Genomic DNA, 55,260 nt, shown 5'->3' on the forward strand with positions numbered 1-55,260 from the left:
AAGCGGTGCGATCACCGACCACTCGAAATCCGTCAGGTCAAAGCGCGCCATCTCAACCTCCAGGGTTGAGATCAGTGAATCAAAACAACGCTCCGCTGGGAATCCCGTTTATGGGTATGTCACCTAGAGTGCGATCGCCCATCTCGGCGCACGGAGGTGCGTCCGGGGGGCGTGAATCGCACTCTATGAATGATTTGGAGGCTGATTCACCAAACAGGTTGATTCCATCCGTCTGGTGAATCAGCCTCCAAGGATAAGGTGCGCCCGTTTCAGAGGCGCCAGGGAGGTGCGACGCCAGTGGCTGAATCGTTGAGGGAAGTCCGCCTGTTCGTGGCGGCCTATGAAGAGCGCTCTTTCACCGCCGCCGCCCAGCGCGAGCACGGGACCCAGTCGGGCGTCTCCCAGCATATCCGCAAGCTGGAGGAGCGCTTCGGCGTGCGCCTCTTCTCCCGCGAGAAGGGGCGCGTCACCCCCACGCCGGCGGGCGATGCCTATTACAGCCGCTGCGTGGAGATGCTGCGCCTCAACGAAGCCACCAACCAGTCCATGATGATGTTCGGCCACGGCGTGTCCGGCGAGATCGCGGTGGGCCTCATGCCCACCATGACCCGCGTGACCATGGCGCCCGCCATGCGCCGCTTCATCGCCACCTATCCCAATGTCTCCATCCGCGTGGTGGAAGCCTTCAGCCCCATCCTCACCAACAGCGTGCTGATGGGCGAGCTGGACTTCGCCATCGTGCCGGCCATTCCCGGCCGCCCGGGGCTGAAGATCCAGCACTTCCTCACCACCCATGAGACGCTGGTGAGCCGGGCGGACCCCACCACCCATCTGAAGCCCGTGCGCATGGCGCAGCTCGGCCCCATCAAGCTGGTCCTGCCTTCTGTGGCCAATACGCGGCGGACCTGGATCGAGGCCTATATCGCCTCCAACGGGGTGCAGATCGAGCGCGTGCTGGAGATGGATTCCATGATGGGCACGCTGGACTTCGTCGCCAGCTCAGATTGGCGTACCGTGGTGCCGGCCATCATGCTGGCGGCGGACATGGACCTGCTGCCGCTTTCGGTCCAGCCCATGGTGGACCCGGTGGCGCCGGTCCATCTGGTGCTCATCGAGCCGTCCCGCCATGTGATCTCGCCGCCCGCGGCGGCCTTCCTCGCGCTGCTGCGGGAAGAGGCGGAGCGCCTGAACATGTTCTGGGAAGGCTATTTCTGATCCGGACAGCCCGCGCTGATCGTGCGTCGAGGCATAAAAAAACCCCGCCCATAAAAAAGCCCCGCCGAAGCGGGGCTTTCCGAAATGCGTGTGAAAGGCCGATCACTCGACGGGGCTGGACTGCGCCTCGCCGGCGGCCTCGCCCTCGCCGCCTTCTGCGCGATCCGCGCGGGTGCGGTAGCGGCTGCGGCGGCGCCGGGTGGGGCTGGCATCCTCGGCCTCGGGGGCCGGGGCATCGGCGCTCACAGCCTCCACCACCGCCACGACGACGGGCGCGGGTGCAGGCACGGGCGCCTCGGCCACCGTCTCGCGGGGCTCGGGGCGCGGTGCCCCGCCGGTGATGAAGGAGGGCAGGCCGATGGACTGCTCGTCCGCCACCACCGCTTCGCGCGGCGCCCGCTCCTCGCGGGGCTGGCGCGCGGGACGCGGGGCATAGCCGCCCTGGTCGTCATCGCGCCGGTTGTTGCGGAACTCCCGGGGCTGCTCGCGGGGCTGGAAGCCTTCGCCGCTCTCATCCTCGCGGTTGCGGCGCTGGAAGCCGGTCTGCCGGTTCTCCCGCGGTGCACGATCGTCGCGCTGTCCGCGATCCTCGCGCGGTCCCCGATCTTCGCGGGGGGCACGGTCTTCGCGCGGAGCCCGGTCGTCGCGGGCGGCACGCTCGTCGCGATTGCCCCGGTCGTCGCGGTTGCCGCGATCCTCGCGCGGTCCCCGATCTTCACGGGGGCCACGGTCCTCGCGCGGCTGGCGCTGCTCGCGGGGCTGGAAATTCTCGCGCATATAGGGCTGGGGGGCGTCCAGGGCGGACACGTCGTCGTCCTCGCCGTCCTCCATGTCGTCGCCGTCGCGGTTGAAGCCAACCTGCGGCGCGAACTGGGGCTGGAGCGAAGCAATGAGGCGCAGATAGTGCTCGGCGTGCTGGTAATAGTTCTCGGCGGCCACATGATCGCCGGAGGACTGCGCATCCCGCGCCAGCTGCTGGTACTTCTCCGCGATATGATGGGCGGTTCCGCGCACCTTCACGTCCGGGCCGTTGGATTCATAGACCCGCGTCAGGGGATTCGAGCCGCGTCGGTTATTATTGTTGTTATTGTTATTATTGTTGTTGTTCCGACGCATGCGCTTCTGCTGACCATTTCTCATCTGCATCGATCTCTACTCGCTCGGCGCAACTCGCCGTTTCGTCATCGCCTATGCCGTCGAAAAACGGTCCATGCGACAGCGACAGGATGACCATCATCGCGACCGAAAGCTGGGCTCCCGGCGCATCGCTGAAAACAACTGAAGACAAAGGATCCGTTCGACCATGAGCCCCGCTCCGCGCATCGCGCGGTCAGCCAACCCGTCTTTGCGCCGTCCCGCAGGATCCGCGCCGAAAGACCGGACATTTAAGACCGGACTTTCATGAAGACCGGACTTGCGATCGCACCGTGACGGAGAGCGCAGCACGAACCCAGCGCGCCGCCGCCTCACCCTGTCTCACACCCGAAACATCCGATTTCAGATTTCGGGAGTGCGCTTCAGCCTCCTGGGCCTCGCCTCTCGGGCGTGTCCCTGCGGGCCGACGCATCGGTTCGACTCCTAGATCAGGACACTAGCCAGTTCGCCCGGTCCTTCCAAGCGGTTTTTTCGTGGCGGCGTGGCCCGTAAGCGGTCACGGGCGGCGCGCGGACAAGGCGCGGGCGATGCCGCCGAGGTCACGCCGGGCCGGGCCGGGGAGCTGGAGCCCGGCCATGCGCAGCAGGTCCGCCACGGCCGCCTCCTGGCCGATGCCCAGCTCCAGCACCGCCACGGCACCGGGCGCCAGGAGGCTTGGGAGGGCGCGGGCGATGGCCGCATAGGCGTCGAGCCCGTCCGCGCCGCCATCCAGCGCGGCGAGCGGGTCATGGGCGCGCACGTCCACGTCGAGGGCGGCGATGTGGGAACTGGGAATGTAAGGCGGGTTGGAAACCACAAGGTCGAACGGCCCGCTGAGCGCGCTGCCCCAGTCTCCCGTGGCCACCAGGCTTCGTGTGCCCAGCCCCAGGCGCGCGAGATTGTCGCGGGCGGCGCGGGCGGCGCCTTCCGAGCGGTCCACGCCCACGCCGAAGGCATGGGGATATTCCACCAGCAGCGCCGCCAGGATCGCCCCGCTGCCGGTGCCGAGGTCCAGGATGCGCAACGGGGCCGCGCGGTCGGGCAGCAGGTGCAGCGCTTCTTCCACCACGGTTTCCGTGTCCGGTCGCGGCACCAGGGTCTCGGGCGCGAGAGAGAAGGGCAGGCTCCAGAATTCCTTCTCGCCCAGAATGCGGGCCACCGGCTCTCCGGCCATGCGGCGCGCCAGCAGGGCTTCGGCCGAAGCGGCTTCGGATTCGGCAACGATCGCGTCGCCAGGCAGGCCGTTGGCGGGCAGGCCGAGGGCGAAGGCGAAGAGAAGGCGCGCATCCAGATCCGCGCCGGGCACGCCCGCCGCGCGCAGCCGGTCCGCCATGGCCCGCCGCAGGGCCGCGCGGGTCAGGGGCCCGGCCACGGGCTCAGCCCTCGGCGGAGGCCATCAGCTCCGCCTGGTGCTCGGTGATGAGCGCGTCGAGGATTTCGTCCAGCGCGGTACCCGCGATCACTTCCTCCAGCTTGTAGAGGGTGAGGTTGATGCGGTGATCGGTAACGCGCCCCTGCGGGAAATTATAGGTGCGGATGCGCTCGGAACGATCGCCCGAGCCCACCTGCCCGCGCCGGTCGGCGGCGCGGCTCTGCTCGGCGCGCTGGCGCTCCTCGTCCAGCATGCGCGAGCGCAGCAGGGCCATGGCGCGGGCCTTGTTGCGGTGCTGGGAGCGCTCGTCCTGCACGGCCACCACGATGCCGGTGGGCAGATGGGTGATGCGCACCGCGCTCTCGGTCTTGTTCACATGCTGCCCGCCCGCGCCCTGGGCGCGATACACGTCGATGCGCAGGTCGCTCTCATTGATGGCGACGTCCACCTCTTCCGCTTCCGGCAGCACGGCCACGGTGGCGGCGGAGGTGTGGATGCGGCCCGAGCCCTCGGTCTCCGGCACGCGCTGGACCCGGTGAACGCCGGATTCGAACTTCAGCCGCGCAAAGGCTCCGGCGCCGTGCAGGGCGGCGACCACTTCCTTGTAGCCGCCCATGGTGCCCTCGCTCTCGGAGAGCAGTTCCACGGACCAGCCGCGCTCGGCGGCATAGCGCGAATACATGCGGAACAGGTCGCCCGCGAACAGGGCCGCCTCGTCGCCGCCCGTGCCGGCGCGCACTTCCAGGATCACGCCGCGCGAATCCATGGCGTCCTTGGGCAGCAGGGCGATGCGCACGGCGGTGATAAGCCGCTCCAGCTCGGCGAGCAGGCGCTCCTCCTCGCTCTCCGCCAGCGCCCGCATGTCCGCGTCGGTGGAGGCATCCTCCAGCATCTCGCGGGTGTCCTTCAGGTCGCGGGCGGTGGCGCGCAGGGCGCGCACCTCGTCAACCACGGGGGACAGTTCCGCGAATTCGCGGCCGAGGCGCACATATTCCTCGCCTTCCGCACCGGCGGAGAGCAGCGCCTCCACTTCCGCGTGGCGGGCCACCAGGGTGTCGAGCTTGGCGATGGGCAGGCGGGACTGGAGAAGGTCGTCGCTCAAAGGGGCAGTCCGCTCAGGTCCGCGAAGGCGCGCAGCGTGTTGCGCACGTCGCTGACGCCGGATGTGTCCTCCAGCAGCGGCAGGAGGACGGAACGGGCGGCGCCCACATCAAGCTGGAGCAGGGTCGCCTTCACCGGGCCGATGGCCGCCGGGGAGAGGGAGAGCGAGCGATAGCCGAGCGCCGCGAGCGCCACCGCCTCCAGCGGGCGGGAGGCCAGCTCGCCGCACAATGTGACCGGCTTGCCATGGCGCTCGCCCGCCTCCGCCACGGCGCGGAAGGCGCGCAAGGCGGGCGGGCAGAGCGGGTCGAAGCGATCGGCCACGCGCACATTGCCCCGGTCCGCCGCGAACAGGAACTGCACGAGGTCGTTGGAGCCCACGGAGAGGAAGTCCACCCGCGAGAGGATTTCGTCCAGCTGGAACAGCAGCGAGGGCACTTCCACCATGGCGCCCACGAACACCCGGTCCGGCAGGCCGTGGCCGTGCTTGCGCAGATGGGTCAGTTCCCGCTCCAGGATGGCCTTGGCCTGATCGAACTCGGCCGCATCCGCCACCATAGGGAACATGATGCGCACCTCGCGCCCCGCTCCTGCGCGCAGCAAGGCGCGCAGCTGGCTGCGCAGCAAACCGGGCCGGTCCAGGCCGAGGCGGATGGCCCGCCAGCCGAGCGCCGGATTCTCCTCCTCCACGGTGCGCATGTAGGGCAGCACCTTGTCGCCGCCGATATCCAGCGTGCGGAAGGTGACCGGGCGGCTGCCCGCCGCATCCAGCACCGCGCGATAGAGCTTCAGCTGCTCCGAAATGCGCGGGAAGGCGGAGGCCACCATGAATTGCAGTTCGGTGCGGAACAGGCCGATGCCCGCCGCGCCCGTCTCCACAATGTGGGGCAAATCCACCAGGAGGCCGGCATTGAGGTTCAGGTCGATGGCGATGCCGTCCTTGGTGACGGACCGCTGGTCGCGCAGCGCCGCATACTGGGCCTGGCGCCGGGCGCGGAAGCGCGCCTTCTCCGCATAGGCCGCCTCCACATCGCCGGGCGGGCGCAGATGCACTTCGCCCGCCTGCCCGTCCACGATCACCGGGTCGCCCGGCTCCACGAGGCCGGTGGCATTCTCCACCTGGCCGATGGCGGCAAGGCCCAGCGCCCGCGCCACGATGGTGACATGGCTGGTGGTGCCGCCCTCTTCCAGAACGAGGCCCCGCACGCGGCTGCGGTCATAGTCCAGCAGCGCGGCCGGGCTCATGTTGCGGGCGAAGATGATGGCGTTCTCGGGCAGGTCTTCCCGGTCCGACGCGCGGGAGCGTCCGGTCAGCTCGCGCAGCAGCCGGTTGGCGAGGTCGTCCAGATCGTGCAGGCGCTCGCGCAGATAGGGGTCCGAGGCGCGCATGATGCGGGCGCGGGTGTCCGACTGCACGCGCTCCACGGCCGCCTCGGCGGTGAGGCCGGTGAGCACCGCCTCGCGCATCTTGTGCATCCAGCCCCGGTCGTGGGCGAACATGCGATAGGCTTCGAGGATCTCGCGATGCTCGCCCGCCTTGGAGAGGCCGTCCTCCTCCAGCAGCATGTCGATGGCGGCGCGCAGCTTGCCGATGGCCCCGTCCAGCCGCTCGCCCTCGCGCGTCACATCGTCGGCGATGACGTTGGTGACGACGATGCGCGGCTCGTGCAGCACCGCATGGCCGAGCCCGAGCCCGTCCGCCAGCGCCACGCCGGAGAGATGGACCGGGCGGCGCCCCGCCGGTTCCGCGCCGGGCTTGGCGAGGGCGGTCAGCTCGCCAGAGGCGATCATTTCCGCCAGCACCATGGCGGTGGTCTGGAGCGCCTCGATCTCCTCTTCCGCATAGGTGCGGTGGGCGCGGTTCTGCACCACGAGCACGCCGAGCGTGTTGCCGCCCCGCAGGATCGGCACGCCGAGGAACGAATTGTAGATTTCCTCGCCCGTTTCCGGACGATAGGAGAATTCGGGATGGTTCTGGGCGTCGGAGATGGCCACCGGCTCGGCTTCGCGGGCCACATGGCCGACAAGGCCCTCGCTGACGCGCATGACGGTCTGGTGGACCGCGTCGCGGTTCAGGCCCTCGGTGGCATAGAGTTCCAGCGTCTGATCGACGCGCAGCACATAGACCGAGCAGACTTCCGCCACCATGTTGGCAGCGATCATCACCACGATCTTGTCCAGGCGGTCCTGCGCGCTGACCGGCTCCGCCATCACTTCGCGAAGGCGTCTCAGGAGAACGCGGGGGCCGCCGAGCGCGCCACGCATCGGCCGGTTCCTTAACACTGTCACCCGGGGACCGCTGGCCTGGACGGCCGACGGATGGCGCCCCCCGCGCCAGAAATCTAGAGCGCGATCCCGCCGGATGGAAGCGCCTGCGCGCTGTCATCCGAAGGACGAATCGCTCCCTATCAAGAGCTTAGAGGCTGATGGGCCGGTCAGGCTGAAAAAACCTGACCGGATCAGGCTCAACTGTCGAGACCGTATAGCGAATGGAGAGTCCGAACCGCAAGCTCGGTATAGGCGGCATCGATCAGGATCGAAATCTTGATCTCGGATGTGGTTATAGCGCGAATGTTGATGCCCTTGGCGGCAAGCGCCTGGAAGGCCTTGGCGGCGACGCCCGCATGGGAGCGCATGCCGATGCCGATCACCGACACCTTCACCACGTCGCCCTCGCCTTCCAGCGTCTCGTAGCCGATGGCGTCGCGCGCCTCGCCGAGGGCGGCCTTGGCGCGCTCGAAATCGGCGCTGGGCACGGTGAAGGTGATGTCGGTGAAGCCGTCCGCCGACACGTTCTGGACGATCATGTCCACATTGATGTGGGCGTCCGACAGCGGGCCGAACACGGCGGCGGCGATGCCGGGCTTGTCCGCCACGCGCCGGATGGAGACCTGGGCCTCGTCGCGGGCGAAGGCGATCCCGGTGACCACCTGGGATTCCATCTGGTTGGCCATGATCTCCTCCTCGTCGCAAATCAGGGTGCCCGCCGCCTCGGCCGTGCCCATGTGGGGCGCGTCGGGATCGTCGAAGCTGGAGCGCACGAAGGTGCGCACCTTGTGCACCATGGCGAGTTCCACCGAGCGCACCTGAAGCACCTTGGCGCCCAGCGACGCCATTTCAAGCATTTCCTCGAACGCCACCTGCTTCAGGCGCCGCGCCTTGGGCACCATGCGCGGATCGGTGGTGTAGACGCCGTCCACGTCCGTATAGATGTCGCAGCGCTCGGCATCGATGGCGGCGGCGATGGCCACCGCGCTCGTGTCCGAGCCGCCGCGCCCCAGCGTGGTGATGCGCCCGGACGGCAGATGGATGCCCTGGAAGCCGGCGATCACCGCCACCTCGCCCGCGTCCATGCGGCCGGTGAGGGCGGTGCCGTCAATCTCCATGATGCGGGCCGAGCCGTGGGCCTCGTCGGTGGAGATGGGGATCTGCCAGCCCTGCCAGGAGCGGGCGGGCAGGCCCATATTCTGGAGCGCGATGGCCAGGAGGCCGGACGTCACCTGCTCGCCCGAGGCGACCACGGCATCATATTCGCGGGGGTCGTACAGCTTGGAGGCTTCGTTGACCCAGCCCACCAGTTCGTTGGTCTTGCCGGACATGGCGGACACGACCACGGCCACCTGGTAGCCGGCTTCCACCTCGCGCTTCACATGGCGCGCAACGTTGCGGATACGCTCGATTGTGGCGACCGACGTGCCGCCGAACTTCATGACCAGCCGAGCCATGGCCCGTTTCTTTCTTCAAAAGGGGAAAATCAGGAGTGCGCGCAAGCGGCCCGGACTGCCGGGCCCGCCGTCATTTTCGCGCGCGTTTGAGCCCCCGGCGCCCGATGGCGCGGAACCACATCCTGCTGTCGATGGCCGTCTGGCACATGTCCTCAACCCTCCCCGCGCGCACGCCGCGCGGGCTCCTCAAAGCGTGGCCTGAAAGGCGACGGCCTAAATAGCGAAGACGCCGGGCGGCGGCAACTGCGGGTGCGCCCGCGCCTCACAGCATGGAGGGCAGGACGCGGTCCGGCGGACGGTGACCGTCCATGAAGGTCTTGATGTTGACGATGACCTTCTCGCCCATGTCGATGCGCCCTTCGAGGGTCGCGGAGCCAAGATGGGGCAGCAGCACCACCTTGCCCTGCTTGGCGAGGCGCACCAGCTTGGGGTTCACGGCCGGCTCGTGCTCGAACACGTCGAGACCGGCGCCCGCCAGTTCCCCGGCTTCCAGCATGCGGGTCAGCGCGTTCTCGTCGATCACCTCGCCGCGCGCGGTGTTCACCACATAGGCGTCCGGCTTCAGCAGCTTCAGGCGCCGGGCCGAGAGCAGGTGATAGGTGGCGGGCGTGTGGGGGCAGTTGACCGAGACGATGTCCATGCGGGCCAGCATCTGGTCGAGGCTCTCCCAATAGGTCGCCTCCAGGGATTCCTCGATGGCGTGGGGCAGGGGACGGCGGTTGTGATAGTGGATCTGCAGGCCGAACGCCTTGGCGCGCCGCGCCACCGCCTGGCCGATGCGGCCCATGCCGATAATGCCCAGGCGCTTGCCCCAGATGCGCCGGCCGAGCATCCATGTGGGCGACCAGCCCTGCCATTCCTCCTGGTCGTTCTGGAGGATCTGCGCGCCTTCGGTGAGGCGGCGCGGCACGGCCAGGATGAGGGCCGTGGTCAGGTCGGCCGTATCCTCGGTGAGCACAGCCGGGGTATTGGTGACGGTGATGCCGCGGTTCAGCGCGCTCGCCACGTCGATATGGTCGATGCCGTTGGAGAAGGAGGCGATGAGCCGCAGATTCTCGCCCGCCTGGGAGAGGATGCCGTTGTCGATGCGGTCGGTCACCGTGGGCACCAGGACGTCGGCGGTCTTCACCGCCTCCACCAGAGCGGCGGAGTCCATGGGCACGTCGTCCACATTCAGACGCGTGTCGAACAATTCGCGCATCCGCGTTTCCACCGTGTCCGGCAGCTTCCGCGTGACGACGACGAGCGGCTTCCGACGCGCCATGGCTTCCCGTTCCCCGATTTTTAACCCTTATCGTTCCGTCTATCAGACAGCCGGGGAAACACAAAGGGGAGCGTTGCCTCTCCCTTGACGCCGCCCGGCGCGGGGCGCAGACGGTGAACGGTGCACGGACGGAAGGATGACGGGACCCATGCGGAAGACGGGACTTCGCGAAGCCCTTTTTGCCTCAGCCCTGGCTCTCCTTGCGGTGCCCGCACATGGCGCGCCCGATGAGACGGGGAGCGGCCTGCCCGTGCCCCGCTTCGTCTCCCTGAAGGCGGACAAGGTGAATGTCCGCAACGGTCCCAACAGGGACCAGGATGTGGCGTGGATCTTCTCCCGTGCCGGGCTGCCCGTGGAAATCACGGCGGAATTCGAGACATGGCGGCGCATCCGCGATTCCGAGGGCACGGAGGGATGGGTCTATCATTCCCTGCTGTCCGGCCGCCGCACGGCCCTGGTGGCGCCCTGGATGAAGACCGGCACGGTCTCGCTGCGGGACAAGCCCAGCACCGATGCCGACGTGGTGGCGCGGCTGGAGCATGGCGTGCTCGGCAGCCTGAAGAATTGCGACGGCCAATGGTGCCGCTTCACCGGGCCGGGCTTCGACGGCTTCATCGAGCAGAATCAGCTCTGGGGCGCCTATCCCAACGAGAAGCTGGACTGAGCCCGGCGGCCCGTGCGCCCCTTGAACGGGTGGTGGGTTTGGCTTAAATCTTCCCCATTGCTGCGGTGCACCCGTGGCACGTAGGCGTTAACGTGAGACAACGCGCGAACGATCCCGTCGGGGCTCGTGCGCGTTGCCATGACTGCAAGCCACGGCGCGGCGCGGGCCTCTCGGAGAGAGGACATGACATCGTGACCGACCTTTCCTCCCCCTCAGTCGTCCCCCCGTCCGGCCCGCGCCGCGAGATCGTGCGCGTGCGCCATGAGCTGAAGCGGCGCACGCTGCGCGTGGTGCGCACGCACTCCCTGTCGCCCCGCATGCTGCGGGTGACGCTCGCCGGCCCGGATCTGGCCGGCTTCACCAGCCTGGGCTTCGACGACCATGTGAAGCTGTTCTTTCCCGCCACGGACGGAAACGAGGTGGCGCGGGACTACACGCCGCGCCGGTTCGATCCGCAGGCCCTGGAACTGGACATCGACTTCGCGCTGCACCAGGCGGGCCCCGCCACGGCCTGGGCCCTGCAGGCGCAGGCGGGGCAGGAGATCGTGGTGGGCGGCCCCAGGGGCTCCTTCGTGGTGCCGCCGGATTTCGACTGGCACCTTCTGGCGGGCGACGAAACCGCTTTGCCGGCCATGGGCCGTCGCCTCTCCGAGCTTCCCGAGGGTGCGCGGGCCTTCGTGTTCGCGGAAGTGGACGGCCCGCAGGACCGGATCACCCTGGAGAGCCGTGCCGCCGTGGAGGTGCGCTGGCTGTATCGCGGGGAGACGGGGCCGGACGGGCTCGCCGACGCCGTGCGCGGCTTCACGCCCCCGCCCGGTGACGGCCATGGCTGGGGCGCGTGCGAGGCGGCTGCGGCGCGGGGCCTGCGGGAGGCCGTGGCGGCTCTGGGCCTGCCGAAGGCGCAGATGCGGGTCTCGGCCTATTGGAAGCGGGGCGCGGTGGCCTTCCACGAGGAGCAGGCCGGCTGAGGCCGACGCCTGAAAGCAAAACGGCGCCCAAGGGCGCCGTTTTCATTGGAAATCCGTGAGGGTAGAAACTCAAGCCTTGCCGGTCTTGCGACGCAGGCGGACGACCACGTCCACGCGGGCGACCTCATAGCCTTCCGGCGGCTCGGGCAGGCGATCGACCATCACGTCCTGCTCGGGAATATCAACCAGCTCGTTATGGCCTTCCACGTAGAAGTGGTAGTGATCCGACGAGTTGGTGTCGAAATAGGTCTTGGAGCCGTCCACGGCCACTTCGCGCAGAAGGCTCACTTCGGTGAACTGGTGCAGCGTGTTGTAGACGGTGGCGAGGGAAACCGGGAAGCGAGCGCGGATGGCTTCCTCGTGAAGCATTTCCGCGGTCACATGACGGTCGCCCTTGGCGAACAGCAACCAGCCCAGCGCGAGGCGCTGGCGGGTGGGACGCAGACCGACTTCGCGGAGCATCTCGCGCACGTCGTGGAACGGACAGCCAGTCCGCCGCGAGGTGGAAACGTCACGAAGCTGAGCGACGGGTAGCACCGCGTCAGGCTCGGACTGGATGCTGCGAATCGAAAATCCGTCTCCAAATCCAGTCCGGCTGCGAAGGGTATCTGTCATGGTCAGGTCTGCAATCTTGAGGTCGTCGGCGTCGGCGCGCCGCCCATAGCTGGCACAATGTATAGCGCGACAAGCATCACATTGCCACCGTTATAGATTGTAGTTAGGCCAATGTAATCCAGCAGCGCCAATGCCTTGAATGTGAGAGGACGGGTCCGTACGAACCCGGTATCGCGTGCCCCATCTGTCCTATGATATTGAGACGCCGATGCAACTCCGCTCCCCGACGGTCGTCTGCGCGCTCCTGGCGCTCGGTTCCGCCGCGACGCTCGCGGCCGCCTGGTACTTTCAGCTTGTCATCGGCCTGACACCCTGCCCGCTGTGTCTCGACCAGCGGATTCCCTATTATGTGGCAGTTCCGCTGACCTTGATTCTCGCCGTTCTCTCGGCGCGGGGCCGGCCGGGGCTGGCCCGGGCGGGTCTTTGGGTGATCGCGCTCCTGATGGCGGGCAATGCCCTGCTGGGCGTGTATCACGCGGGCATCGAGTGGCATTTCTGGCAGGGGCCGACCACCTGCAGCGGCAGCGCCCCCGCTGCGATCAGCGACATTATGTCCGCCCTGAAAACCGCCCATGTGCCGCGCTGCGACGAGGCGGCGTGGCGGCTGTTCGGAATTTCCATGGCCGGCTGGAACGTGCTGGTCGCGGCCGCGCTCTCCGCGCTGGCGGTGTTCGGCGCCCGTTCGGGCGGCCGTCCGGCGGTCTGAGCGGCCTCCAGAGCCTGTTGTCTACGGATCCAGTTCGGTGTCCCAGTAGAGATAGTCGAGCCAGCTCTGGTGCAGGTAATTGGGGGGGAATTGGCGCCCGTTCTGGTGCAGATCGTGCACGGTGGGGGCGTAGGGCATCTGGGCGGGCCACATGCCCAGGTCGCCCGGCATGGCGCTGCCCTTGCGCAGATTGCAGGGCGAGCAGGCCGCCACCACGTTTTCCCAGGTGGTCTGGCCGCCCCGGGCGCGGGGAATGAGATGATCGAAGGTCAGATCCTCGCGCGAGCCGCAATATTGGCAGGTGAAGCGGTCGCGCAGGAAGACGTTGAAGCGGGTGAAGGCGGGGTGGCGCGCGGGTTTGACGAAGGTGCGCAGCGACACCACGCTGGGAAGCCGGATCTCGAACCCGGGACTTCGTACCGCCTTGTCGTAATATTCGACGATATTCACGCGGTCGAGGAAGACCGCCTTGATGGCATCCTGCCAGGACCAGACAGACAGAGGATAGTAGCTCAACGGGCGGTAATCCGCATTGAGCACGAGAGCCGGCCAAGCACCTGGAGATACGGCTGCCGTCAAGGGTCGGAACTCCTCACCCTTCCGCGCCGAATCGACCAGCAGCCCACCCGGCGCGCGCCGATACTCTATATGGACCGTGTCAGTCTTGTGAAGCGTTCTGCGTGATTCGACTGAGCCGGCTCAAGGGTTCCCGGCCAGAGTGCGGGCCAGAAAGTCCCCGGTAATGGCGAGGCCGCGCCCGTCTATTCCGTGCCCGAGGCCGGGGCACAGGTGCCATTCCGCCGGAAAGCCCGCTCCCATGAGGCCCATGGCGGAGGAGAACAGGGCTTCCACCGGAACCACCTCGTCCTGCGTCCCGTGGATCAGGCAGATGGGAGGCGGGGCGGCGGGCGGCGTTTCCGGGCGGGGGCCCGCCCACAGGCCGGACAGCCCGATGACCGCCGCCGGGGGCACGGCGAGGCGCCCCATCACGCCCAGCGCCATCATGGCGCCCTGGCTGAAGCCCAGCAGGGCCACGCGATGCGGCGGCACGCCCCAGCGGGCGCCTTCCGCCGCGAGGAACCGCTCCAAGGCGGGCGCGGCGGCGGTGACGCCGAGGGCGAGGCTGCGCAGGTCGAGATCATCCAGCGCGAACCATTGCCGCCCCACGGGGGCCTGGGCACAGGGCTCGGGCGCATGGGGCGCGACGAAGGCCGCGTGGGGAAGCCGACCCCCGAACTCCTCGGCCAGGTCGATGAGGTCCCGCCCGTCGGCGCCATAGCCGTGCAGCAGAACCACCAGCGCGTTGGCCTCGCCGGATCGGGGCGCAAGCCGGGGTCCGTCCAGATCGTGCATGCTCATGTCAGCCCGGTGCTCCCTCGCGGCGGCGGCGTGCGCCGTAATAGGCCCAGAGCAGATGGGCCGCCACGCCCCTGAGCGGGCGCCAGTCCTCGGCGATGGCGGCAAGGCCCAAGGGGCTCGCCCGTCCCGGCAGGCCGAACGCCTCCCCCGCCGCCACCTGCAAGGCGAGGTCACCCGGCGCGAAGGCGTCGCCCCGGCCCAGGCAGAACAGCAGATAGATGTCCGCGCTCCAGGTGCCGATGCCCGGCAGGCGGGTGAGATAGGCGGCGGCCGCGTCCGCCTCCATGGCCTCCAGCGCGTCGAGATCCACAATGCCGTCGCGCAATGCCTGGGCGATGCCCGTGAGGGTGCGCACCTTGGGCGCCGAGAGGCCCGCCACCCTGAGGGCGCCGGGCTCCGCCGCCAGAATGGCATGCGCGGTGAGAGTGCCGCCCAAGCCGACGGTGACCCGGCCCTCGATGGCGCGCGCGGCGGCCACCGACACCTGCTGGGCGATGACGATGGCGGCGAGGCCGGCAAAGCCGGGCGCCCGACGCCGCAAGGTGAGGTGTCCCGCCTCCGCGAGCAGGGGGACGAGGCGCTCGTCCTGCGCCACCAGACGGTCGAGGGCGTCGTCGAAGACGGCCTGATCGGTCAGGCGCGGTTCGGATAGGTCCAGAATGGCAGCATCTCCTGCCGATCGGGCCGCCTTTGCGGGGTCGCCCGTGATGGAATCGCAGTCCATCCTGGGCCATCCTTGCGCCCGCGTCATCGCTTCGAGGAAAGCGCCACACCCATGTCTTTCGTCTGCCGGTTTGCCCCGAGCCCGAACGGGCCGCTCCATCTCGGCCACGCCTATTCGGCGCTCCTGAATCATCGTGCCGCCGAAAAGGCGGGCGGGCGCTTCCTGGTGCGGATTGAGGACATCGACACGGAACGCGCGCGCTCGGAATTCGAGGCGGGCATCCTGGACGACCTGGACTGGCTCGGCTGCCCGCCCAGCGAGCCGCCCACCCGCCAGTCGGACAATTTTTCCTTTTATGCCGCCGCCCTCGCCAAGCTGGAGGCGGAGGGGCTGATCTATCCGGCCTTCGAGAGCCGGGCCGAGATTTCCCGCGCGGTGATTTCCCGCGAACTGGCGGGCCCCTGGCCGCGCGATCCGGACGGGACGCCCATCTATCCCTTCCGCCGCCAGGAGATCCCCGACGAGGAGCGCGCCCGCCGCCGGGAGGCGGGGGAGCCCCATGTGCTGCGCCTCGACATGGCCCGCGCCGTGGGGCTGGTGGGGTCGCTCCAGTGGGAGGAGGCGCAGGGCAACCCGCTGGGGCGCCCCGCCGCCGTCACCGCCGATCCGCTGGCCTGGGGCGACGTGGTTCTGGCGCGCAAGGATACGCCCGCCAGCTACCACCTCGCCGTGGTGCTGGACGATGCCGCCCAGAAGATCAGCCATGTGGTGCGCGGGCGCGACCTGTTCCACGCCACGTCCATCCACCGCCTGCTGCAGGTGCTGCTGGGGCTTCCGGCGCCGGTCTATCACCACCACCGGCTGATCCTGGACATTGACGGGCGCAAGCTCTCCAAGAGCAGCGGCGCGCGCAGCCTCGCCACGTTCCGCACCACGGGCGCGCTGCCGGACGACATCCGCCGCCTGATCAACCTGCCGCCGAAAAACGCGCGCAGCGCGCGCCAGGTGGAGACGCCGGCCTCCTGAGCGGGCGGTTCAGCCCGCGTCCAGCAGGAACAGCCAGAAGGCGATGGTCACGAAACCGACCGCGGTGGAGAGCGACACCGCGCTCGACGAGGTCTTCACCCCGATCCCGTAGCGCTGGGCCAGCAGATAGGCGTTGATGCCGCACGGCATGGCGGCGAACAGCACCGCCACGCCCGCCCACACCGGCGGCATGGGCAGCAGCAGTGCCAGGACGAACACCAGAGCGGGATGGACCACCAGCTTGAGGAAGGCGATGGAGGCGCTCGCCTTGAAGTCGCCGGAGATACCGTAGCGGTTCAGCGCCAGCCCCAGCGAGATGAGCGCGCAGGGTGAGGCGGAGGCGGCCACGAGGTCGAGGATCTGCTTCACCACACCCCCGGCCTGGATATCCAGCACCTTGCCGATGGCGCCCGCATAGATGCCCAGCAGGATGGGGTTCAGCGCCAGCGCCTTGCCGAGCCGCTTCAGGGTGTTGAGCGAAAGGCCCGCATTGCCCTCCACCAGCAGCGTGGCGGCCACCAGCATCACCGGCAGATGGATGGCGATGAGCAGGAACAGCGGCACCGCGCCTTCCTCGCCATAGGCATTGAGGATGAGCGGCACGCCCATGAAGACGGTGTTGGACTGGCCCGCCGAGAAGCCGTGGATCACCGCTTCCGTATGGCCGCGCTTGAAGGCGGTTCGGGCCAGCACCATGGAGATGCCGAACACCGCGAAGGCGCCCGCGAAATAGGCGATCCAATAGCCCCAGGGCTGGGCGTCCGGCAGGCGGGATTCGCTCAGCGTCTTGAAGATGAGGATCGGGACGGCGAGGCTGAACACATATTCGGCCAGCCCGTCCGACGCCTTGTCGGAGATGAGGCGCACCTTCGCCGAGAGGAAGCCGATGCTCACCAGGCCGAAGACCGGCAGGATGATGATGGCGATATTGGCGAAGATGGCGACCATAGGCGGTTCAGGCGGCTTCCGTGGCGGTGCGGTCCGCCAGCGCGATGCTCAGCAGGTGCGCGGCGCGGACCGTCACCATGGTGGCGAGGCGGGCCTCCAGCCGGGCGGCCAGATCGTCCGGCGCCGCGAAATGGATGGCGACGCGCAGGCACTCCGCCCCGTCCGGACATTCTGTATCCATGCGGACGGGAAGGACGTTATGGATCACGAACGGCTCCAGCACGCGCAGAAGGGCATTGGTGTCGGGCTCGGCCTCGACGATGAGGCAGCGCAGGGCCGCGCCGGGGGGCGCGTGGAAGGGGGCGGACATAAGCGTGTTCCAGTGGGAAGGGCAGGCGTGCGTCAGCGGTCCCGGCCGAGAAGCTCGACCGGGCGGCGAATTCGCAGCGCATGCCCCGAGCGGGGACGCCTTTTGCCCATGGAACACATCATTTTTTCACGTTAGGCGCGACGAATTGGCCCGTCAACGCCGCGCACGGCATGGCTCGCGGGTGAGCCGTGCAGCACGGGTCCGTCCGCCCGCTTTCCCGCGGAGGGATACCGCTCTAGACTAGGCGGGTCTTCAAGACTGGCGGTTCGGTGATCCTTCCCATGGGCAGCCCAGGTTCCGGTCCCGCATCCGCTCTGCCCCCTGCCTCCGCGCCGGGGCAGGGGCGCCTGCTGCGCGCCCTCGCGGTGGGCGGCGCGGGGTTCGTCGTCTTGCTGTTGCTCGCAGGCGCGGGGCTGCTGTGGGTGCGCAACGGCACGACGGTCTTCTTCGAGACCCTGTCGGCGGGCCTTGCCGCCTGCTTCTGACAGGCGGGTTCGGGCGCCGCCGCCCCGTGGGCATTTGGTCCTGCCCCATGGCGTCGATCATCGGCCCGGGCCGATGATATAAAGCGCGGGCTTGCGGACACGCTTCCGCCATCGGCCTGAGCTTTCAATCGCCCTCCGCCCGGACGGCGCAGAGGAATTCGGAATGTCCCCCCGGACCAAGATCATCGCCTTGTTTTCGGCCTTCGCCTCCGGCGCGCTCATCCTGCTGGTGGCGGCCACCGCGCTGCTGCCGTCCGCCAAGGCGCCCACGACCACGGTCACGGGCACGGCGGGCGTGGGCGGGCCGTTCCAACTGGTGAACCAGAACGGCGCGCCGGTGACCGAGGCGGCGCTGAAGGGCAAGCCGAGCCTGATCTTCTTCGGCTTCACCCATTGTCCGGACGTGTGCCCCACGGCGCTGTTCGAGATGTCCGAGATCTTCAACGCCCTGGGGCCGGATGCGTCCAAGGTCCAGGCCTTCTTCGTCACCGTGGATCCCGAGCGCGACACGCCCGACGCGCTCAAGGCCTATCTCTCCTCCTTCAGCCCGCAGCTCACGGGCCTGACGGGCACGCCGGAGCAGGTAGAGGCGGCCAAGACGGCGTATCGCGTCTATTCCCGCAAGGTGCCGCTCAATGGCGGGGACTACACCATGGACCACACGGCCCTGGTCTATCTCATGGACAAGAACGGCGACTTCCTGGCGCCGTTCAACGCCAAGCGCCCGCCGGCCGAGGCGGCGGCGGATCTGAAGAAGCAGCTCTGACGGGAGCGGGGGACAGCGTGCGCGCCACGCCGTGCTCGGTTTTGTCCCAGCGGTGCGGGTCGCGCACGAGGTCCACCAGCGCGCACCACACCGCAAGGCTCTGGAGCAGCCAGTAAGCGGGCAGGGTGGCCAGGATCCACCCGTCCGCCAGCCGCCCGCGCCGCTTGAGGCCCACGAGGCTCACGATGATGGCGGCGGCATAGCCGATCAGGAGATTGGCATAGGACAAGGCGAGCGCCACCGTCTCGGCGATGGAGCCGATCTCCCGCCCGCCATCCGCGAAATGATGGATCACGGCCGCGAGGCTGATGGGATGCAGGGTCATGGCCACGAAGGGCCCGGCGGTGAGCAGGGCCGCCGTGAAGGCGCGCGCCGGTCCCATTTCGCGCAAGAGGGTGGCCGGGTCGCGGGCGTGAACCAGAACGGTCTGCGCCCAGCCCTTCATCCAGCGCGTGCGCTGGCGCAGCCACGCCCCCATCCGCACCGGGGCCTCTTCGAGCGTGTCGGCGGCGATGACGTCGATCTCCCACCCGGCGCGTGCGAGCCGCAGGCCGAGATCGGCGTCCTCGGTCACGTTGAAGGCATCCCACGCGCCCGCCGCCTCCAGGGCGCCGCGGCGGAAATGGTTGGAGGTGCCGCCCAGCAGGATGGGCAGGCGCATGGCCGCGAGGGCGGGCAGCAGCACGTCGAACTGCGCTGAATATTCGATGGCGAAATGACGCGCGATCCAGCTGTCGCGGGCATTTTCCACCACGAGGCGCGCCTGGACGCAGGCGAGGTTCGGGCCTCCGCGCCCGAACGCCTCCAATGCGGCGCGCAACTGGCCGGGGGCGGGGATGTCCTCCGCATCGAATACCGCCACGAAGCTGCCCCGCGCGAAGGGGAGGGCCGCGTTCAGCGCCTTGGGCTTGGTGCGCGGCCCCACCATGGGCGCCACGAGGATCTCGAAGCAGGCGGGAAGCGCCTCGGCCCTCAGGGCGCGCCGGGTCTCCACATCGTCCGGCTCCACCACCAGCTTGATGTCCAGCTTCTCCGGCGGATAGTCCAGCGCCCGCAGCGCCGCCACAAGGCGCGGGACGATGGTCGCCTCCCGGTAGAGCGGCACCAGCAGGCTGTAGACCGGCAGATCGCGGTCCTCCAGCCGAGCGGGGGCCGCCATGGCCTCCGGCACAAGGCATCCCGCGAGCCGCAGGCCCATGGCGCAGAGGAACACCACGGAGAGGGCCGTGAGCACGCACAGGCTGAGGCCCTCCGGCGCCAGCCAGCCCAAAGCCGCGAGGCTCACCGCCGCGAAGGCCAGCACGGCGCCGAGCGTGACGCCGCGCGGCAGGCTCGTGGCGCTGAACCGGGGTGACCGGGCGCCGAGGCCGAAGGCTGCCTCCCGTGCCAAAGCGGCGCGGCCGAGGGCCGCGATGCGCCCGCGCAGCCGCTCGGGGGCCGTGAGGGACAGATCGGGGCGGGGCGCCTCTTTCAGGGCATCCGCAAGTTTGCGAACCGCCTTGCCACGCGGCGCCATGACGAAGCCGAGCCCGCTTTCGCCCCGCACGGCGACCACGCCGGTGCGCAGCGCGTCGCGGGCCTGCTCCGGGGCAAGCAGAAGGGGCGGGGCGTCCCGCCTGCCAGTCGGGGCAAGCGGGAGGCCGAGATGGCGGGCATGGGCCTGCGCAAGCTGGTCGGCATCCACGATCCCGGCCTGGAGCAGCACCTCGTCTCCGCCGACCCCCGCGTGCCGCGCGCGGCGCCGCGCCCAGCGCAGGGTCGCCTCCGGAACCAGCCCCCGCAAAGCGGCCAGTTCGTCGGGAAGGCTCGGGTCGGATGGAAGCTCTGGATCAGGCAGGTTCGGGCGCGTATGGAAGGGGAGCGCCTTGCGACGGGGTTCGGCCTCGCCCAACATGCACCCTGAACCCTCGGTTCTGCACGGAGAGGTTGAACCCTACGATGGAACCTCTGAGGCGGCTACGCGCGACCTGGTGGTGTGGTGCGTTTTATCTGCTACTTTCGGTCGCGGGCGCGCATGCCCAGACCAGCCCGGCCCCGGCCGTGCCGGTGAATGTGCCGAATTTCTGGAACGTGGAGCGGCGCCTGGAGCGGCCGGACGCGGCCCAGCTGCCCACCACCATCCGCTTCCTGACCACCGACGATTTCCCGCCCTTCAATTTCCTGGCGGCGGACGGCGCCCTCATGGGCTTCAACCTGGACCTGGCCCGCGCCATCTGCGCCGAGCTGTCGGCCACCTGCTCCATCCAGGCGGTGCCGTTCGCCGCGCTTCTGCCCGACATCGAGGAGAATAAGGGCGACGCGGCCATTGCCGGCCTCGCGGCCACGCCCGCCGCGCGGCAGAGGGCGGATTTCACCGAGCGCTATCTGGGCACGCCCGCCCGGTTCGTGGCCCGCCGGGGCAGCGTGCCGGCCGAGGTGACGCCGGGCAAGGTGGCGGACCGCACCGTGGCCGTGGTGGGGGGCACGTCCCACGAGGCCTATCTGCGGGACTTCTTCAAGGAAGCGGGCATCCGGCCCTATCCCGACGCGGCCGCCGCCCGCGAGGCGCTGCGCAAGGGCGAGGTGGACCTGCTGTTCGGCGACGGGATCAGCCTGTCGCTCTGGCTCAACGGCACCGGCTCGGAGGGCTGCTGCGTGTTCGCGGGCGGCCCCTTCACAGAGAGCCGCTATTTCGGCGACGGGCTCGCCGTGGCGGTGAAGCCGGGCAATGCCGCGCTGCGCCGGGCCATCGACTATGCCCTCCAGAGGGTGTGGGAGAAGGGCGTCTATGCCGACCTTTACCTGCGCTGGTTCCCCATCGGCTTCTATTGAGGCCCCCCCGCCGTCGCCAGCAGGCGGGCGGTGCGGGAAATGGCGGCCGGGTCGTCCTCGATGCGCCCGGTGAGGAGGCGGAACCAGTTGAAGCCGATATAGAGGGCGATCAGGTCCTCGATAGCGGCCGGATCGATCTCGCCGCGCGCCGCCGCCTGCTCGAACACGGCGCGCACATCCTTCAGGCGCTCGGGCAGGAACTTGTCCCGCAACGTGACCTGGGCGGTGGGGCTGGACTGGGCTTCCGCGATCAGGCCCCGGAAGGCGCGCCCCGTGGGCGTGTCCCGCCAGAAGGACCAGAGTGCGCGCGTATAGGAGACGAGATCCTCGATCAGGTGCCCGTTGTCGGGCGGGCGCATGACGGCGGCCTTCTCGCCCGCATAGACCTCCACCAGCAGGTCCGCCTTGGTGGGCCACCAGCGATACAGGGTGGGCTTGCCCGCCCCCGCGCGGCGCGCCACTTCCTCGAAGGAAAACCCCGCATAGCCGCGCTCGGCCAGCAGGTCGCGGGCGGCGGCGACGATGGCCGCCTCCGCCGCCGGATTGCGCCGCGCGCCGATGGAGGCCCGGCGCCCGGCCTTCGGCTGCTCGTCCGACATGGTGCTCTCGTTCTCCCTCTCCCTCTTGCTTATCGAAACGGATCGTATATATCAAATCTCAATCGAAACGATCCGTTCCGTTCAGGGGAGGTTCACGGCCATGTTTCCGCTCGCCTTGCTCACCCATCTGCGCTTCCTCGGCATCCTCATGGCCGGGGCCTACGGGCTCATCAATGTGCTCCTCGAAGCGCTGGCCCTCGTGACCGACGGCTGGACCCATTGGGGCACGACCTTGCTGGCGGTGCCCGTCATGGTGCTGGCCATGGTGCATCTGGTGATTCCGTTCGCCCGCCGTGGGGGCAAGTGAGGCCCGGGCGGCGGGCTGCGCGGCGGGCGCCTGATTCCGTGTTGAGATGGAAGCCGTCTGCTTCCATCTCAACGGATCGCGCTCTAAGGTCGCCGCCCATTCCCGGAGCTTCGAACCCATGACCGCCGTCCCGTCCGCCGATCCTGCTCTCACCCCCGAACTGCGTGCGCTCGCCGAGACCGCGACCGCCTGGCCGTTCGAGGAAGCGCGCAAGATCGTGGAGCGGTTGAAGCGGCGGCCAAAGGACGAGGTTCTGTTCGAGACCGGTTACGGCCCCTCGGGCCTGCCCCATATCGGCACGTTCGGCGAGGTGGCGCGCACCACCATGGTGCGCCACGCCTTCCACATCCTCACCGAAGGCAAGGTGAAGACGCGCCTCCTGTGCTTCTCCGACGACATGGACGGCATGCGCAAGATTCCGGAGAACGTGCCGGACCGCGCCGCGCTCGAACCCTATCTGCAGATGCCGCTGACCGTGGTGCCCAACCCGTTCGGCGGCGGCTATGCCAGCTTCGGCGACCACAACAACGCCATGCTGCGGCGCTTCCTCGACACGTTCGGCTTCGACTACGAATTCGCCAGCGCCACCGACTATTACAAGTCCGGCAAGCTGGACGCCGTGCTGCGTCAGGCGGCCGTGAAGTACGACGCCATCATGGAGGTCATGCTGCCCACTCTGGGTGAGGAGCGGCAGGCCACCTACAGCCCCTTCCTGCCCATCTCGCCGGTGAGCGGCCGGGTGCTCTATGTGCCGCTGAAGGCGGTGGATGCCGATGCGGGCACCATCACCTTCACCGACGAGGACGGCGTGGACAAGACGCTGCCCGTCACCGGCGGGGCCGTGAAGCTGCAGTGGAAGCCGGACTTCGGCGCGCGCTGGGCCGCGCTCGGGGTGGATTTCGAGATGTTCGGCAAGGACCACCAGACCAATGCGCCGGTCTATGACAAGATCTGCGAAGTGCTGGGTGTCGAGCCGCCGGAGCATTATGTCTACGAGCTGTTCCTGGATGTGAACGGCCAGAAGATCTCCAAGTCCAAGGGCAACGGCCTCACCATCGACGAATGGCTGACCTATGCGAGCACGGAGAGCCTCGCGCTCTACATGTTCCAGTCGCCGCGCTCCGCCAAGAAGCTGCATTTCGACGTGATCCCGAAGGCGGTGGACGAGTATTTCCACTTCCTCGCCCGCTACGAGACCCAGGACTGGAAGAGCCGCCTCGGCAATCCCGTGTGGCACATCCATTCGGGCAATCCGCCCAAGGTGGACATGCCGGTGTCCTTCACCATGCTGCTCAACCTCGCCTCCGCCTCCAACACGGTGGAGGAGGACGTGCTGTGGGGCTTCCTGCGGCGCCATGTGCCGGGCGTGTCGGCGCAGACCCATCCCAAGCTCGCCGAGCTGGTGGTCTATGCGGTGCGCTACTTCAAGGCGTTCGTGGAGCCCAACAAGCGCTTCCGCGCGCCCGACGATGTGGAGCGCGGCGCCCTGGAGGCGCTGTACGCCGCGCTCGGCACCCTGCCGGAGGATGCCGGCGCGGACGAGATCCAGAACGCGCTCTATGACGTGGCGCGCCCCATTCCGCGCTATCAGGACCTGAAGGCCAAGGGCGCCACGCCCGAGCGTCCGGGCATCTCGGTGGAATGGTTCAACACCATCTATCAGGTGCTGCTGGGCGAGCAGCGGGGGCCGCGCTTCGGCTCCTTCGTGCAGATCTACGGCATTCCCGAGACCCGCGCTTTGATCCGCGAAAAGCTGGACTGAGTCCGGCCGGCATGCGTGCCGGAAGGGGCTTTGGAGGCACATGGTGGCCGGTCGTGTTTCGTCCGGCCACGACGCTGCGTCGCGCGGCCGGACAGAAGTTCGACTTGTTTTATAGAATGTGTCTGTTTAATATCCTAAATACCATTCTTGTTACGTAATATGGAGCGCGAGATGACCCTGCGCCTTGGAGATACGGTTCCCGATTTCATCGCCGAGACCACCGAAGGCCCGGTGAGCTTTCATTCCTGGCTCGGTGACAGCTGGGGCATCCTGTTCTCGCATCCCAAGAACTTCACGCCGGTCTGCACGACGGAACTCGGCCAGGTGGCGCACCTGAAGGGCGAGTTCGACGCGCGCAACGTGAAGGTGATCGGCCTGTCGGTGGACACCCTGTCCAACCACCCGGCCTGGGTGGATGACATCAAGCTCGCCACCGGCGCGCAGCTCAATTTCCCGCTCATCGCCGACAGCGATCGCAAGGTCTCCGACCTCTACGACCTGATCCATCCCAATGCGAGCGACACCACCACCGTGCGCTCGGTCTTCGTCATCGGGCCGGACAAGAAGCTGAAGCTCACCCTCACCTATCCGGCGAGCACGGGCCGCAACTTCCAGGAAATCCTGCGCGTGGTGGATTCGCTCCAGCTCACCGCCCGCCATGCGGTGGCCACCCCGGCCGACTGGAAGCAGGGCGAGGACGTGATCATCGTCCCGTCCGTTTCCGACGCGGCGGCGAAGGAGAAGTTCCCCGAGGGCTGGAAGACGGTGAAGCCCTATCTGCGCGTCGTCGCGCAGCCGCGCGGCTGAGGCGCCATTCCGCCGCCTTCTCCTGCGTGCTAATCACGTCCCGACCCGGGCGGCACATGCTGCCCGGCTGGACGGAGTGGACCGGTGGCGAACGACCAGCTTTCGCGATTCCTGGGCGGCTCGCCCGCCATGGTGCTGGTGCGCCTCGTGGTGCTCTCGGTCATCGTCGGCGTCATCATGGCGGCGCTGGGCATCGACCCGCGCAACATCTTCGAGAGCCTGAAGGGCCTCGTCCTCGGCCTCTACCAGCTCGGCTTCGGCGCCATTGAGAGCGTCTGGGGCTATTTCCTGCTGGGGGCGGTCATCGTCATTCCCCTCTGGCTCATCCTGCGACTGTCCAGCGGCCTGCGCCGCTGATGCGCGACATGCCCGTTCGCCCCGATGTGGTGACGCACCGCCGGGTGCTCGCCATCGCGCTGCCCATGACGGTGGCGCATCTCACAACGCCTCTCCTGGGCATCGTGGATACGGCAGTGGTGGGCCGCCTCGGCTCGGCCGCGCTCATCGGCGGCGTGGCTTTGGGCGCGGTGGCCTTCGATTTCCTGTTCTGGGGCTTCGGCTTCCTGCGCATGGGCACGGTGGGCCTCGCCGCCCAGGCGCTCGGGCGCGGAGACCGCCTGTCGGAGCGGGCCGTGCTCATGCGCGCCTTGCTCATCGGCCTCGTCTGCGGGCTCGGCCTGATCCTGCTTCAGGTGCCCATCAAGCTGGCGGTTCTCAGGCTGGCGGGCGCGAGCCCGGAGGTGGATGCCGCGCTCGCGGCCTATTTCGACGTGCGCATCTGGGCGGCGCCCTTCTCCTTCATCAATTATGTGGTGGCCGGCTGGCTCACGGGCATCGCCCGCACCGGCCATGCCCTGGTGCTGCAGGTGGTCATCGGCCTCCTCAACATGGCGCTCACCATCTTCCTCGTGCTCGGCCTCGGCTGGGGCGTGGCGGGCTCGGCGGCGGGAACCCTCATGGCGGAAGCGGTGGGCGCCGCGGCGGGGCTTTTCGCCTGCGCGCGCCTTCTGGGCTATCGCCTCGCCGTGCCGCGCGTCGTGCTGCTGGACAAGGCGGCGCTGAAGGAATGCCTGGTTCTGAACCGGGACATCATGATCCGCACCGCCGCCCTCATGCTGGCCTTCTCCTTCTTCGCCGCCCAGGGCGCGCGGGCCGGCGACGTGACGCTGGCGGCCAATGCGCTGCTCAACAACATGGTGCTGCTGGCGGCCTATTTCCTCGACGGCTTCGCCACCGCCGCCGAGCAGGTCTGCGGGCAGGCGGTGGGCGCGCGCAACCGCGCCGCCTTCGCGCGGGGACTGCGCCTCGTCCTGCTGTGGGGCTTCGGCTGCGCGCTGGTGGCGAGCCTGATCTATCTCGCCTTCGGCCCCATGCTCATCGACCTCATGACCACCAGCCCGGAGGTGCGGCAGGCGGCGCGGGGCTTCCTCATCTTCGCCGTCCTGCTGCCGCTGGTGGGCATCTTCGCCTATGTGTTCGACGGCATCTATATCGGCGCCCTCTGGTCGCGGGACATGCGCAACCTCATGTTGGCGTCGCTGGTGATCTATTTCGCCGCCTGGGCGCTGCTGCGCCCGCTGGGCAATGAGGGACTGTGGCTCGCCTTCCTGGCCTTCCTGGCGGCGCGCGGCGCGCTCCAGGGGGCGCGGCTGCCGGGCCTCATGAGGCGCGCTTTCCCCGACGCTTGACCGGCCTGCCCGCCGCCGCTCTACTGGCGCGCCCATGCCCCAGGGGGAAAAGATGCCGCAGACGACGCCTCCGGTGCTCATTGCGGGAGCCGGTCCCACCGGCCTCACGCTGGCCACGTCCCTCCATCTCCAGGGCATTCCCGTCCGCATCATCGACAAGCTTCCCGCACCGGCCGCGGTCTCCAAGGCCTTGGCGGTGTGGAGCGGCAGCCTGGAGGGCTTCGCGGGGCTGGGCCTCGTGGACGACTTCCTCTCGGCGGGCATCCGCCTCACGCGGCTGCATATGGGCGACAGCGCCCATGAGCTTGCGGACATGGAGATTGCCGAGGGCGTGGACAGCGCCTTCCCCTTCACGCTCATCCTGCCCCAGTCCCACACCGAGGAGATCCTCGCCGGGCGGCTCGCCCGCGCGGGCGTCGTGGTGGAGCGCGGCGTGGAGCTGGTGGATTTCCACCAGATCGACGACATCGTGCGCGCCACCCTGCGCCATCCCGACGGACGGGACGAAACCCTGGACGTGCCCTTCCTCGCCGGCTGCGACGGCGCCCGCAGCACGGTGCGCCACAAGCTGGACATCCCGTTCGAGGGCTATACGGAGCCGGAGACCTTCATCCTCTCCGACACCCGCATGGACGGCCCGCTGGATCCCACCTGCATCTATATCTGGTGGAGCGCCAAGGGCTCGGTGGCCCTGTTCCCCGTGGTGGACGGGGTGTGGCGCACCTTCGCCATCCGGGACGAGGCGTCCGGCGAGGAACCCCCGACCCTGGCGGAGATCCAGGCCCATCTCGATGCCTGCGGCCCGCGCGGCGTGGTGGCGAAGGATCCCACCTGGCTGTCCGCCTTCCGGGTGAACGAGCGCCTCGCCGCCGCCTATCGGCGCGGCCGGGTCTTCCTGGCGGGCGATGCGGCGCATATCCACAGCCCCGCCGGCGGCCAGGGCATGAATACCGGCATCCAGGACGCGCTCAATCTCGGCTGGAAGATCGGCGCCATCCTGTCCGGGCGCGGCGACAGCGAGGCGCTGCTGGAAAGCTATGAGGCGGAACGCCGCCCGGTGGCGCGGGAAGTGGTGGCCAATGCGGCGCGCACCATGCACCTGGGCATGACCAGCCACGGGCAGGCGACGCGCGTGGTGCGCGATGCGCTGCTCTCCATCGCCTCGCGCATTCCCGCCGTGCGGCGCAAGATCCAGGTGGCCATGTCCGAGACCGCCATCGCCTATGAGGCGGGGCCGCTCTATGCCGCCGTCCACCGCATCAGCGGCGGGACCGGCCCTGCGGCAGGCGGCCGGGCGAAGGAGGTGAGCCGGGAGGGCTGGTCGCTCTGGTCCTTCCTGTCGGCCACCCAGCATTCGCTGCTCCTGTTCGGGCCGCCTTGCGCCCATGCAGACCTGCGCGCCGCCGCGCGCCGCTACGGCCCCGCTCTGGACGTGATCGACATGGGCACCGAGCCGGAGGTGCTGGAGCGCTACGGCTTCACCGCGCCCGGCTGGGTGCTGGTGCGCCCCGACCAGTTCGTGGCCGCGCGGGGCGGGGAAGGGGAGATGGGCGTGTTCGACGTCTATGCGCGCCTCGCCCTGGACCCGGCGGCGGTGGGCTGACAGAGCGCTTTATCCCGCCACGCAGACGAGACCCGGCACCGGCACGCCCTTTTCCGTGCGGGTGGCGGCGGGCTGGAGCAGGCGCACCACGAAGCCCGCATCGGCCAGGGCCTGCCGCACCAGCGGCGCCCCATGGGCATAGCGCAGCGTGTCGCGCAGGATCATGCCGTCCCCGTCATGGGTCTCCACCGTGAAGGCGAGGCACCCATCCTGCCGCAGCACGCGGCGGGCGGCGGAGAAGACCGGGGCGAGGTCGTCGAGATAGCAGAGCGCGTCCGCCGCCAGGATGAGATCGGCGCTTGCCGTCGCCTCGCCCGCGAGAAACGCCGCCATGTCAGCCACATGCAGGCCGTCATAGAGGCCCAGCGCCTCCGCCTGCCGCACCATTCCCGGGGAGAGGTCCACGCCGATGAGCGGACTGCCCAGAGGTGCCAGCAGCGGGGCCGCGAGCCCGGTTCCGCAGCCGAGGTCCAGGATGCGGTCATAGGCCGGGCGCGCAACGGTGGCGCGCAGCGCCTCCACCAGCAGTTCCGGGCCGCGATAGGCAAGGCCCTCCCGCAAGGCGGTGTCGAAGCGGGGGGCATATTGGTCGAACAGGCTCTGCACGAAGGCCGGGGAGAGGGCACCCTTCGCCTCGCCGCGTCCCAGCCGTGCAAGGCGGGCCCGCGCGCCCAGCGCATCTTGCCGGTCCTGGTCGAGCACCGCCTGATAGGCGGTTGCAGCGCCGTCCGTATCGCCCTTCGCCTCCCGCGCCTCGGCCAGCAGGAACCAGGCCGCGCGGAACCGGGGCGCCTCGGCGACGAGGTCCGCCAGCATGCCTTCGGCCGCCTCGGCCTCGCCGTCCGACAGATAGGCACGCGCCCATTCCAGGCGGCGGTCGAGCGCCGGGTCGCCGGATGACTGGGTGAGGATGCTGGACATGACCTCTCGCGAAACGAAGCCCATCCCCCATATAGGTCGGGACATGCGCCCGGAAGACCTGCTGCGCCCCACGCCCCGGGGTCTCCACTGCCCGGTGGGGGATTTTTATATCGATCCGGTCCGCGCGGTGCCCCGCGCGGTGATCACGCACGGCCATTCCGACCATGCCCGCGCCGGCCACGGCCATGTGCTCGCCACCCGCGAGACCCTGGACCTCATGGCCATTCGCTACGGCGAGAATTTTGCCGGCTCGACACAGGCCATCGCCTATGGGGAGAGCGTGGAGGTGGGCCGGGTGCGCATCACCGCGCATCCGGCGGGCCATGTGCTGGGCTCGGCCCAGATGGCGCTGTCCTGGCGCGGCCTCACCATCGTCGCCTCGGGAGACTACAAGGACGCGGCCGACCCCACCTGCGCGCGGTTCGAGCCGGTGCCCTGCGATGTCTTCATTTCGGAGGCGACGTTCGGCCTGCCGGTCTTCCGCCATCCCCCGGCCGCCACTGAAACGGCCAAGCTGTTGAACTCGCTCGCGGTCTTTCCCGAGCGCGCGCATATTGTCGGGGCCTATTCGCTGGGCAAGGCGCAGCGCGTCATGGCGCTGCTCAGGGAGGCGGGCCATGAGGCGCCCATCTTCATCCATGGCGCGCTCACCGCCATCACCGCCTATTACGAGACGCAAGGCATCCCCTTGGGCGACGTGCGCCCCGCCACCGGCGCCTCGAAGGCGGAGCTTGCGGGCGCGGTGGTGGTGGCCCCGCCCTCCGCCATCACCGATCTGTGGTCGCGCCGTTTCCCTGAGCCGGTCACGGCTTTTGCGTCCGGCTGGATGCGCGTGCGGGCGCGGGCCCGCCAGCGGGGCATCGAGCTGCCGCTGGTGATCTCGGACCATGCGGACTGGGACGGCCTCATCGCCTCCATCGCCGCCACCGGCTGCTCGGAACTGTGGGTGACCCATGGGGCGGAGGAGGCTTTGGTGCATTGGGCCGGGACGCACGGCCTGAAAGCCCGTCCGCTCCATATGGTGGGCTATGGCGAGGAGGAGGGCGAGGACACGCCGCCCGCGCCGGAAAGCGAGGCCTCATGAACCGCTTCGCCGCGTTTCTCGACCGCCTCGCCTATGAGCCCGGCCGCAATGCCAAGGTGCGGCTCATGGCGGACTATTTCCGCGCGACGCCGGACCCGGAGCGCGGCTACGCCCTGGCGGCGCTCACCGGCGCGCTGTCCTTCGCCAATGCCAAGCCCGGCCTCGTGCGCACCCTCATCATGGAGCGGGCCGACCCGGTCCTGTTCGCGCTGTCCTATGATTATGTGGGCGATCTGTCCGAGACGGTGGCCCTCATGTGGCCCGCCCCGCCCGCCCATATGCGGCCCAACCATGCGCCGCTTCTCTCCGAGATCGTGGAAGGGCTCGCGGAAACGCCCAAGCGCGATTTGCCTGCCCGCCTCGCCGCCTGGCTGGATGGGCTCGACGATACCGGGCGGTGGGCGCTGCTGAAGCTGATCACCGGTTCCATGCGGGTGGGCGCCTCCGCCCGCCTCGCCAAGACGGCGGTGGCGCGCCTCGGCGATCTGCCGCCGGACGAGGTGGAGCTGGTCTGGCCCGGCCTCACGCCGCCCTATGCGGACCTGTTCGCCTGGGTGGAGGGGCGGGCGGAGCGGCCTGAGACCAACGATCCCGTGCCGTTCCGACCGGTCATGCTGGCCCACGCCTTGGAGCCGGAGGATTTCGCCGGGCTCGACCCCGCCGATTTCTCGGCGGAATGGAAATGGGACGGCATAAGGGTGCAGGTGGTGGCCGGGCGCGGGGAGGATGGCGTGCACCATGTGCGCCTCTACAGCCGCACGGGCGAGGACATTTCCGCCACCTTCCCGGACCTTGCGGAGGCGCTGGACTTTTCCGGCGCCCTGGACGGCGAATTGCTGGTGCGCAAGGACGGGCGCGTCCAGTCCTTCAACGTGCTCCAGCAGCGGCTGAACCGCAAAAGCGTGACCCCGCGCATGCTGAAGGACTTTCCCGCCCATGTGCGGGCCTATGATCTGCTGGTGGAGGATGGCGAGGATTTGCGCGAGCGGCCCTTCGCTGAGCGCCGGGTGCGGCTCGAAGCCCTGGTGGCGCGCCTCGGCGGCGTGGACCCTGCCGCTGCGCGGCTCGACCTCTCGCCCGTCATTCCCTTTGCCGATTGGGAGGAACTGGCCGCCGCCCGCGCGGACCCGGCCTCGGCCGGGGCGGGGCCGGATGCGGATGCCGTTGAAGGCGTCATGCTGAAGCGCGTGGACAGCCTTTATGTGCCCGGTCGCCCCAAGGGGCCCTGGTGGAAATGGAAGCGCGATCCCCACACGGTGGATGCGGTGCTCATGTATGCCCAGCGCGGGCACGGCAAGCGCTCTTCCTATTATTCCGACTATACGTTCGGGGTCTGGAGCGCGGGGCCGGAGGGGGATGTGCTGGTGCCCGTGGGCAAGGCCTATTTCGGCTTCACGGACGCTGAATTGAAGGAGATCGACCGTTTCGTGCGCAACCACACGGTCAATCGCTTCGGCCCGGTGCGGGAAGTGACCCATGGGCCGGACGAGGGGCTGGTGCTGGAGGTGGCGTTCGAGGGGCTCGCTCGCTCCACGCGGCACCGTTCGGGGGTGGCCATGCGCTTCCCCCGCATCGCCCGCCTGCGCTGGGACAAGCCGCCCCGCGAGGCGGACCGGCTGGAGGCGCTGGAAGCGCTGATCCGGGAGGGGTAGGGCGGCTCGACACTGGTCGAGGACCGGGGCCGACAGCCCGCGCGGCGCTTGAGCGAAGCCCGCTCGGCGCCGGTCGAAGACCGGGGCCGACGGCCCTACTGCGTCGCCCAGACGATGCGGGCGATCCAGGCGACGTCGGTCAGCGGAAGCTGGATGTCCTCATAGGCGGCGTTGAGGGAGCGCAAATCCAGGGTCTTGGCGGTCTTGCGCACCAGTTCCTTGGCCAGCACCTCGCCCTCGCGGGTCTTCACCACCACCCGGTCGCCGCGCCGCACCGAGGCGCCCGGCGAGACGATGACGATGTCTCCCTCCCGGTAGAGCGGCTGCATGCTGTCGCCGGAAATCTCCAGCGCATAGGCATGTTCGTCCTCCACGGCGGGAAACAGGATTTCGTCCCAGCCGCCGCCCACGGGAAAGCCGGCATCGTCGAAATAGCCGCCCTTGCCCGCCTGGGCGAGGCCGATATGGGGAATGGCGCGCACCGTGGGGCGCGGCTCCTCCGCGAAGCCCGCGGGCAGGCCGTCCATGCCCCCGCCGCGCGGCACGGCGCCGGGCGGGGCGAGCCCGTCCAGCAGCTGGGTGAAGTCCTCGATGCGCGCGCCGGTGGCCGCCAGCACCTTGGCGATGCTCTCGGTGGACGGCCAGCGCGGCCGCCCGTCCGCGGTGATGCGCTTGGACTTGTTGAAGGCCGTGGGATCGAGCCCCGCGCGCTTGGCGAGGCCCGAGGCCGAAAGGCCATACTGCGTGGCGAGGCGGTCAAGTGCGCCCCAGACCTGACCGTGGGTGAGCATGCGGGTCCTGCCAGCTAGGGCACGCCCGGGTCCGATGGCATGGCCATCAGGCCGTCCGAACGTGCTCTGTCTTGTGTTCAGAGGGCGATTCACCCATCGGATCGATGCAATCCGATCGGATCGCGCTCCAACGCGAAGCGACGAGAGGGGCGGCCGAATGGCGGCCGCGAACCGGTCCACATCCGCTTGCTTTGCGACTCGAAGCGGAAGACGAAGGTACATCTAGGAAAATAAACATTCAATCCGACAGAATGCGGACAGAATTCCCTTCGACACGCACCTTATATGCGCGTCGCCCCCCGCATTGGCGGGCCCTCTCTATGAACCCGTAACCGGCTGGTCTACCAAGGCGTCGTGCCGGACGGGCCTGCGCCCGTCACGAAGACCGCCCGCCACGGGAAACCAAGGATGACACTGCCCGCTTACATCTTCAAGATTGTGCCGGCCGCTCTCTGGTCGCAGGCCGTGCAGGCGGGCCGCTTCACCGGCGCGCCCGTGGATGTGGCCGATGGCTACATCCATTTCTCCACCGTGACCCAAGCCCGCGAGACCGCGCGCCGCCACTTCGCCGGGCAGGCGGACCTGCTCCTTGTGGCCGTGGATCCGGCCACGCTCGGCGATGCCCTGCGCTGGGAGCCTTCGCGGGGCGGCGACCTGTTCCCGCATCTTTATGCCGACCTGCCCGTGACGCGCGCGGCCAGCGCGGTGCCCCTGCCGCTCGGACCGGACGGCGCCCATGTCTTCCCGGACGGCTTCGAGGCGACCTGACCGCCTCAGTCCAGCGACAAGGCGAAGGGATCGCCCTCGAAGGCGTCCCCGCCCCGGCCGATGGCGGCGATGGCGCTCACCATGCGGCCCTCGCGCCGCAAGGCGGCATCCGCCAAGGCGATGATGCGCACATTGGGCGTGGCGGTGGGCGAGGCGCGCCGCAATTCCCAGGCGAGTTCCGCCTCGTCGCGCCCCGGCAGCAGGGCGCACAAGGTGGCGTAGGCGGCGGCGGTGGAGCGGGAGATGCCCGCGAAGCAATGGATCACCAGCGGTGTCTCGCGCGGCCAGCTCTGCACGAAATCCAGCAATTCGTGCATGTGGTGCTCGGCGGGGGCCACCAGTCCTTCCATCTCGTCCACGATGTCGTTGAGGCCGAGGAAGAGGTGGTTGGTGGGGTCCACATTGCTCGGCCGGGTGAGCACCGTGCCGCCATTGATCAGCGTGATCACATGGCGCGCGCCGGTGCGCTCCACGGTCTCGTGCAGGCGGGCGAGGGAGCAGACATGGATCATGACGAAAGCTCCTCGAAGCGGGCCAGGAAGCGGCCCTTGGCCGCCGCGGCGGTCCAGGGAGAGAGATAATCCGCCTCGATGGCGGGGTCGAGGCGGGTGGGCTGGCCGAACAGCCGCCGCGCCTCGTGCGAGGCGAAGCCGGCGAGACGGGTGGCCTCCAGATAGGCGGCGGAGCGGTCGGCGGCCTTCACGATCTTCACCAGCGGCTCCGGCCATGCGGCGGGCAGGCCGAAGCGCAGGCTGATGGCGGTCAGAAGCCGCGCCTCCACCGCCTTGTAGTCGCCCCCGATCACCGCCTTGAAGGGCGAGATCATGTCGCCGATCACATATTCCGGGGCATCGTGCAGCAGCACGGCCATGCGCCAGCGCGCGTCGATATCGGGGAAGGCCCGGCGCGCCAGCCGCTCCACCAGCAAGGCGTGCTGGGCCACGGAAAAGATGTTGTCGCCTTCCGTCTGGCCGTTCCAGCGCGCCATGCGCGACAGGCCATGGGCGATGTCCTCGATCTCCACGTCCAGCGGGGAGGGGTCGAGCAGGTTCAGGCGGCGGCCGGAGAGCATGCGCTGCCACGCGCGGGGCGCGACTTGTGCCGGTGCTGCGGAGCGGGTCTTCTGCGTCACGATTCGCGTGCCCCTTTCGATCCGCGAAGGTAATAGCAAAGGCCCGGCGGGCGCATCCAGGGGCTGGATATGCGGCGCAGGGCACCAGGAGCGCAGATGAGCCTTCCCACCCCTGCCGCCGTGCGCCCGACGCTCGCCGCCAGCGCGGCGGTGTTCCGTGACGGGCGTGTGCTGCTGGCGCGGCGCGGCTTCGCGCCGGGCCTCGGCCTGTGGAGCCTGCCCGGCGGGCGGGTGGAGCCGGGCGAGACCCTGGCGGAGGCCGCCGAACGCGAGGTGATGGAAGAGGTGAGCGTGCGCGCGCAGGTGCTGGGCGTCGCGGCGGCGCTGGACTTCATCGGCCATGACGAGGCGGGCGTCCTCACCTCCCATTTCGTGGTAGTGGCCCATGCCGCCCTCTGGCAGGCGGGGGAGCCCCAGCCCGGCCCCGAGGCCACGGAAGTGGGCTGGTTCCGGCCCGACGAGGTGGCGGGGCTTGCCTCCACGCGCGGACTGGCCGATGTGGTGGTGCGGGCGGCCCGCCTCCTGGCGGCGACCGCCTGAGGAGCGTGCCGCCATGGCCTTTTCGCCCGAGGAGATCGAACGCTATGCCCGCCACATCGTGCTGCGCGATGTGGGCGGCCCCGGCCAGCAGAAGCTGAAGGCCGCAAGCGTGCTGGTGGTGGGGGCGGGCGGCCTGGGCGCGCCTGTCCTGCTTTATCTCGCCGCCGCCGGCGTCGGGCGCATCGTGCTGGTGGATGATGACGAGGTGTCCCTCTCCAATCTCCAGCGGCAGGTGATCCACCGCACCGACGATATCGGCCGCCCCAAGGTGGAGAGCGCCCGCGCCATGGTGGCGGCGCTGAACCCCCATGTGGCCATGGAACTGCACCGCACCCGGCTGACGGCGGAGAATGCGCTGGCGTTGATCTCCGGCGTGGACGTGGTGGTGGACGGCTCGGACAATTTCGCCACCCGCTATCTGGTCTCCGACGCCTGCGCCCTGGCGCGTCGGCCGCTGGTGACGGCGGCGCTCGGCACGTTCGACGCCACCCTCACCACGCTGCGCCCCCATGAGAGCGGGCCGGACGGCCTGCCCAACCCCACCTATCGCTGCCTGTTCCCCGAGCCGCCCCCGCCCGGCACCGTGGCGCCCTGCGCGGAGGCGGGCGTGCTGGGCGCGCTGGCGGGCATTGCGGGGTCTCTGGCAGCGCTGGAGGTGATCCGCGCCATCGTCGGCTTCGGCGAGGGGCTGGTGGGGCGCCTTTTGATGATCGACGCGCTCTCCATGCGCTTCGAGACGCTGACCTATGCCTATGACCCGGACAATCCGCTGACCGGAGAGAACCCGCGCATCACGAACCTGTCCGAGCACGCCTGAGGGCGGCGGGGCTGGGATCACCCCCGCCCAAGCCCGCGCGGCGTCAGATGGCCGAGCCCGCCTCAGGCGGTGCGCATGTCCTGGAGGAAGGCGCGCACCTGCGCCCCGTCCACGTCCTTGGCGATGAAGGCTTCGCCGATGCCGCGCGTCAGGATGAAGGTCAGCGCGCCCCGGCTCACCTTCTTGTCCTGGGCGATGAGCGTCATGAGCCCGTCCGTGTCGGGCAGATCGCCCGGCACATCGGCGATACGGGTGGGCAGGCCGACGCTCTCCAAATGCCGCTGCGCGCGCACCGCGTCCTGGCCGGTGCACAGGCCGAGGCGGGCGGAGAAGGCGAAGGCGAGGCACATGCCGATGCTCACCGCCTCCCCATGGAGCAGGCGATGGGAGAAGCCCGCGCCCGCTTCCAGGGCATGGCCGAAGGTGTGGCCGAGATTGAGCAAAGCGCGGTCGCCCGTCTCCTTCTCGTCGCGGGCGACGATGGCGGCCTTGGCGGCGCAGCTGGCCGCCACCGCCTCGCCGCGCGCCTCGCCCCCGGCGATCACCTCGCGGCCCTTGGATTCCAGCCAGGAGAACAAGGCGGCGTCGCCCAGAAGGCCGTATTTGGCCACTTCCGCATAGCCCGCGCGCAGTTCGCGTGCCGGCAACGTATCCAGAGCGGCGGTGTCCGCCACCACCAGGACCGGCTGGTGGAACGCGCCCACCAGATTCTTGCCCTGGGGCGAATTGATGCCGGTCTTGCCACCCACGGAGGAATCCACCTGGGCCAGCAGGGTGGTGGGGGCCTGGACGAAATCCACGCCCCGGCGCAGCACGGCGGCGGCAAAGCCGGTGAGGTCGCCCACCACGCCACCGCCCAGCGCGAGGACGAGGTCGCGCCGCTCCACGCGGGCGGCGATCAGCCCCTCGGTCACCTGTTCCAGGCCCGCATAGGATTTGGTCTTCTCGCCCGGCGCCACCACGATGGCGGAATGGGCGATGCCCGCGCCATCGAGCGCCTGTTCCACGGTGGCGAGATGCGTGTCCGCCACGTTCCGGTCGGTGACGATGGCCACCCGCGCGCCGGGGCGCAAAGCGGCGATGCGGGTGCCGAGGCTCGCGAGCAGGCCGGGGCCGATGGCGATGTCATAGGCCCGGCCGGACAGGTCCACGCGCACGGTGCGCAGGCCGGACGTGTCGGCGGGACTGGCGGGGGCGGCCGTCATGGAAAGGTCCTCAGGAAGGGTCGGAAGGGGGCGCGTCCGTCCCCCCGTCCAAATGGCGGGTGGCGGCGGTGATCACCTCCGCCACCACGGATTCGTGCGCCACCTCGCGGGATTCCACGGTCACATCCGCCAGGGCATAGACATGCTCGCGCGCCTCCAGCAGGGCGGCGAGGCGTTCGGCGGCATCCCCGCCGGTCAGGAGCGGGCGGTCATTGCGCTTCTTCACGCGCCGCAGCAGGGTGGGCAGGTCGGCGCGCAGCCAGACGGACAGGCCATTGTCCTTCACCCCGGCGCGCGTCTCCTCATTCATGAAGGCGCCGCCGCCCGTGGCGACCACCGCCGGGCCGTTCTGCAGCAGCCGCGCCACGACCCGGCGCTCGCCCATGCGGAACTCGGCCTCGCCGCGGCTCGCGAAGATTTCGGGAATGCTCATGCCCGCCGCCTTCTCGATCTCGTCGTCGGCATCGAAGAAGGGCAGGCCGAGGCGCTTGGCGAGGCGGCGGCCCACGGACGACTTGCCGGCACCGGGCATGCCAACCAGGACCAGCGTCCGGCGGCCGAGACGCGCCCGCAGCACTTCGGCGGCGGCGTCATGTCCCTCTCCCACTGCCTCGCTGGTCACGTCCGCGACCCCTTTCCCGCTTGATCCCGCATGATCTCGGCCCCGCCAGTAGCACCGCCTCCCCGGTGCGGCAATGCGGTTGAAAGCACGGCGCGGCCATGCGACGAGAAGCTGTCCTCCCACTGAAGCTGATTCGGGCACGACATTTGGCAAGCCTCGTCCGAGTTCTCGTGGTCATCGCCATCCTCGCCGGCTGTGCCTATGGCGGGGCGTGGTGGCTCGCCAACAGGGTCGAGCCGGTGGTGCGCGACGTCACCTTCACCGTTCCGGCGGACAAGTTCTCCAAATGACCGGCGCGGGGCCCCTCGCCCTGTTCCTTGACATGCAGGCGGTGGAGCGCGGGGCGAGCGCCAACACGCTGGACGCCTATCGCCGCGACCTGTCGGACCTGTCGGAATTCCTGAGCGGGCAGGGCACCAGCCTCGCCGCCGCCGAGACCGGGGCGCTGCGCGCCTATCTGGCCGATCTCGACGGGCGGGGCCTGAAATCCACCACCATCGCCCGCCGCCTCTCGGCCCTGCGCCAGCTTTACCGCTTCCTCTATGCGGAAGGGCACCGGGGAGAGGATCCCGCCGCCATCCTGGAGGGGCCGAAGCGCGGGCGGCCCTTGCCCAAGGTGCTTACGGTGGAGGATGTCAGCCGCCTCATCGAGACCGCCCATGCGCGGGCGGGCGCGGCGGCGCGGCCCACCGAGCGGCTGCGGCGCCTGCGCACCGTCTGCCTCGTGGAGATGCTCTACGCCACCGGCCTGCGCATTTCCGAGCTGGCCGCTCTGCCCGCCAGCGCCGCCCGCACGCGGGCCGATGCCATCATCGTCACGGGCAAGGGCGGCAAGGAGCGGCTGGTGCCCTTGGGCGCCGCCGCCAAGGCGGCCATGGCGGCCTATCTGGACGCGCGGCGGGAGGCGGGGCTGGATGCCTCCAAATGGCTGTTCCCCTCCTCCGGCGCCACCGGCCACCTGACGCGCCAGCATGCCGCGCTCGACCTGAAGGACCTGGCCCTGGCCACGGGCATCGACCCCGCCTGCCTCTCCCCCCACGTTCTGCGCCATGCCTTCGCGAGCCATCTGCTGGCCCATGGGGCGGACCTGCGCATCGTGCAGACCCTGCTGGGCCATGCCGATATTTCCACCACCCAGATCTACACCCATGTGCTGGACGAGCGCCTCGCGGGCCTCGTGCGGGACCTGCATCCGCTCTCGGACGGATAGGCCGGGAAACGCCGCGCGGGCGCGAACCGTGCACAGGCGCGGGCGAATTCCCGCGTCGCCTCTTTCATCATGACGCGCCCGCCCTTATATTCATGGGGCCGGCGCAAGCCGGCTATGGCGATAAACGGTTGTCGGAATAAGCCTTTCGGACCCGGGGGCAGTACCCGGCGCCTCCACCCCAGCCCATCGGCACCGCCGTTGGGCTGCGGCGGGGGCGAAACAGGATCGACGAGGGTGTAAAGGGCTTTCTTTCGCTCGGCATGGTTCCGCCGATATCGGGCCGACCTATAGTTGCGAATGACAACTATGCTCCGGTTGCTCAGGCCGCGTGAGCGGTTTGACGATCGAAATCAAAGTCCTACCGGGTAGCACTGGATAGGCGGGGTTCGGAGGCACCTGGCAACAGAAGCCTCCACTTCCTTTTGGCCGCGGGACCTGAAGGGAAGGCGTCCTTCTTGTGTTTGGTCGGCGGGCGGGGTTCATCTTCCGCCGCGGAGCAGGCGTTCCCGGCTCGGTTGCGCGCGATGGCTTCGACGGATCACATCAGGTACGACCTTCTGGCTCAGGACGCCCTGCGCGGCGTGGTGCGCCGGGTTATTCAGGATGTGGCACGGGACGGACTGCCCGGCGACCATCATTTCTTCATCGCCTTCGACACCCGCGCCCCCGGCGTGCGGCTCTCCCAGCGCATGCGGGAGAAGTATCCCGAAGAGATGACCGTGGTGCTCCAGCACCAGTTCTGGGATCTGGTCGTGAGCGATGTCGCCTTCGAGGTCGGCCTCTCCTTCGGCGGCGTCCCCGAAAAGCTGGTGGTGCCTTTCTCCGCCCTCAAGGGCTTCTTCGACCCCTCCGTGAAGTTCGGCCTGCAGTTCGAGCTGGCGGAAGAGGCGACCGCCGGCGAGGCGGATGCGGAGAGCCCGGACACGTCGGCGACGCCGTCCATCGGCACCATTTCTTCCGTGCGGTCCACCGTTCGCGGTGCGGCGTCCGAGCCCGTGGTGGCGAGCGGCACGCCCGTAACCCCCGCGGCGGCCTCCAACACGCAGGACGGCGATACGCCCGAGGACGAGCGGCCCAGCGGCGGCGCGGAAGTGGTGCGCCTCGACGTGTTCCGCAAGAAATAACGCCTCCACATAATCCTGCCGGGACACCGGCCGCGCGGCTGTCCCGCATCTCCTTCGCTACCGGATAAGGTCATGCCTGCCGAATTCGACGTTGCCGTCATCGGAGCCGGTGCGGCCGGGCTTGCGGCGGGCCGCACGCTCCAGGCGGCGGGGGCGCGGTTCGTGGTTCTGGAGGCGGCCTCCCGCACCGGCGGGCGCGCTTATACCGACATCGAGACGTTCGGCCGCCCCTGGGACATGGGCTGCCACTGGCTGCATGCCGCGCGCACCAATCCCTTCGTGCCCATCGCCGATGCCCTCGGCTTCACCTATCGCGCCACCTCCACGCCTTTGGTGCGCCATCTCTGGCAGGCGGGCAGCTGGGTGGACGCGGACCAGATCGCGGCGGCGCAGGAGGCGGTGGACGACGCCTTCGAGGGCGTTCGCGCGGCCGGCGCGGCGGGACAGGACATCGCCGCGAGCGCGGCCGTGCCCCTGGACGGCCCGTGGGGGCGCCTCGCGCGCCATTGGCTGTCCCTCATGACGGCGAGCCCGCCCGAGCGCATCTCCGCCCGCGATTTCGCGGCTTATGTGGACACGGACGCCAATTGGCCGGTGCTGGAAGGCTATGGCGCGCTGGTGCGGGCCCATGGCGCGAACGTGCCGGTGACGCTGGACTGCCCGGTCTCGCGCATCGACTGGTCGGGCGCGGGCGTGCGGCTGGAGACCCCGCGCGGGGATGTGCGTGCCCGCGCCGTCATCGTCACCGTGCCCGTGGCTGTTATCGCGGAGGGGCGGCTCGCCTTCACGCCGGACCTGCCGCCGCCTATGGCGGAGAGCTTTGCGGGCCTGACCCAGGGCATCGCGGAGAAGGTGGCCATCGCCTTCGACCGGGACGTGTTCGGCTTCACCGAGCGCACGGGCGTGACCGTGCTGGGCGAAGACCCGGTGAGCTTCCAGATCCTGCCCGGCCATCCGCCTTTGGCGGTGGGGCATATGGGGGGCGATTTCGCCGCCGCGCGCCTCGCGGACGGGCCGGGCGCCCTGGAGGATGCCATGCTCGATGCCCTGAAATCCGCCTTCGGCACCTCCATCGCCGCCCATGTCACCACGCGGCAGGCCACCGGCTGGGCGGCCGATCCCTTCATTGGCGGCGCCTATTCCAGCGCGCTGCCCGGGCGCGCCCATCTGCGGGCGAACCTGCTCCAAATGGTGGGCGAGCGCATCCATTTCGCGGGCGAAGCCGCGCGGGTCGATGATTTCTCCACCTGCCACGGCGCGCACCTCTCTGGAGTCGCGGCGGCCCGGCGGGCGCTGGACCTGCGGGTGGCGGCATGAGCGCGCCGCTGGCCCATATCGTCGCCATGGGCGAGAACGGCGTCATCGGGCGCGGACAGGCGCTGCCGTTCCGCCTGCCGTCCGATCTCAAGCGCTTCAAGGCCCTCACCTGGGGCAAGCCGCTGCTCATGGGGCGGCAGACCTTCCTGTCCATCGGCCGCCCGCTGCCGGGGCGCATCTCCGTGGTGGTGAGCGGCGATCCCGCCTTCACCGTGCCGGAGGGCGTGCGCCTCGCCCGCAGCCTGCCGGAGGCCCTCGCCCTTGCCGCGCAGGCCATGGGCGAGATGGGCGCGGACGAGGTGATGGTGATCGGCGGGCGCCGGGTGTTCGCCGATACGCTGCCGCTGACCGCGCGGGTGCATCTCACCAAGGTGCATCTGTCGCCCGAGGGCGACGTGATCCTGCCGCCCTACGACCCCGCACTCTGGCGCGAAGTGGCCCATGAAGGCCCGCTCCAGGGGCCGGGCGACGAGGCGCCCTTCACCTATGTGACGCTGGAGCGCCGCGCGGACGCCTGATCCGCCGGTGACCAGTCCTCAGCCGTTTCGTCCCGCCTTAGCGGCCCGGTCCTGTGGTGGATCGCGCCGGGGAGGCCGACGCTGCGCGGGCCCGCTCAGGCGCAGCGCGGCTCTCGGATTGGTGGGCATGTCATTGGCCGGGGAGGCCGACGGGCGGGCGCGGTATGGTGCCGAAGCCGCTCACCGCAGGCGCGCGATAGGGCAGGTCGTCCAGTTCCGGCCGCACGGCTTGGGGCTGGGCGAGCGGCTTGATGTCCTGGGGCGGTGCGAGCGGCGGGGCGGACCCGCCGGACGGCGCCGCGGCCGCTTGTCCCTGGCGCGGTTCCGCCGGGCGCGGTGTGATCGGCCGTGTCTCCACAGGGCGTGTCTCCACGGGCCGTGTTTCCGAGGGGCGTACCTCTGGGGCGCGTGGCGTCGTCGCGGCCCGTGCGGGCGGCGTCTGGGCGGGTACCGCCGGGTTGGGCGCGACCTGGACCGGGGCGGCCAGCGGCGGGGCCGATGGCGTCGGCGCGGCCTGGGACGGGGCGCTCGGAGCAGGCGCGGCCGGGGCGGGAGCCGCCTGGATTGGAGCCGCCTGGACCGGGGCACTTTGGGCCGGAGACGCCTGGTTGGGGGCGGCCGGGGCCGCCGCAGGCGGCGCGGCCGGGCTTGCTTGGGCCGGTGCAGTCGGGGCCACAGCCGGGGCCGCTGTTGCTGGGGCAGCGGGGGCCGGGGCAGGCGGCGTGGGCGCAGCCGGGACCGGAACCGCCGGGGTTTGGCCCGGAGCCGGCGCGGGCGGGTTTCCGGCGGGGGCGAAGCCCTGCCGTTCCTCCAGCCGCCGCGTCTCGCGCTCGATGGCCCGCATGGCGATGGCATTGGCGAGGGCGACGGCGGTGATGCGCCGCTCCGGGGCGGAGGCGGACCCGCGCCACTGGATCACCCCGCCCGCATCGGCGCCGCCCGGCTCGCTGGCATCCAGGGTGAGGCCGATATCCATGAGCAGCCGCGCGGGATCGAAGGTGCCGCTGAAGGTGGTGCGCACGGGCGTGTCGGAGACGCTGCCCGGCGGCAGTACGCTGGCCCGCGCGGGCGACAGGCGCATCGTGCCGTTCACCACGCTCAGGGCGCCTTCCACCTCTTCCAGCTTCAGGGGCCCGCGCTGCAGGGCGCGGTCGAGCATCTGGGCGGTGCGCCGTTCGTCCGGGGGCGCGCCGGCCGCGGTGTCGGCCAGCACGGCGGCGAGGGCGCGGGGGTCCACGCCGGGAATGGACAGGCCGGAAATGCCCAGCGTGCCCTGCCCGGACAGGCTCTGGACGAACAGGAGCGGGCTGCGGCCCGCGCCCACAAGGTCGAGCGCCAGATTGACCCGCCCCGAGGGCGGGGCGGCGGGCGACAGCGGCGCCAGGAGGGCTGATGACGCGACCCCCTCCAGAACCAGCCGCCCGTCTCCGGCCAACGAATCGGGACGGCGGCGCAAGGTGAGCGCGCCGGAGACGGTGCCCCCGCCCAGCGTGCCGGTGAGGTCCCGCACCTCCAGCACCTGCGGTTCGCTCACCAGCCCCACGCGCCCCTCGGACAGCACATAGGCATCGGACAAAGCCAGCCGCCGGGCGGCGAGGGTGAGCGACAGGCTGGCCTGAAGCGGGTTTGCAAGGTCGAACCGGGCGGCGGACCAGATGGCATTGCCCGCCTCCTGGCCCGAGGGCCGCGCGCCCCACAGGCCGATGATGCGGGCCAGGGACAGGGTTTCGGTGGTGAGGGTGCCGGTGATGCGCGGCACGGTCCCGCCGCCTTCCAGCGCGATGGCGCCGGAGATCGGAGCCCCCGCGACCGCGCCGTCAATGGCGTCGAACCGCCAGGCGCCGGAATCCCGCGCGAGATCGAAGCCGAGGCGAGCGGGAACCGGACCCATATTCAGGCCCGCCAGCAGGGTGAACACCCCGGCAAGGTCGGGGCTTTCGAGGCGCGCCCGCACGCGCGGCTCCAGCGTGCCGTCCGGCGCGAAGCGCACGGTGCCGCTGCCGGTGGCGAGGGTCTGCCCCAGCGCGAGGCGCCCCTCGAACCGGGCGCCCGTGGGGGCGGGGGTGAGGGTGAGGTCGAGCCGCCCGGCGCCCTGGCCCGGTTTCAGGTCCGCGATGCCCGCGACGCCAAGGGCGCGGGCGGCGTCGGTGGCGGAAATGGCCACGTCCGCCTTCTCCGGCGCGCCGCTCCGCCCCCGGGCGATCACCGCCCGGCCGGACAGGATGCCCAGCGTGCCTTCCGCCGAAATCTCGCTGCCGTCCGGCAGCCATCGGGCGCGGCTCGACAGCGCCACGGGGGCCGCGACGGGGGCGAGGCGCGCCAGCACATCGCCGGCCTCGGAGCCCGCCACGAGGCGGGCGAGAGGCACCATGCCGTCCGCCGCGCTCCCTGAGAGGGTGAGCGCGATCTCCCCTTCGACAGGGGCGGTGAGGCGCGCGAAGCGGCCGCTGCCGTCGATCTTCAGGCCCGCCAGATCCTCCACGCTGAACTGGCGCAGCGCCCAGCCGCCATCCACCGCGTCCGCCTTCAAGGCGAGGCGGCCGAGCGGCAGGCCGGAGAGGCGCAGGCTCTTGCCCTGGAGCGCCACCGTGCCCTCCAGCGTGCCGCCCATGGCGGACAGGCCACCGCGCGCGGCGGCGATCACCGGGTCGAGGTCCAGCCCCTCCAAGGCGAGGTCGAGGTCGAGGCGGGGCGTGGATGCGAGCGCCAGCACGGCCGAGCCGCTGGCCTTGGCCTCGCCCACGCTGAGCTGCACGCCTTCCGCCGCCAGCCGCTCCGGCCGGGCGGAGAGACGCGCGGACAGGCGGACGGGGGCCGTGAGCGCCGCCGCATAGGGGTCCGCGCCCTGGGGCGCCGCCCAGCGCAGGAAGGCGGACGGTTCCTGGGAGGTGACGGACAGTTCGCCGGCAAAGGTGGTGCCCGCGCCCGGCGCGGGCGTGCCCGACAGGCGCAGGGCAGTCTGGCCCGGCAGCTTGGCCTCGGCGGTGTCGATGCGCCAGCCGGAGGGCTGGCCGGTGAGGTCGAGCCGGGCGTCGCGCACCACCGTGCCGCCCAGCGTGAGCTGGTCCACGGCGGCGCCGATGCGGACGGGGAGGCCGGGCGCGGGAAGGTCCGCGAACACATGGCCGAGGGCGGCCAGCGCTTCGCCCGGCGTGCGCGGGGCGGTGCCCTGGGCCAGCAGCGGGTCGGCGTCCACCGCCCGCGCGTTCAGCACCATGTCGAGCCCCAAGGCGCGGCCGAAGGAGAGGCGCGCGGAACCCGCCAGTTGCACCGGGCGGGCCTCGTCGCCGAGCGACAGGTCGAGGCCCTCGGCCACCAGGGCCTCGGGGCTGAGCTTTGCGGTGGCGCTGATCCGCCACGGCAAAGCGGGCGGCGGGCCGCCGCGTGCCAGCGTGGCGCGGCCCTCGAAGCGGGGCGTGCCGCGATCGAGGCGCAGCAGGCCATCGAGGTCGGTGGTGAGCGCCTTCGCCTTGGCCTCCGTGATGAGCCGCAGGCGGGCGCCCTCGTCGGCAGGCTTGCCCACGGAGAGGCGCACCCCGTGGCGCTGCCCGAAGGCGGTGGCCTCGCCCTCCAGCCGCATGGGGCCGGACACGGCGCGCATCTCGCCGCGCAGGGTGACGTCGGACACGTCCACGGTCCGGTCGGCGGACCGGTCGATGAAGGTGAGCGTGCCGTTCTCCAGCGCCACCCGCTCCATGGTGAGGTTCGCGGGGGCGCCGGCACCCGTTGGGGCGACGAGGCGGCCCGCCGTGTCCAGCACGATGCGGATCTTGGGCTGGACCAGCACCACGCCGCGCGCCTCCCACTGCCCGCGCATGAGCGCGCCCAGGGAGAATTCCGCCCTCAGCTCGTCCACGGTGCCGCCGCTGGACACGCTGTCGGCGCCGAGGCTGACCGTGCGCAGCGTGAGGCGCGGGGAGGGGAGCAATTCCGCCTCGATGGGCCCCCGGATGAGCACCGGCACGCCCAGGACGCGGCTCGCCTCGCTCTCGAAGCTTGAGCGCCACGCGGTCCAGTCCACGACGAAGGGCGCCGCAAATGCGGCGCCGACCGCCAGCATGATCGCGGTGGCGATGGTGATGAGCAGACCCTGCACCGATGGCCCTCGCTTGGGTTTCCGCGCCGCCCCTTGGCCCGGTGCCTCAGATGGTGACGATCTTTCCCGGATTCATGATGTCCAACGGGTCGAATGCCCGTTTCAATGCGCGCATGGCATCGAGGGTTTCCGCGCCGTGCTCGGCGGAGAGATATTTCATCTTGCCCTGGCCGACGCCATGCTCGCCCGTGCAGGTGCCGTCCATGGCCAGCGCCCGCTCCACCATGCGGGACATGAAGGCCTTGGCCTTGGCCATGTCAGCCGGGTCGTCCACATCCACCATGAGCGTGGTGTGGAAGTTGCCGTCGCCCACATGGCCGACAATGGGCGCAATGAGGCCGCTGGCCTCGATGTCCCGCTTGGTCTCCATGACGCAGTCGGCGAGCCGCGAGAGCGGCACGCACACGTCGGTCGCCACCGCCTTGGCGCCGGGGCGCAGCGGCAGCACGGACCAATAGGCGTCATGCCGGGCCTGCCACAGGCGGGTGCGGTCTTCCGGCTTGTCGGCCCAGGCGAAGGCGCCGCCGGAATGGGCGGCGGCGATCTCCGCGAAGCGCTCCGCCTGCTCGCGCGCACCGGCATGGGTGCCGTGGAATTCCAGGAACAGATGGGGCGTCTCGGCAAGGCTCAGCTTGGCATAGGCGTTGGAGGCGCGGACCTGGACCTCGTCCAGAAGCTCGATGCGCGCCACCGGTATGCCCGACTGGATGGTCTCGATCACCGCATTGCAGGCATCGCCGATGGTGGGGAAGGGGCAGACCCCGGCGGTGATGGCCTCGGGAATGCCGTAGAGGCGCAAGGTAAGTTCGGTGATGACGCCGAGCGTGCCCTCCGCGCCGATGAACAGGCGGGTGAGATCGTAGCCGGCGGAGGTTTTCTTGGCCCGGCGGGAGGTGGTGATGAGGTCGCCATTGGGCAGCACCACCTTCAGCGCGAGCACATTGTCCTTCATGGTGCCATAGCGCACCGCATTGGTGCCGGACGCGCGGGTGGAAGCCATGCCGCCGATGGAGGCGTCGGCGCCGGGATCGATGGGGAAGAACAGGCCCTGGTCGCGCAGGTCCTCATTGAGGCGCTTGCGGGTGACGCCCGGCTCGATGACGCAGTCCAGATCCTCCCCATGGATGGCGAGGATGCGGTTCATGCGCGACAGATCGAGGCTGATGCCGCCGCGCGGCGCGTTCACATGGCCTTCCAGGGAGGTGCCCGTGCCGAAGGGAATGACCGGCAGGCGGTGGTCCCGGCACACGGCGAGGGTCGCCTGCACATCCGCCACGCTTTCCGCGAAAACCACGCCGTCCGGGGCTTCGTTGGGCAGATAGGTGGTGATGTTGGCGTGTTGCTCCCGCACGGCCTGCGAAGTCACGAGTTTGTGACCGAGCGCCTCGCCCAGCGCCGCGAGTGCCGATTCGACGGCGCGCCCGTGCGCCGGATCCACCTTGGCCTCCGCAGAAAACATTTAAAATTCCTTTAATTCGTGGGCCTACCGTCGGCTGCCGGCGCCAGACTAATCGTCATGGCGCAGGGCGCAAAGCGTTTCAGGGTCGCGCCACCACCGCGAAATCTGCGCGAACTTTCCGCAGCTTCGACATTTTTGCGCCAGATCAGGCCGTGACGATTGAGGCTCTACAGGGCACACTGCCTTAACGTCATGCAATGAAGCAACGGAGAGGTGCCATGGGCTTCCGAACCGACTTCGAGCCTGTCTTCTTCGCTCCCTTCGTCTCCTCGCCCATGGCGATCGAGCCGGAATGGGTCGAGACCACTGGCCATCTGGATATGGCTTACTCGTATCTGCTCTTCGAGCGCGCTCGAACCGAGGCGCTCGCCTTGTTGGGACTTGGCCTGCACTATGAGCGGGCGCGACGCTCGTCCTTCGCCACCACCGAGATCCAGGTGCGCCACCTGCGCGGCCCAGGCTCGGGCGGCCCGGTGCGGGCCACCGTTCGGCTGGTGGATTATGACGAGCGCCGCCTTCACGTCTTCCTCCAGCTTCACCGGGCCGACGAAGGCTGGGTGTTCGCGGTGAGCGAGCAGATGGTGGAGCATGTGGACATGGCCAGCGGCCGTTCCATTCCCTTTCCCGACGATGTGCTGGAGCGGATTTCCGGAATGAAGGCGGTGCATGCCAGCCTTCCCCTTCCGGATGCGTTCGGCCAGCGGGCGGGTATGCCGCTGCGCAGCTGAGTTCTAAGGGCGTTTGCCGGGCGGGTCGTGATGCGGCCCGGCCGAGGCGCGCCCGCGAGAGCGTCGCTTAAAAAACGACCACGCCCGCGTTTCATGCAGGTCAGCCATGCTGACCTATTTCTTCCGCTGCGATGCAGCATGGCCTATCATGCATCGCATCATGGCCATGGATGGCCATATCCAGCGGAGGTTCCTCATGAGCACGGTTACGCTGTCGTCCCGCAAGGGTTATGCCGCCCCGTCCGCGACGGCCCCCAAGGCGGGCTTCTTCGCGCGCCTGTTTGACGCCATCGTCGCTGCCCAGACCATCAAGGCTGAGCGTGAACTGGCCCATTACCTGCAGCGCACCGGCAAGAACCCGCTCAAGTGAGCGTGGCGTTCCCGGTGGCGTGACGGCGTCTCTTCGCGCCGTCACGAAACGTCCCTCATGCCCGGGCTGGCGCGTGTCGCGCCGCCCTGAGGGCCTGCGGTGAAGGTCATGCCCGTCCCGACAGTCCGGGGCGGTGCGTCTGTGTCACCTATCCCCTTCCCGCCGCCTGACGGCGGTCCCCGGCTCTCGCCGGAAGGGTCGATTCGGTTCGATCGACAGGGCCGCGACGCGCTCCGCGTGTCCCGCAGGCCGGGCCTCATCGTGCGGCTGTAGATCGAGCCGCCTCCCGTCTCGCCCGCTTTTGCAATCCGGCAACGTCCCGCCGAAATGTGGACGGCATAGCTCCCCGGCCTTGACGGATCGCTTCCGCTCCGCACCCTTGGCCCGTCATCCGGAGCTTTAATGACCGCCGCCGCCACAGACGCTCGCGCCGCCACAGACGCTTGGAGCCTGCAGCGGCTCCCGCCGGGCTGGGCGGCCCTCGTCTTCTCCGCGCGCACTTTCTTCGCGGCCATGCTGGCGCTCTATATCGCCTTCCTGGTCGGGCTGGAGCGGCCCGCCTGGGCCATGGCGACGGTCTATATCGTCTCCCAGCCCATTTCCGGCGCGGCTTTGGCCAAGGGCTTCTATCGCATCATCGGCACGCTGGTGGGTGGCCTGTTCACCCTCATGACCCTTCCGCTCCTGGTGGATGCGCCGGTTCTTTTGACCCTCGCGCTCTCCCTCTGGATCGGGGGCTGCCTCTATCTCTCCCTGCGCGACCGCACGCCCCGCTCCTATGTGTTCATGCTCGCGGGCTATTCGGCGGCCATCATGGGCTTTCCCAACGTGGATGCCCCGGTGGGCCTGTTCAACGTGGTGGTGACGCGGGTGCAGGAGATCGGCCTCGGCATCCTCTGCGCCACGGTGTTTTCGGCGCTGGTGCTGCCCCAGACCTCCCACGCCGCCGGGCTCGCCCGCATGCGCCAATGGCTGCGGAGCGCCGATGCGCAGGCCGCCGGGCTGCTGCGCGGCACCCTCACCCGCCAGGAAATGGCGTCGGGCGAGCGGGGCCTCGCGCGGGAGATCACCGCGCTCCAGGCGCTGATGATCTATCTTTCCTACGAGCCCGCCGTGTCGCGGGCCATGCGCGTCGTCATCCGCTCCATTCACGGCCATGCGGTGCTCATGCTGCGCCTGCTGGCCGAGATCCGCGACCGGCTGGTGGAATTGCGCCTGGACGGGCCCCTTGATCCCGCCCTCGCCGCGAGCCTGGAGCGGCTGGCCCTCTGGGCGGAGCGGGGCATCGATTCGGACCCGCAGGAGGGCGCGGCCTGCGCCCGCGCGCTCTCGGATGCGGCGCGGCGCGTGCCGGAGGGGGGCGAGGGATGGCGCGCCGCCACGCTGCTCAACCTTGCCGAACGGGTGAACGCCTATGTGGATGTGCGCGAGGATTGCCGCACCCTCTGGCAGGCGCTGAAGACGGAGCGGGCGCCCGATTCCTCGGCGCTGCGCGTGCCCGGCGCCGGGCCCATGTCCGCTCTGGCGCCCATCGATGCGGGCAATGCCCGGCGCGCGGCCCTGGCGCTCATCCTGGCGCTCTGGGTCAATGCCGCCTTCTGGATCCTCACCGCCTGGCCCGACGGCGCCACGGCCATGATGATGATCGCCATCGCCGCCAGCGTCACGGCCTCCCAGAGCCGGCCGGTGCCCGCTTTGTACGAGTTCATCTATGCCGCGCTCATCGCGCTGGTGCTGGTCTTCGTCTACCAGTTCGCCATCCTGCCCTTCGTGACGGACTTCGCGCAGATGTGCCTTGTCCTGTTCCCCGCCTTGCTGGTGTGCGGCGTGTTGATGGCGATGCCGCGCACGGCGGGTGTGGGCTTCGGCATCACCATCACCTTCACCACCCTGCTGGGCCTGCAGAACATGTTTTCCGGCGACCTTGCCGCCTTCGCCAACGGCAACAGCGCGGCGGTGGTGGGCATGTGCGTGGCGCTGGCGGCGGTCAGCCTGCTGCGGCCGCGCTCGGCCGAGCAGGCCGCCATCCGCCTGCTGCGCCACGGCTGGGAAGATGTGGCGGCCCTCGCCCGCCTGCCCGATGCCGCCGGACGCCAGGGCATCACCCGGCGGCTGGTGGACCGGCTCGGCCTGCTGGCGCCGACCCTGACGCCGCGCCGGGGCGATGACGGGGAAGTGGCCTTCGCCACCCTGTTCGCCGCCGAGGGCGTGCTGGCCCTCGCGCAATTGTCCCCCCATGTGACGGCGGCCGCGCGGGGGACGTTCGAGCGCCTGCTGGCGGACGTGGAGGCGCATTTCCGCCTGCTGGTCCGAGGCGGGCATCCCGACCCCTCCGGCCTGCTGGCCACGCTGGATTCCATGCGCGCGGAAATGGCGGGCGCGCCGGGTCCCCGGGCGGAGGCGGGCCTGTCCGCGCTGGTCTCCCTGCGGCGCGGGCTGATGCTGGGACAGGGGCGGGCGGCATGAGGGGAGGGGCGCGTGGCCACGTATGATTTTCTCGGCATCTATGTGCCGCAATTGCTGGTGGCCGCGCTCATCGCCGCCATCCTGTGCCTCCTGCTGGCCCGGCTCCTGGCATGGCTCGGCGTCTACCGGCACATCTGGCACCCGGCTCTGTTCAATGTGTGCCTGTTCATCATCCTGACGGCGCTTCTCGCGCTTCCCGCCAACATGTGGTGGTCCTGACATGAAGACTGTGATGCGTACCGCCGGCGGCGTGGCCGCGACCCTGGTCCTGCTGGTGGTGGCGGGGGGGCTGGGGCTGGCCCTGTGGCGCTATTACATGGAGGCGCCCTGGACCCGCGACGGCCTCGTCCATGCGGACGTGGTGGTGATCGCGCCGGACGTGTCGGGTCTGGTGAGCGAGGTGCCGGTGCGGGAAAACCAGGCGGTGAAGCGCGGCGACGTGCTGATCCGCATCGATCCCAGCCGCTTCACCCTCGCTCTGCGACAGGCCGAGGCGGATCTGGCGAGCAAGAAGGCGGCGAGCGACGAGGCCGCCTCCATCCTCACCCGCTACGAGAATGCCGGGGATCTCGCCGAGACCCAGGAGGCCGTGACCAACCAGCGCTATGCCGCCGCCATGGCCAAGGCCGCCTATGATCAGGCACTGGCCAGCCGCGACGTGGCCCAGCTCAATCTGGAGCGCGCCGTGGTGCGCGCACCGGTGAACGGGGTGGTGACCAATTTCGACGTGCGGCCGGGCGACTATGTGAGCACGGGCAAGGGCGTCTTCGCCCTGGTGGACACGGACAGCTTCGCGGTGGACGGCTTCTTCGAGGAAACCAAGCTGCCCGGCATCAAGGTGGGCGATCCCGCGCGGGTGACGCTCATGGGCGGGGCGACGCTCTACGGCAAGGTGCAGGGCATCGCGGCCGCCATTTCGGGCAACATCCCCTCCGACGGACGGCTCCTGTCCAACGTCAACCCGGTCTTCAACTGGGTGCGGCTGGCGCGGCGCATCCCGGTGCGCATCACGCTGGACGCAATCCCGCCCGACGCGGGCCTCGTGGCAGGCCGCACCGCCACCGTGGAAATCCTCGCCCGGCCCTGAGGAGGGGGCGGTTCGTCATCCCGCGGCAGTGCGTTCCCGCAGCAGTTCGGCGGAGGTGCGGACGGCTTCGGAGATCTGCACCAACTGCTTGGTGAGCGGGCTCGTCTTGCGCCAGACCATGCCGATGGTCCGCGAGGGCTGGGGATTGCCGAAGCGCGCCACGCAGACCGAGGCCGAGCGAGTCTCCACCCCCACGGCCATTTCCGGGAGCAGCGTGATACCGATGCCCGCATCCACCATCTGCACCAGAGTGGACAGGGAGCTGGCCTCCAGGAAGTCGCGCGGGGTCGCGCGGACGTCCACATGGCAGAAGGACAAGGCCTGATCCCGAAAGCAGTGCCCCTCTTCCAGCAGGAGGAGCCGCATCTCGCGCAGCGCATCGGGGGCGGGCACCGGCTTTCCCGCGTCCGTCCCGGGCCGCACCAGGACGAAGCTCTCGGTGAACAGGGGAATCTCGATCAGCGAGGGTTCCGAGGTGGGCAGGGCGACGATGGCGGTATCCAGCCGTCCGTCTTCCAGCTCCTGCAGGAGGCGCGGCGTCTGGGTTTCCCGCACATGGATGTCGAGGCCGGCATGCCGGCTGCCCAGGCTGCCCAGCAAGGTGGGCAGCAGATAGGGCGCGACGGTGGGGATGACGCCGATGCGCAGCCGCCCCATGAGCCGCTCCCCCGAGGCCCGCGCCAGATCTCCCAGTTCGTCGATGGAGCGCAAGATGTCGCGGATGCGGGGCGCGAACTCCTCCCCGAAGCTGGTGAGGCGCACCTGCCGGGCGTTGCGCTCGAACAGCTCGGTGCCCACCTCCTGCTCCAGTTCCTTGATCTGCATGGACAGGGCGGGCTGGGAGATGCCGCACGCCTCCGCCGCGCGCCGGAAATGGCCGTGACGCGCCAGCGCCTCGAAATAGCGGAACTGCCTCAATGTGACGTTTTTCATCAGATAATCTTATCACGGCAATCAGTAAATCGGAATTAATCTAATGAAGGAGATTTGCTAAGAGCCCTGCTGGGGGAGCACGGGACCGATCGACGGTCACGATTGCCTCGCAGCTTGGATCGGAGGGAAGCATGAACGCGACGACTGAGGACAGCACGGGCAAATGCCCGGTCGCCCACGGTAGCGCCGGTACCCAGAACCGCGACTGGTGGCCCAACCAGCTTCGTGTGGACCTGCTGAACCAGCATTCCTCCAAGTCCGACCCGCTGGGCGGGACGTTCAATTATCGCGACGAGTTCAAGAAGCTCGACTATGAGGCGCTGAAGAACGACCTGCGCCAGCTGATGACCGACTCGCAGGACTGGTGGCCGGCCGATTTCGGCAATTACGGCCCGCAATTCGTCCGCATGTCCTGGCACAGCGCGGGTACCTATCGCCTCGCGGACGGCCGCGGCGGCGGCGGCCGGGGCCAGCAGCGCTTCGCCCCGCTCAATTCCTGGCCGGACAACGTCAATATCGACAAGTCGCGCCGCCTGCTGTGGCCCATCAAGCAGAAATACGGCCAGAAGATCTCCTGGGCGGACCTGCTGATCCTCACCGGCAACGTGGCGCTGGAGACCATGGGCTTCCGCACCTTCGGCTTCGCCGGCGGCCGCGAGGACACCTGGGAGCCCGACCTGGACGTGTTCTGGGGCACCGAGACCGCCTGGCTGACCCATCGCGCCCTCGACAAGTTCGCCGAGCCGCTGAGCGCCACCGAGATGGGCCTCATCTACGTCAATCCGGAAGGCCCGGACCGGGACGGCGATCCGCTCTCCGCCGCCGCCTTCATCCGCGAGACCTTCGGCCGCATGGCCATGGATGACGAAGAGACCGTCGCGCTCATCGGCGGCGGCCACACCTTCGGCAAGACCCATGGCGCCGCTCCGGAATCCCACAAGGGGCCGGATCCGGAAGCCGCCCAGCTGGAGGCCCAGGGCCTCGGATGGGCCAGCAATTACGGCAGCGGTTACGGCGGCGATGCCATCGGCAGCGGCCTGGAAGTGACCTGGACGCAGACCCCCGCCCAGTGGAGCAACTTCTTCTTCGAGAACCTGTTCAAGTTCGAATGGGTGCAGACCCGCAGCCCGGCCGGCGCCATCCAGTGGGAAGCCAAGGACGCGGACGCCATCATCCCGGATGCGCACGACCCGTCCAAGAAGCATAAGCCCACCATGCTCACCACGGACCTGTCGCTGCGGTTCGATCCCATCTACGAGAAGATCTCCCGCCGCTTCCTGCAGAACCCGCAGGCCTTCGCCGAGGCGTTCGCCCGGGCGTGGTTCAAGCTGACCCACCGCGATGTGGGCCCGCGTTCGCGCTATCTCGGCCCGGAAGTGCCGCGTGAAGTGCTGATCTGGCAGGATCCCGTCCCCGCCGTGGATCATCCCCTGATCGACGCCGCCGATACGGCGGAACTGAAGGCGAAGATCCTGGCCACCGGCCTCACCGTCTCCGAGCTGGTGGGCACCGCCTGGGCCTCCGCCTCCACCTTCCGTGGCGGCGACAAGCGCGGCGGCGCCAATGGCGCGCGCATCCGCCTCGCCCCGCAGAAGGACTGGCAGGTCAACCAGCCCGAGCAACTGGAAAAGGTGCTCAAGGCGCTGCATCGCGTTCAGGGCGAGTTCAACCTGAACGCCACCGGCGGCAAGAAGGTGTCGCTGGCGGACGTGATCGTGCTGGCCGGCAATGTGGGCGTCGAGGAAGCCGCGAAGGCGGCGGGCCATGACGTGGCCATTCCCTTCTCGCCGGGCCGCACCGACGCCTCGCAGGCGGAGACGGACGTGGAGTCCTTCCAGTGGCTGGAGCCGAAGGCGGATGGCTTCCGCAACTTCCACAAGACCGGCTATGCGGTGCCCGGCGAAGTGGCGCTCATCGACAAGGCCCAGCTCCTGACGCTGACCGCGCCGGAGATGACGGTTCTGGTGGGCGGCCTGCGCGCCATCAACATCAATGTGGGCGGCGACGCCGTCCTCACCGAAAAGCCCGGCGCGCTGACGAATGATTTCTTCGTCAACCTGCTGAGCATGAGCACGAAGTGGACCGCGGCTCCCGACACCACCGATGTGTATGAGGGCCGGGACCGCAAGACCGGCGAACTGAAGTGGACCGGCAGCCGCGCCGACCTCGTGTTCGGCTCGAACTCCATCCTGCGCGCTTTGGCCGAGGTCTATGCCTCGTCCGACGCCAAGGACAAGTTCGTGACGGACTTCGTGGCGGCCTGGACCAAGGTGATGAACCTCGACCGCTTCGATCTCGCCTGATCGCAGACACGAATCCCGGCCGCCGATCTTCGGCGGCCGGTCTTCATCCCTGTTTCATACCGCCCCTGCCGCCATAGGCCGTGCCGCCCGGCCGCCGGGCCGTTTCAGGACTGCGCGGCGGTCGTCAGGGAGGCGGTCAGGTCGACGATATCGTTGCTCCGGTGCAGCGGGATCACCTTGGGCTCCCCCTGGTCGGCCAAGGCGCGGACATCATACTG

The 55,260-nt window shown here is 69.6% G+C and carries 55 protein-coding genes and 1 other RNA gene (1 of these 56 only partly in view); 31 read left to right on the top strand and 25 right to left on the bottom strand.

Translation table 11 applies throughout. The features are described 5' to 3' along the window. The first annotated feature begins 297 nt into the window (after positions 1–297). Positions 298–1,215: a LysR family transcriptional regulator gene (locus EJJ38_RS12890; protein WP_127090558.1), complete on the top strand. Its 918-nt coding sequence runs from the start codon at positions 298–300 to the stop codon at positions 1,213–1,215. 102 nt (positions 1,216–1,317) lie between these two features. On the opposite strand, the gene EJJ38_RS12895 is transcribed toward EJJ38_RS12890, so the two are convergent. From EJJ38_RS12895 to EJJ38_RS12920, 7 genes are all read right to left on the bottom strand, one after another. Continuing rightward, positions 1,318–2,331 (bottom strand): DUF4167 domain-containing protein, encoded by a 1,014-nt coding sequence (locus tag EJJ38_RS12895; protein ID WP_245454236.1) that lies wholly within the window; start codon positions 2,329–2,331, stop codon positions 1,318–1,320. Continuing rightward, positions 2,309–2,503 (bottom strand): hypothetical protein, encoded by a 195-nt coding sequence (locus EJJ38_RS20320; protein ID WP_164738499.1) that lies wholly within the window; start codon positions 2,501–2,503, stop codon positions 2,309–2,311. The genes EJJ38_RS12895 and EJJ38_RS20320 overlap by 23 nt, the downstream gene beginning before the upstream one ends. Before the next feature lie 363 nt (positions 2,504–2,866). Continuing rightward, the gene (prmC, locus tag EJJ38_RS12900) at positions 2,867–3,682 is read right to left on the bottom strand and encodes a peptide chain release factor N(5)-glutamine methyltransferase (RefSeq protein ID WP_127090615.1); all 816 of its coding nucleotides are present in this window, start codon (positions 3,680–3,682) and stop codon (positions 2,867–2,869) included. Between the two features lie 43 nt (positions 3,683–3,725). Then, a complete protein-coding gene (gene prfA, locus EJJ38_RS12905) occupies positions 3,726–4,823 on the bottom strand; it encodes a peptide chain release factor 1 (RefSeq protein ID WP_127090560.1) in 1,098 nt (365 codons plus the stop codon). After that, entirely contained in the window at positions 4,820–7,087 is a 2,268-nt protein-coding gene (gene ptsP, locus EJJ38_RS12910; RefSeq protein WP_127090561.1) for a phosphoenolpyruvate--protein phosphotransferase, read from the bottom strand. The genes prfA and ptsP overlap by 4 nt, the downstream gene beginning before the upstream one ends. A 200-nt stretch (positions 7,088–7,287) precedes the next feature. After that, the gene (locus EJJ38_RS12915) at positions 7,288–8,547 is read right to left on the bottom strand and encodes an aspartate kinase (RefSeq protein ID WP_127090562.1); all 1,260 of its coding nucleotides are present in this window, start codon (positions 8,545–8,547) and stop codon (positions 7,288–7,290) included. Positions 8,548–8,809: 262 nt separating this feature from the next. Continuing rightward, the gene (locus tag EJJ38_RS12920) at positions 8,810–9,811 is read right to left on the bottom strand and encodes a 2-hydroxyacid dehydrogenase (protein WP_127090563.1); all 1,002 of its coding nucleotides are present in this window, start codon (positions 9,809–9,811) and stop codon (positions 8,810–8,812) included. A 148-nt stretch (positions 9,812–9,959) separates the two neighbouring features. Here EJJ38_RS12920 and EJJ38_RS12925 point away from each other — a divergent pair, with 148 nt between their 5' ends. Together EJJ38_RS12925 and EJJ38_RS12930 are read left to right on the top strand one after the other, a co-directional pair. Continuing rightward, complete coding sequence (locus tag EJJ38_RS12925; RefSeq protein ID WP_127090564.1) at positions 9,960–10,475, top strand: SH3 domain-containing protein; 516 nt, start codon at positions 9,960–9,962, stop codon at positions 10,473–10,475. A 191-nt stretch (positions 10,476–10,666) separates the two neighbouring features. Beyond that, on the top strand, positions 10,667–11,443 hold the full coding sequence (locus EJJ38_RS12930) for a siderophore-interacting protein (RefSeq protein WP_127090565.1): 777 nt from the start codon (positions 10,667–10,669) through the stop codon (positions 11,441–11,443). Between the two features lie 69 nt (positions 11,444–11,512). On the opposite strand, the gene irrA is transcribed toward EJJ38_RS12930, so the two are convergent. Further along, entirely contained in the window at positions 11,513–11,980 is a 468-nt protein-coding gene (gene irrA, locus EJJ38_RS12935) for an iron response transcriptional regulator IrrA (protein WP_420836886.1), read from the bottom strand. Positions 11,981–12,266: 286 nt separating this feature from the next. On the opposite strand from irrA, the gene EJJ38_RS12940 reads away from it, so the two are divergent. Further along, positions 12,267–12,764 carry a disulfide bond formation protein B gene (locus EJJ38_RS12940; RefSeq protein WP_127090567.1) on the top strand — a complete coding sequence of 166 codons (498 nt, stop codon included), beginning with the start codon at positions 12,267–12,269 and terminating at the stop codon, positions 12,762–12,764. A 21-nt stretch (positions 12,765–12,785) separates the two neighbouring features. Here EJJ38_RS12940 and EJJ38_RS12945 read toward each other — a convergent pair whose 3' ends face one another. From EJJ38_RS12945 to EJJ38_RS12955, 3 genes are all read right to left on the bottom strand, one after another. Further along, positions 12,786–13,343 (bottom strand): HNH endonuclease, encoded by a 558-nt coding sequence (locus EJJ38_RS12945; protein WP_127090568.1) that lies wholly within the window; start codon positions 13,341–13,343, stop codon positions 12,786–12,788. A 120-nt stretch (positions 13,344–13,463) separates the two neighbouring features. Next, the gene (locus EJJ38_RS12950) at positions 13,464–14,123 is read right to left on the bottom strand and encodes an alpha/beta hydrolase (protein ID WP_338021873.1); all 660 of its coding nucleotides are present in this window, start codon (positions 14,121–14,123) and stop codon (positions 13,464–13,466) included. Position 14,124: 1 nt separating this feature from the next. Next, positions 14,125–14,847 carry a DNA-3-methyladenine glycosylase family protein gene (locus EJJ38_RS12955; protein ID WP_245454238.1) on the bottom strand — a complete coding sequence of 241 codons (723 nt, stop codon included), beginning with the start codon at positions 14,845–14,847 and terminating at the stop codon, positions 14,125–14,127. A 51-nt stretch (positions 14,848–14,898) separates the two neighbouring features. On the opposite strand from EJJ38_RS12955, the gene gluQRS reads away from it, so the two are divergent. Beyond that, complete coding sequence (gene gluQRS, locus EJJ38_RS12960; RefSeq protein WP_127090569.1) at positions 14,899–15,813, top strand: tRNA glutamyl-Q(34) synthetase GluQRS; 915 nt, start codon at positions 14,899–14,901, stop codon at positions 15,811–15,813. A gap of 9 nt (positions 15,814–15,822) precedes the next feature. Here the strand turns inward: gluQRS and EJJ38_RS12965 are convergent, their stop codons facing one another. Beyond that, the gene (locus tag EJJ38_RS12965) at positions 15,823–16,761 is read right to left on the bottom strand and encodes an AEC family transporter (RefSeq protein WP_127090570.1); all 939 of its coding nucleotides are present in this window, start codon (positions 16,759–16,761) and stop codon (positions 15,823–15,825) included. Positions 16,762–16,768: 7 nt separating this feature from the next. Beyond that, positions 16,769–17,071: a hypothetical protein gene (locus EJJ38_RS12970; RefSeq protein WP_127090571.1), complete on the bottom strand. Its 303-nt coding sequence runs from the start codon at positions 17,069–17,071 to the stop codon at positions 16,769–16,771. Between the two features lie 281 nt (positions 17,072–17,352). Here EJJ38_RS12970 and EJJ38_RS12975 point away from each other — a divergent pair, with 281 nt between their 5' ends. Continuing rightward, on the top strand, positions 17,353–17,556 hold the full coding sequence (locus tag EJJ38_RS12975; protein ID WP_127090572.1) for a hypothetical protein: 204 nt from the start codon (positions 17,353–17,355) through the stop codon (positions 17,554–17,556). Between the two features lie 163 nt (positions 17,557–17,719). Beyond that, positions 17,720–18,322, top strand: a complete 603-nt coding sequence (locus EJJ38_RS12980; RefSeq protein ID WP_127090573.1) for an SCO family protein — start codon at positions 17,720–17,722, stop codon at positions 18,320–18,322. Here the strand turns inward: EJJ38_RS12980 and EJJ38_RS12985 are convergent. After that, positions 18,267–20,216, bottom strand: a complete 1,950-nt coding sequence (locus tag EJJ38_RS12985; RefSeq protein ID WP_127090574.1) for a glycosyltransferase — start codon at positions 20,214–20,216, stop codon at positions 18,267–18,269. The two genes, EJJ38_RS12980 and EJJ38_RS12985, sit on opposite strands and share 56 nt — an antisense overlap. A 44-nt stretch (positions 20,217–20,260) precedes the next feature. On the opposite strand from EJJ38_RS12985, the gene EJJ38_RS12990 reads away from it, so the two are divergent. Further along, the gene (locus EJJ38_RS12990; RefSeq protein WP_127090575.1) at positions 20,261–21,133 is read left to right on the top strand and encodes a transporter substrate-binding domain-containing protein; all 873 of its coding nucleotides are present in this window, start codon (positions 20,261–20,263) and stop codon (positions 21,131–21,133) included. On the opposite strand, the gene EJJ38_RS12995 is transcribed toward EJJ38_RS12990, so the two are convergent. Further along, positions 21,127–21,732, bottom strand: a complete 606-nt coding sequence (locus EJJ38_RS12995) for a TetR/AcrR family transcriptional regulator (protein ID WP_127090576.1) — start codon at positions 21,730–21,732, stop codon at positions 21,127–21,129. The two genes, EJJ38_RS12990 and EJJ38_RS12995, sit on opposite strands and share 7 nt — an antisense overlap. Before the next feature lie 100 nt (positions 21,733–21,832). Between EJJ38_RS12995 and EJJ38_RS13000 the strand changes: the two genes are divergently transcribed. From EJJ38_RS13000 to EJJ38_RS13025, 6 genes are all read left to right on the top strand, one after another. Beyond that, positions 21,833–22,039, top strand: a complete 207-nt coding sequence (locus EJJ38_RS13000; protein ID WP_127090577.1) for a hypothetical protein — start codon at positions 21,833–21,835, stop codon at positions 22,037–22,039. A gap of 118 nt (positions 22,040–22,157) precedes the next feature. Beyond that, positions 22,158–23,801, top strand: a complete 1,644-nt coding sequence (locus EJJ38_RS13005) for a lysine--tRNA ligase (protein WP_127090578.1) — start codon at positions 22,158–22,160, stop codon at positions 23,799–23,801. A gap of 171 nt (positions 23,802–23,972) precedes the next feature. After that, complete coding sequence (locus EJJ38_RS13010) at positions 23,973–24,608, top strand: peroxiredoxin (RefSeq protein WP_127090579.1); 636 nt, start codon at positions 23,973–23,975, stop codon at positions 24,606–24,608. Positions 24,609–24,692: 84 nt separating this feature from the next. Beyond that, positions 24,693–24,965, top strand: a complete 273-nt coding sequence (locus EJJ38_RS13015) for a DUF6460 domain-containing protein (protein WP_127090580.1) — start codon at positions 24,693–24,695, stop codon at positions 24,963–24,965. A gap of 8 nt (positions 24,966–24,973) precedes the next feature. Continuing rightward, positions 24,974–26,296 carry an MATE family efflux transporter gene (locus tag EJJ38_RS13020; RefSeq protein ID WP_127090581.1) on the top strand — a complete coding sequence of 441 codons (1,323 nt, stop codon included), beginning with the start codon at positions 24,974–24,976 and terminating at the stop codon, positions 26,294–26,296. A 52-nt stretch (positions 26,297–26,348) separates the two neighbouring features. Further along, complete coding sequence (locus tag EJJ38_RS13025; RefSeq protein WP_164738500.1) at positions 26,349–27,899, top strand: FAD-dependent monooxygenase; 1,551 nt, start codon at positions 26,349–26,351, stop codon at positions 27,897–27,899. Between the two features lie 9 nt (positions 27,900–27,908). Here the strand turns inward: EJJ38_RS13025 and EJJ38_RS20790 are convergent, their stop codons facing one another. After that, positions 27,909–28,820: a methyltransferase domain-containing protein gene (locus tag EJJ38_RS20790; RefSeq protein WP_127090583.1), complete on the bottom strand. Its 912-nt coding sequence runs from the start codon at positions 28,818–28,820 to the stop codon at positions 27,909–27,911. 43 nt (positions 28,821–28,863) lie between these two features. On the opposite strand from EJJ38_RS20790, the gene EJJ38_RS13035 reads away from it, so the two are divergent. After that, complete coding sequence (locus EJJ38_RS13035) at positions 28,864–29,904, top strand: ligase-associated DNA damage response exonuclease (protein WP_127090618.1); 1,041 nt, start codon at positions 28,864–28,866, stop codon at positions 29,902–29,904. Further along, complete coding sequence (locus EJJ38_RS13040) at positions 29,901–31,556, top strand: cisplatin damage response ATP-dependent DNA ligase (RefSeq protein ID WP_127090584.1); 1,656 nt, start codon at positions 29,901–29,903, stop codon at positions 31,554–31,556. The genes EJJ38_RS13035 and EJJ38_RS13040 overlap by 4 nt, the downstream gene beginning before the upstream one ends. A 95-nt stretch (positions 31,557–31,651) precedes the next feature. On the opposite strand, the gene EJJ38_RS13045 is transcribed toward EJJ38_RS13040, so the two are convergent. Next, positions 31,652–32,347 carry a S24 family peptidase gene (locus EJJ38_RS13045; protein WP_127090585.1) on the bottom strand — a complete coding sequence of 232 codons (696 nt, stop codon included), beginning with the start codon at positions 32,345–32,347 and terminating at the stop codon, positions 31,652–31,654. A gap of 408 nt (positions 32,348–32,755) precedes the next feature. Between EJJ38_RS13045 and EJJ38_RS13050 the strand changes: the two genes are divergently transcribed. Further along, entirely contained in the window at positions 32,756–33,115 is a 360-nt protein-coding gene (locus EJJ38_RS13050; RefSeq protein ID WP_127090586.1) for a DUF952 domain-containing protein, read from the top strand. A gap of 5 nt (positions 33,116–33,120) precedes the next feature. Here EJJ38_RS13050 and EJJ38_RS13055 read toward each other — a convergent pair whose 3' ends face one another. Then, positions 33,121–33,627 carry a tyrosine phosphatase family protein gene (locus EJJ38_RS13055; protein ID WP_127090587.1) on the bottom strand — a complete coding sequence of 169 codons (507 nt, stop codon included), beginning with the start codon at positions 33,625–33,627 and terminating at the stop codon, positions 33,121–33,123. Further along, on the bottom strand, positions 33,624–34,187 hold the full coding sequence (locus EJJ38_RS13060; RefSeq protein WP_127090619.1) for an HD domain-containing protein: 564 nt from the start codon (positions 34,185–34,187) through the stop codon (positions 33,624–33,626). The genes EJJ38_RS13055 and EJJ38_RS13060 overlap by 4 nt, the downstream gene beginning before the upstream one ends. Positions 34,188–34,343: 156 nt before the next feature. On the opposite strand from EJJ38_RS13060, the gene EJJ38_RS13065 reads away from it, so the two are divergent. Then, positions 34,344–34,787, top strand: a complete 444-nt coding sequence (locus tag EJJ38_RS13065) for an NUDIX hydrolase (protein ID WP_127090588.1) — start codon at positions 34,344–34,346, stop codon at positions 34,785–34,787. 13 nt (positions 34,788–34,800) lie between these two features. Then, on the top strand, positions 34,801–35,604 hold the full coding sequence (locus tag EJJ38_RS13070; protein WP_127090589.1) for a HesA/MoeB/ThiF family protein: 804 nt from the start codon (positions 34,801–34,803) through the stop codon (positions 35,602–35,604). 62 nt (positions 35,605–35,666) lie between these two features. Here the strand turns inward: EJJ38_RS13070 and aroB are convergent, their stop codons facing one another. After that, entirely contained in the window at positions 35,667–36,809 is a 1,143-nt protein-coding gene (gene aroB, locus EJJ38_RS13075; RefSeq protein WP_127090590.1) for a 3-dehydroquinate synthase, read from the bottom strand. Positions 36,810–36,819: 10 nt separating this feature from the next. Next, positions 36,820–37,431, bottom strand: a complete 612-nt coding sequence (locus EJJ38_RS13080) for a shikimate kinase (RefSeq protein ID WP_127090591.1) — start codon at positions 37,429–37,431, stop codon at positions 36,820–36,822. 146 nt (positions 37,432–37,577) lie between these two features. On the opposite strand from EJJ38_RS13080, the gene EJJ38_RS20325 reads away from it, so the two are divergent. From EJJ38_RS20325 to EJJ38_RS13105, 6 genes are all read left to right on the top strand, one after another. After that, positions 37,578–37,721, top strand: a complete 144-nt coding sequence (locus tag EJJ38_RS20325; protein ID WP_164738501.1) for a hypothetical protein — start codon at positions 37,578–37,580, stop codon at positions 37,719–37,721. Further along, positions 37,718–38,641 carry a site-specific tyrosine recombinase XerD gene (locus tag EJJ38_RS13085; protein ID WP_127090592.1) on the top strand — a complete coding sequence of 308 codons (924 nt, stop codon included), beginning with the start codon at positions 37,718–37,720 and terminating at the stop codon, positions 38,639–38,641. The genes EJJ38_RS20325 and EJJ38_RS13085 overlap by 4 nt, the downstream gene beginning before the upstream one ends. Before the next feature lie 58 nt (positions 38,642–38,699). Continuing rightward, positions 38,700–39,058: a transfer-messenger RNA gene (gene ssrA, locus EJJ38_RS13090) on the top strand. A gap of 107 nt (positions 39,059–39,165) precedes the next feature. Continuing rightward, on the top strand, positions 39,166–39,765 hold the full coding sequence (locus EJJ38_RS13095) for an SspB family protein (protein ID WP_127090593.1): 600 nt from the start codon (positions 39,166–39,168) through the stop codon (positions 39,763–39,765). Positions 39,766–39,837: 72 nt separating this feature from the next. Further along, positions 39,838–41,082 (top strand): flavin monoamine oxidase family protein, encoded by a 1,245-nt coding sequence (locus tag EJJ38_RS13100; protein ID WP_127090594.1) that lies wholly within the window; start codon positions 39,838–39,840, stop codon positions 41,080–41,082. Continuing rightward, on the top strand, positions 41,079–41,600 hold the full coding sequence (locus tag EJJ38_RS13105) for a dihydrofolate reductase (RefSeq protein WP_127090595.1): 522 nt from the start codon (positions 41,079–41,081) through the stop codon (positions 41,598–41,600). The genes EJJ38_RS13100 and EJJ38_RS13105 overlap by 4 nt, the downstream gene beginning before the upstream one ends. A gap of 130 nt (positions 41,601–41,730) precedes the next feature. Here the strand turns inward: EJJ38_RS13105 and EJJ38_RS13110 are convergent, their stop codons facing one another. Both EJJ38_RS13110 and EJJ38_RS13115 read right to left on the bottom strand, forming a co-directional pair. Then, complete coding sequence (locus EJJ38_RS13110; RefSeq protein ID WP_127090596.1) at positions 41,731–45,696, bottom strand: AsmA family protein; 3,966 nt, start codon at positions 45,694–45,696, stop codon at positions 41,731–41,733. A 46-nt stretch (positions 45,697–45,742) separates the two neighbouring features. Further along, positions 45,743–47,155, bottom strand: a complete 1,413-nt coding sequence (locus tag EJJ38_RS13115) for an FAD-linked oxidase C-terminal domain-containing protein (RefSeq protein ID WP_127090597.1) — start codon at positions 47,153–47,155, stop codon at positions 45,743–45,745. 218 nt (positions 47,156–47,373) lie between these two features. Between EJJ38_RS13115 and EJJ38_RS13120 the strand changes: the two genes are divergently transcribed. From EJJ38_RS13120 to EJJ38_RS13135, 5 genes are all read left to right on the top strand, one after another. Next, a complete protein-coding gene (locus EJJ38_RS13120) occupies positions 47,374–47,883 on the top strand; it encodes a thioesterase family protein (RefSeq protein ID WP_127090598.1) in 510 nt (169 codons plus the stop codon). Positions 47,884–48,079: 196 nt separating this feature from the next. Beyond that, complete coding sequence (locus EJJ38_RS20330; protein ID WP_164738502.1) at positions 48,080–48,253, top strand: hypothetical protein; 174 nt, start codon at positions 48,080–48,082, stop codon at positions 48,251–48,253. 402 nt (positions 48,254–48,655) lie between these two features. Then, positions 48,656–50,719, top strand: a complete 2,064-nt coding sequence (locus EJJ38_RS13125) for an FUSC family protein (RefSeq protein WP_127090599.1) — start codon at positions 48,656–48,658, stop codon at positions 50,717–50,719. 12 nt (positions 50,720–50,731) lie between these two features. Beyond that, a complete protein-coding gene (locus EJJ38_RS13130) occupies positions 50,732–50,938 on the top strand; it encodes a DUF1656 domain-containing protein (RefSeq protein WP_127090600.1) in 207 nt (68 codons plus the stop codon). A gap of 1 nt (position 50,939) precedes the next feature. Beyond that, positions 50,940–51,806, top strand: coding sequence for an efflux RND transporter periplasmic adaptor subunit (locus EJJ38_RS13135; protein ID WP_127090601.1), 867 nt, complete (start codon positions 50,940–50,942; stop codon positions 51,804–51,806). A gap of 15 nt (positions 51,807–51,821) precedes the next feature. Here EJJ38_RS13135 and EJJ38_RS13140 read toward each other — a convergent pair whose 3' ends face one another. Continuing rightward, positions 51,822–52,739 carry a LysR substrate-binding domain-containing protein gene (locus tag EJJ38_RS13140; RefSeq protein ID WP_127090602.1) on the bottom strand — a complete coding sequence of 306 codons (918 nt, stop codon included), beginning with the start codon at positions 52,737–52,739 and terminating at the stop codon, positions 51,822–51,824. Positions 52,740–52,870: 131 nt separating this feature from the next. Between EJJ38_RS13140 and katG the strand changes: the two genes are divergently transcribed. Then, a complete protein-coding gene (gene katG / locus EJJ38_RS13145; RefSeq protein ID WP_127090603.1) occupies positions 52,871–55,042 on the top strand; it encodes a catalase/peroxidase HPI in 2,172 nt (723 codons plus the stop codon). A gap of 104 nt (positions 55,043–55,146) precedes the next feature. On the opposite strand, the gene EJJ38_RS13150 is transcribed toward katG, so the two are convergent. Then, on the bottom strand, positions 55,147–55,260 hold the end of the coding sequence (locus EJJ38_RS13150; protein ID WP_127090604.1) for a linear amide C-N hydrolase. 999 nt of this gene lie beyond the right edge of the window; the window shows 114 of its 1,113 coding nt (coding positions 1,000–1,113); its start codon lies beyond the right edge, outside the window; its stop codon occupies positions 55,147–55,149.

The sequence above is a fragment of the Aquabacter cavernae genome, assembly GCF_003993795.1.
Lineage (GTDB): Bacteria > Pseudomonadota > Alphaproteobacteria > Rhizobiales > Xanthobacteraceae > Aquabacter > Aquabacter cavernae.

Excerpts from the sequence above, each read along its gene's own strand:
- EJJ38_RS12995 (WP_127090576.1), bottom strand. The coding sequence starts at position 21,732 with ATGTCGGACGAGCAGCCGAAGGCCGGGCGCCGGGCCTCCATCGGCGCG.
- katG (WP_127090603.1), top strand. The coding sequence starts at position 52,871 with ATGAACGCGACGACTGAGGACAGCACGGGCAAATGCCCGGTCGCCCAC.
- EJJ38_RS13065 (WP_127090588.1), top strand. The coding sequence starts at position 34,344 with ATGAGCCTTCCCACCCCTGCCGCCGTGCGCCCGACGCTCGCCGCCAGC.
- EJJ38_RS13120 (WP_127090598.1), top strand. The coding sequence starts at position 47,374 with ATGGGCTTCCGAACCGACTTCGAGCCTGTCTTCTTCGCTCCCTTCGTC.
- EJJ38_RS13140 (WP_127090602.1), bottom strand. The coding sequence starts at position 52,739 with ATGAAAAACGTCACATTGAGGCAGTTCCGCTATTTCGAGGCGCTGGCG.
- EJJ38_RS13105 (WP_127090595.1), top strand. The coding sequence starts at position 41,079 with ATGAGCGCGCCGCTGGCCCATATCGTCGCCATGGGCGAGAACGGCGTC.
- EJJ38_RS13115 (WP_127090597.1), bottom strand. The coding sequence starts at position 47,155 with ATGTTTTCTGCGGAGGCCAAGGTGGATCCGGCGCACGGGCGCGCCGTC.
- ptsP (WP_127090561.1), bottom strand. The coding sequence starts at position 7,087 with ATGCGTGGCGCGCTCGGCGGCCCCCGCGTTCTCCTGAGACGCCTTCGC.
- EJJ38_RS13010 (WP_127090579.1), top strand. The coding sequence starts at position 23,973 with ATGACCCTGCGCCTTGGAGATACGGTTCCCGATTTCATCGCCGAGACC.
- EJJ38_RS12940 (WP_127090567.1), top strand. The coding sequence starts at position 12,267 with ATGCAACTCCGCTCCCCGACGGTCGTCTGCGCGCTCCTGGCGCTCGGT.
- aroB (WP_127090590.1), bottom strand. The coding sequence starts at position 36,809 with ATGACGGCCGCCCCCGCCAGTCCCGCCGACACGTCCGGCCTGCGCACC.
- EJJ38_RS12920 (WP_127090563.1), bottom strand. The coding sequence starts at position 9,811 with ATGGCGCGTCGGAAGCCGCTCGTCGTCGTCACGCGGAAGCTGCCGGAC.
- EJJ38_RS12980 (WP_127090573.1), top strand. The coding sequence starts at position 17,720 with ATGTCCCCCCGGACCAAGATCATCGCCTTGTTTTCGGCCTTCGCCTCC.
- EJJ38_RS13000 (WP_127090577.1), top strand. The coding sequence starts at position 21,833 with ATGTTTCCGCTCGCCTTGCTCACCCATCTGCGCTTCCTCGGCATCCTC.
- EJJ38_RS13100 (WP_127090594.1), top strand. The coding sequence starts at position 39,838 with ATGCCTGCCGAATTCGACGTTGCCGTCATCGGAGCCGGTGCGGCCGGG.
- EJJ38_RS13045 (WP_127090585.1), bottom strand. The coding sequence starts at position 32,347 with ATGCTCACCCACGGTCAGGTCTGGGGCGCACTTGACCGCCTCGCCACG.
- EJJ38_RS12950 (WP_338021873.1), bottom strand. The coding sequence starts at position 14,123 with ATGAGCATGCACGATCTGGACGGACCCCGGCTTGCGCCCCGATCCGGC.
- EJJ38_RS12915 (WP_127090562.1), bottom strand. The coding sequence starts at position 8,547 with ATGGCTCGGCTGGTCATGAAGTTCGGCGGCACGTCGGTCGCCACAATC.
- EJJ38_RS12965 (WP_127090570.1), bottom strand. The coding sequence starts at position 16,761 with ATGGTCGCCATCTTCGCCAATATCGCCATCATCATCCTGCCGGTCTTC.
- prmC (WP_127090615.1), bottom strand. The coding sequence starts at position 3,682 with ATGGCGGACCGGCTGCGCGCGGCGGGCGTGCCCGGCGCGGATCTGGAT.
- EJJ38_RS13085 (WP_127090592.1), top strand. The coding sequence starts at position 37,718 with ATGACCGGCGCGGGGCCCCTCGCCCTGTTCCTTGACATGCAGGCGGTG.
- EJJ38_RS12975 (WP_127090572.1), top strand. The coding sequence starts at position 17,353 with ATGGGCAGCCCAGGTTCCGGTCCCGCATCCGCTCTGCCCCCTGCCTCC.
- EJJ38_RS13095 (WP_127090593.1), top strand. The coding sequence starts at position 39,166 with ATGGCTTCGACGGATCACATCAGGTACGACCTTCTGGCTCAGGACGCC.
- EJJ38_RS13035 (WP_127090618.1), top strand. The coding sequence starts at position 28,864 with ATGCGCCCGGAAGACCTGCTGCGCCCCACGCCCCGGGGTCTCCACTGC.
- EJJ38_RS12970 (WP_127090571.1), bottom strand. The coding sequence starts at position 17,071 with ATGTCCGCCCCCTTCCACGCGCCCCCCGGCGCGGCCCTGCGCTGCCTC.
- EJJ38_RS13055 (WP_127090587.1), bottom strand. The coding sequence starts at position 33,627 with ATGATCCATGTCTGCTCCCTCGCCCGCCTGCACGAGACCGTGGAGCGC.
- EJJ38_RS13135 (WP_127090601.1), top strand. The coding sequence starts at position 50,940 with ATGAAGACTGTGATGCGTACCGCCGGCGGCGTGGCCGCGACCCTGGTC.
- EJJ38_RS12895 (WP_245454236.1), bottom strand. The coding sequence starts at position 2,331 with ATGCGTCGGAACAACAACAATAATAACAATAACAACAATAATAACCGA.
- EJJ38_RS13070 (WP_127090589.1), top strand. The coding sequence starts at position 34,801 with ATGGCCTTTTCGCCCGAGGAGATCGAACGCTATGCCCGCCACATCGTG.
- EJJ38_RS13005 (WP_127090578.1), top strand. The coding sequence starts at position 22,158 with ATGACCGCCGTCCCGTCCGCCGATCCTGCTCTCACCCCCGAACTGCGT.
- EJJ38_RS12925 (WP_127090564.1), top strand. The coding sequence starts at position 9,960 with ATGCGGAAGACGGGACTTCGCGAAGCCCTTTTTGCCTCAGCCCTGGCT.
- EJJ38_RS12985 (WP_127090574.1), bottom strand. The coding sequence starts at position 20,216 with ATGTTGGGCGAGGCCGAACCCCGTCGCAAGGCGCTCCCCTTCCATACG.
- gluQRS (WP_127090569.1), top strand. The coding sequence starts at position 14,899 with ATGTCTTTCGTCTGCCGGTTTGCCCCGAGCCCGAACGGGCCGCTCCAT.
- EJJ38_RS20330 (WP_164738502.1), top strand. The coding sequence starts at position 48,080 with ATGAGCACGGTTACGCTGTCGTCCCGCAAGGGTTATGCCGCCCCGTCC.
- EJJ38_RS13050 (WP_127090586.1), top strand. The coding sequence starts at position 32,756 with ATGACACTGCCCGCTTACATCTTCAAGATTGTGCCGGCCGCTCTCTGG.
- EJJ38_RS12990 (WP_127090575.1), top strand. The coding sequence starts at position 20,261 with ATGGAACCTCTGAGGCGGCTACGCGCGACCTGGTGGTGTGGTGCGTTT.
- EJJ38_RS12955 (WP_245454238.1), bottom strand. The coding sequence starts at position 14,847 with ATGGACTGCGATTCCATCACGGGCGACCCCGCAAAGGCGGCCCGATCG.
- EJJ38_RS20790 (WP_127090583.1), bottom strand. The coding sequence starts at position 28,820 with ATGTCCAGCATCCTCACCCAGTCATCCGGCGACCCGGCGCTCGACCGC.
- EJJ38_RS13025 (WP_164738500.1), top strand. The coding sequence starts at position 26,349 with ATGCCGCAGACGACGCCTCCGGTGCTCATTGCGGGAGCCGGTCCCACC.
- EJJ38_RS13125 (WP_127090599.1), top strand. The coding sequence starts at position 48,656 with ATGACCGCCGCCGCCACAGACGCTCGCGCCGCCACAGACGCTTGGAGC.
- EJJ38_RS13020 (WP_127090581.1), top strand. The coding sequence starts at position 24,974 with ATGCCCGTTCGCCCCGATGTGGTGACGCACCGCCGGGTGCTCGCCATC.
- EJJ38_RS13060 (WP_127090619.1), bottom strand. The coding sequence starts at position 34,187 with ATGCTCTCCGGCCGCCGCCTGAACCTGCTCGACCCCTCCCCGCTGGAC.
- EJJ38_RS13040 (WP_127090584.1), top strand. The coding sequence starts at position 29,901 with ATGAACCGCTTCGCCGCGTTTCTCGACCGCCTCGCCTATGAGCCCGGC.